The sequence below is a fragment of the Synechococcus sp. 8F6 genome, assembly GCF_002252665.1.
In the GTDB taxonomy this organism is placed as follows: Bacteria; Cyanobacteriota; Cyanobacteriia; order PCC-6307; family Cyanobiaceae; genus Cyanobium_A.
In genome coordinates, this window is sequence record NZ_NQKZ01000006.1 from 53526 (window position 1) to 108172 (window position 54647).

Annotated in this window: 62 protein-coding genes and 3 tRNA genes (2 of these 65 cut by a window edge); 51 read left to right on the plus strand and 14 right to left on the minus strand. The window is 66.1% G+C overall.

Annotated features, from left to right (window positions below; genetic code table 11):
• A protein-coding gene (gene crtD / locus CJZ78_RS06180) for a C-3',4' desaturase CrtD (protein ID WP_094560034.1) crosses the window boundary here: on the plus strand, nucleotides 1-1011 show its 3' portion. Its footprint begins 504 nt before the window's first position; the window shows 1011 of its 1515 coding nt (coding positions 505-1515); the start codon falls outside the window, past its left edge; the stop codon is at nucleotides 1009-1011.
• 18 nt (nucleotides 1012-1029) lie between these two features.
• On the opposite strand, the gene CJZ78_RS06185 is transcribed toward crtD, so the two are convergent.
• Nucleotides 1030-1947, minus strand: coding sequence for a prephenate/arogenate dehydrogenase (locus CJZ78_RS06185; RefSeq protein WP_094560035.1), 918 nt, complete (start codon nucleotides 1945-1947; stop codon nucleotides 1030-1032).
• Nucleotides 1948-2003: 56 nt separating this feature from the next.
• On the opposite strand from CJZ78_RS06185, the gene CJZ78_RS06190 reads away from it, so the two are divergent.
• The 3 genes from CJZ78_RS06190 (at nucleotide 2004) to CJZ78_RS06200 (ending at nucleotide 4197) form a co-directional block, all read left to right on the plus strand.
• A complete protein-coding gene (locus CJZ78_RS06190) occupies nucleotides 2004-3470 on the plus strand; it encodes a helicase (protein ID WP_094560036.1) in 1467 nt (488 codons plus the stop codon).
• Between the two features lie 35 nt (nucleotides 3471-3505).
• Nucleotides 3506-3754, plus strand: a complete 249-nt coding sequence (locus CJZ78_RS06195; protein WP_094560037.1) for a DUF2839 domain-containing protein — start codon at nucleotides 3506-3508, stop codon at nucleotides 3752-3754.
• Between the two features lie 68 nt (nucleotides 3755-3822).
• On the plus strand, nucleotides 3823-4197 hold the full coding sequence (locus CJZ78_RS06200; protein WP_094560038.1) for a DUF1815 family protein: 375 nt from the start codon (nucleotides 3823-3825) through the stop codon (nucleotides 4195-4197).
• Between the two features lie 12 nt (nucleotides 4198-4209).
• Here CJZ78_RS06200 and recA read toward each other — a convergent pair whose 3' ends face one another.
• The 6 genes from recA to CJZ78_RS06230 all read right to left on the minus strand — a co-directional run bounded on the left by recA (nucleotide 4210) and on the right by CJZ78_RS06230 (nucleotide 9693).
• Entirely contained in the window at nucleotides 4210-5397 is a 1188-nt protein-coding gene (gene recA, locus CJZ78_RS06205) for a recombinase RecA (protein ID WP_094560039.1), read from the minus strand.
• Between the two features lie 205 nt (nucleotides 5398-5602).
• Nucleotides 5603-6391, minus strand: coding sequence for an HAD family hydrolase (locus CJZ78_RS06210; RefSeq protein ID WP_094560040.1), 789 nt, complete (start codon nucleotides 6389-6391; stop codon nucleotides 5603-5605).
• Between the two features lie 11 nt (nucleotides 6392-6402).
• Nucleotides 6403-6474: transfer RNA gene (locus CJZ78_RS06215), tRNA-Gln, on the minus strand.
• A gap of 84 nt (nucleotides 6475-6558) precedes the next feature.
• Entirely contained in the window at nucleotides 6559-8211 is a 1653-nt protein-coding gene (locus tag CJZ78_RS06220; RefSeq protein WP_233128543.1) for an AAA family ATPase, read from the minus strand.
• A 14-nt stretch (nucleotides 8212-8225) separates the two neighbouring features.
• Nucleotides 8226-9254 (minus strand): LdpA C-terminal domain-containing domain, encoded by a 1029-nt coding sequence (locus CJZ78_RS06225; RefSeq protein WP_233128544.1) that lies wholly within the window; start codon nucleotides 9252-9254, stop codon nucleotides 8226-8228.
• Nucleotides 9232-9693, minus strand: a complete 462-nt coding sequence (locus CJZ78_RS06230; protein ID WP_094560042.1) for an NAD(P)H-quinone oxidoreductase subunit N — start codon at nucleotides 9691-9693, stop codon at nucleotides 9232-9234. The genes CJZ78_RS06225 and CJZ78_RS06230 overlap by 23 nt, the downstream gene beginning before the upstream one ends.
• 507 nt (nucleotides 9694-10200) lie before the next feature.
• On the opposite strand from CJZ78_RS06230, the gene rplC reads away from it, so the two are divergent.
• The 30 genes from rplC (at nucleotide 10201) to prfA (ending at nucleotide 26913) form a co-directional block, all read left to right on the plus strand.
• Nucleotides 10201-10848, plus strand: a complete 648-nt coding sequence (rplC, locus tag CJZ78_RS06235) for a 50S ribosomal protein L3 (RefSeq protein WP_094560043.1) — start codon at nucleotides 10201-10203, stop codon at nucleotides 10846-10848.
• Nucleotides 10849-10859: 11 nt separating this feature from the next.
• Nucleotides 10860-11495, plus strand: coding sequence for a 50S ribosomal protein L4 (rplD, locus tag CJZ78_RS06240; RefSeq protein WP_094560044.1), 636 nt, complete (start codon nucleotides 10860-10862; stop codon nucleotides 11493-11495).
• Entirely contained in the window at nucleotides 11488-11790 is a 303-nt protein-coding gene (locus CJZ78_RS06245; protein ID WP_094560045.1) for a 50S ribosomal protein L23, read from the plus strand. The genes rplD and CJZ78_RS06245 overlap by 8 nt, the downstream gene beginning before the upstream one ends.
• Nucleotides 11791-11805: 15 nt before the next feature.
• Nucleotides 11806-12669 carry a 50S ribosomal protein L2 gene (gene rplB, locus CJZ78_RS06250; RefSeq protein WP_094560046.1) on the plus strand — a complete coding sequence of 288 codons (864 nt, stop codon included), beginning with the start codon at nucleotides 11806-11808 and terminating at the stop codon, nucleotides 12667-12669.
• A 35-nt stretch (nucleotides 12670-12704) separates the two neighbouring features.
• Nucleotides 12705-12980: a 30S ribosomal protein S19 gene (rpsS, locus tag CJZ78_RS06255; protein WP_094560047.1), complete on the plus strand. Its 276-nt coding sequence runs from the start codon at nucleotides 12705-12707 to the stop codon at nucleotides 12978-12980.
• A gap of 4 nt (nucleotides 12981-12984) precedes the next feature.
• Nucleotides 12985-13338 (plus strand): 50S ribosomal protein L22, encoded by a 354-nt coding sequence (gene rplV / locus CJZ78_RS06260; RefSeq protein WP_094560048.1) that lies wholly within the window; start codon nucleotides 12985-12987, stop codon nucleotides 13336-13338.
• An 18-nt stretch (nucleotides 13339-13356) separates the two neighbouring features.
• Nucleotides 13357-14085, plus strand: a complete 729-nt coding sequence (rpsC, locus tag CJZ78_RS06265; RefSeq protein WP_094560049.1) for a 30S ribosomal protein S3 — start codon at nucleotides 13357-13359, stop codon at nucleotides 14083-14085.
• A gap of 16 nt (nucleotides 14086-14101) precedes the next feature.
• Nucleotides 14102-14545: a 50S ribosomal protein L16 gene (gene rplP / locus CJZ78_RS06270; protein ID WP_094560050.1), complete on the plus strand. Its 444-nt coding sequence runs from the start codon at nucleotides 14102-14104 to the stop codon at nucleotides 14543-14545.
• A 3-nt stretch (nucleotides 14546-14548) separates the two neighbouring features.
• The gene (gene rpmC, locus CJZ78_RS06275; protein ID WP_094560051.1) at nucleotides 14549-14773 is read left to right on the plus strand and encodes a 50S ribosomal protein L29; all 225 of its coding nucleotides are present in this window, start codon (nucleotides 14549-14551) and stop codon (nucleotides 14771-14773) included.
• Nucleotides 14774-14790: 17 nt separating this feature from the next.
• On the plus strand, nucleotides 14791-15042 hold the full coding sequence (gene rpsQ / locus CJZ78_RS06280) for a 30S ribosomal protein S17 (RefSeq protein WP_094560052.1): 252 nt from the start codon (nucleotides 14791-14793) through the stop codon (nucleotides 15040-15042).
• Between the two features lie 13 nt (nucleotides 15043-15055).
• Nucleotides 15056-15421, plus strand: coding sequence for a 50S ribosomal protein L14 (gene rplN, locus CJZ78_RS06285; protein WP_094560053.1), 366 nt, complete (start codon nucleotides 15056-15058; stop codon nucleotides 15419-15421).
• A gap of 1 nt (nucleotide 15422) precedes the next feature.
• On the plus strand, nucleotides 15423-15779 hold the full coding sequence (gene rplX / locus CJZ78_RS06290) for a 50S ribosomal protein L24 (protein WP_094560054.1): 357 nt from the start codon (nucleotides 15423-15425) through the stop codon (nucleotides 15777-15779).
• Nucleotides 15780-15870: 91 nt separating this feature from the next.
• A complete protein-coding gene (rplE, locus tag CJZ78_RS06295) occupies nucleotides 15871-16410 on the plus strand; it encodes a 50S ribosomal protein L5 (protein WP_094560055.1) in 540 nt (179 codons plus the stop codon).
• Nucleotides 16411-16429: 19 nt separating this feature from the next.
• A complete protein-coding gene (gene rpsH / locus CJZ78_RS06300; protein ID WP_094560056.1) occupies nucleotides 16430-16831 on the plus strand; it encodes a 30S ribosomal protein S8 in 402 nt (133 codons plus the stop codon).
• Nucleotides 16832-16848: 17 nt separating this feature from the next.
• A complete protein-coding gene (gene rplF, locus CJZ78_RS06305) occupies nucleotides 16849-17388 on the plus strand; it encodes a 50S ribosomal protein L6 (protein WP_094560057.1) in 540 nt (179 codons plus the stop codon).
• Nucleotides 17389-17420: 32 nt separating this feature from the next.
• Nucleotides 17421-17786: a 50S ribosomal protein L18 gene (gene rplR, locus CJZ78_RS06310; protein WP_094560058.1), complete on the plus strand. Its 366-nt coding sequence runs from the start codon at nucleotides 17421-17423 to the stop codon at nucleotides 17784-17786.
• Between the two features lie 14 nt (nucleotides 17787-17800).
• Nucleotides 17801-18457 carry a 30S ribosomal protein S5 gene (rpsE, locus tag CJZ78_RS06315; RefSeq protein ID WP_094560059.1) on the plus strand — a complete coding sequence of 219 codons (657 nt, stop codon included), beginning with the start codon at nucleotides 17801-17803 and terminating at the stop codon, nucleotides 18455-18457.
• A 9-nt stretch (nucleotides 18458-18466) separates the two neighbouring features.
• Nucleotides 18467-18916: a 50S ribosomal protein L15 gene (gene rplO, locus CJZ78_RS06320; RefSeq protein WP_094560060.1), complete on the plus strand. Its 450-nt coding sequence runs from the start codon at nucleotides 18467-18469 to the stop codon at nucleotides 18914-18916.
• 102 nt (nucleotides 18917-19018) lie between these two features.
• Nucleotides 19019-20338, plus strand: a complete 1320-nt coding sequence (secY, locus tag CJZ78_RS06325; RefSeq protein ID WP_094560061.1) for a preprotein translocase subunit SecY — start codon at nucleotides 19019-19021, stop codon at nucleotides 20336-20338.
• 43 nt (nucleotides 20339-20381) lie between these two features.
• On the plus strand, nucleotides 20382-20942 hold the full coding sequence (locus CJZ78_RS06330; RefSeq protein WP_094560062.1) for an adenylate kinase: 561 nt from the start codon (nucleotides 20382-20384) through the stop codon (nucleotides 20940-20942).
• 65 nt (nucleotides 20943-21007) lie between these two features.
• Nucleotides 21008-21121, plus strand: coding sequence for a 50S ribosomal protein L36 (gene rpmJ, locus CJZ78_RS06335; protein WP_006173336.1), 114 nt, complete (start codon nucleotides 21008-21010; stop codon nucleotides 21119-21121).
• Between the two features lie 94 nt (nucleotides 21122-21215).
• On the plus strand, nucleotides 21216-21581 hold the full coding sequence (gene rpsM, locus CJZ78_RS06340; protein WP_094560063.1) for a 30S ribosomal protein S13: 366 nt from the start codon (nucleotides 21216-21218) through the stop codon (nucleotides 21579-21581).
• A gap of 138 nt (nucleotides 21582-21719) precedes the next feature.
• Nucleotides 21720-22112 carry a 30S ribosomal protein S11 gene (gene rpsK, locus CJZ78_RS06345; protein ID WP_010311626.1) on the plus strand — a complete coding sequence of 131 codons (393 nt, stop codon included), beginning with the start codon at nucleotides 21720-21722 and terminating at the stop codon, nucleotides 22110-22112.
• Nucleotides 22113-22168: 56 nt separating this feature from the next.
• Nucleotides 22169-23107 carry a DNA-directed RNA polymerase subunit alpha gene (locus tag CJZ78_RS06350; protein WP_094560064.1) on the plus strand — a complete coding sequence of 313 codons (939 nt, stop codon included), beginning with the start codon at nucleotides 22169-22171 and terminating at the stop codon, nucleotides 23105-23107.
• Between the two features lie 46 nt (nucleotides 23108-23153).
• Complete coding sequence (gene rplQ / locus CJZ78_RS06355; protein WP_094560065.1) at nucleotides 23154-23504, plus strand: 50S ribosomal protein L17; 351 nt, start codon at nucleotides 23154-23156, stop codon at nucleotides 23502-23504.
• On the plus strand, nucleotides 23501-24412 hold the full coding sequence (gene truA / locus CJZ78_RS06360; RefSeq protein ID WP_233128548.1) for a tRNA pseudouridine(38-40) synthase TruA: 912 nt from the start codon (nucleotides 23501-23503) through the stop codon (nucleotides 24410-24412). The genes rplQ and truA overlap by 4 nt, the downstream gene beginning before the upstream one ends.
• An 85-nt stretch (nucleotides 24413-24497) precedes the next feature.
• The gene (gene rplM, locus CJZ78_RS06365) at nucleotides 24498-24950 is read left to right on the plus strand and encodes a 50S ribosomal protein L13 (protein ID WP_094560067.1); all 453 of its coding nucleotides are present in this window, start codon (nucleotides 24498-24500) and stop codon (nucleotides 24948-24950) included.
• Entirely contained in the window at nucleotides 24947-25348 is a 402-nt protein-coding gene (gene rpsI / locus CJZ78_RS06370; RefSeq protein WP_094560068.1) for a 30S ribosomal protein S9, read from the plus strand. Before rplM ends, rpsI begins: the two co-directional genes overlap by 4 nt.
• 32 nt (nucleotides 25349-25380) lie before the next feature.
• Nucleotides 25381-25707: a 50S ribosomal protein L31 gene (gene rpmE / locus CJZ78_RS06375; protein WP_094560069.1), complete on the plus strand. Its 327-nt coding sequence runs from the start codon at nucleotides 25381-25383 to the stop codon at nucleotides 25705-25707.
• A 108-nt stretch (nucleotides 25708-25815) separates the two neighbouring features.
• Entirely contained in the window at nucleotides 25816-26913 is a 1098-nt protein-coding gene (gene prfA, locus CJZ78_RS06380) for a peptide chain release factor 1 (RefSeq protein WP_094560070.1), read from the plus strand.
• 6 nt (nucleotides 26914-26919) lie between these two features.
• Here prfA and CJZ78_RS06385 read toward each other — a convergent pair whose 3' ends face one another.
• Nucleotides 26920-27420 (minus strand): HNH endonuclease, encoded by a 501-nt coding sequence (locus tag CJZ78_RS06385; protein WP_094560071.1) that lies wholly within the window; start codon nucleotides 27418-27420, stop codon nucleotides 26920-26922.
• Nucleotides 27421-27470: 50 nt separating this feature from the next.
• Here CJZ78_RS06385 and alr point away from each other — a divergent pair, with 50 nt between their 5' ends.
• The 3 genes from alr (at nucleotide 27471) to CJZ78_RS06400 (ending at nucleotide 29472) form a co-directional block, all read left to right on the plus strand.
• Nucleotides 27471-28688, plus strand: a complete 1218-nt coding sequence (gene alr / locus CJZ78_RS06390; RefSeq protein WP_094560072.1) for an alanine racemase — start codon at nucleotides 27471-27473, stop codon at nucleotides 28686-28688.
• A gap of 18 nt (nucleotides 28689-28706) precedes the next feature.
• A tRNA-Ser gene (locus tag CJZ78_RS06395) sits at nucleotides 28707-28795 on the plus strand.
• A 368-nt stretch (nucleotides 28796-29163) separates the two neighbouring features.
• Nucleotides 29164-29472, plus strand: a complete 309-nt coding sequence (locus CJZ78_RS06400; protein WP_094560073.1) for a hypothetical protein — start codon at nucleotides 29164-29166, stop codon at nucleotides 29470-29472.
• An 86-nt stretch (nucleotides 29473-29558) separates the two neighbouring features.
• Here the strand turns inward: CJZ78_RS06400 and CJZ78_RS06405 are convergent, their stop codons facing one another.
• Nucleotides 29559-30506, minus strand: a complete 948-nt coding sequence (locus CJZ78_RS06405; protein WP_094560114.1) for a serine hydrolase — start codon at nucleotides 30504-30506, stop codon at nucleotides 29559-29561.
• Between the two features lie 65 nt (nucleotides 30507-30571).
• On the opposite strand from CJZ78_RS06405, the gene CJZ78_RS06410 reads away from it, so the two are divergent.
• Both CJZ78_RS06410 and CJZ78_RS06415 read left to right on the plus strand, forming a co-directional pair.
• Nucleotides 30572-31312, plus strand: coding sequence for a C40 family peptidase (locus CJZ78_RS06410; protein WP_094560074.1), 741 nt, complete (start codon nucleotides 30572-30574; stop codon nucleotides 31310-31312).
• Between the two features lie 24 nt (nucleotides 31313-31336).
• Nucleotides 31337-32338: a glycosyltransferase family 2 protein gene (locus CJZ78_RS06415; RefSeq protein WP_094560075.1), complete on the plus strand. Its 1002-nt coding sequence runs from the start codon at nucleotides 31337-31339 to the stop codon at nucleotides 32336-32338.
• Here CJZ78_RS06415 and CJZ78_RS06420 read toward each other — a convergent pair.
• Complete coding sequence (locus tag CJZ78_RS06420; protein ID WP_143592862.1) at nucleotides 32287-32769, minus strand: HEAT repeat domain-containing protein; 483 nt, start codon at nucleotides 32767-32769, stop codon at nucleotides 32287-32289. The genes CJZ78_RS06415 and CJZ78_RS06420 overlap by 52 nt on opposite strands.
• Nucleotides 32770-32859: 90 nt before the next feature.
• Here CJZ78_RS06420 and CJZ78_RS06425 point away from each other — a divergent pair, with 90 nt between their 5' ends.
• From CJZ78_RS06425 to CJZ78_RS06435, 3 genes are all read left to right on the plus strand, one after another.
• Nucleotides 32860-32976: a photosystem I reaction center subunit VIII gene (locus tag CJZ78_RS06425; protein WP_094560077.1), complete on the plus strand. Its 117-nt coding sequence runs from the start codon at nucleotides 32860-32862 to the stop codon at nucleotides 32974-32976.
• Nucleotides 32977-33024: 48 nt separating this feature from the next.
• Nucleotides 33025-33516 carry a photosystem I reaction center subunit XI gene (locus CJZ78_RS06430; protein ID WP_094560078.1) on the plus strand — a complete coding sequence of 164 codons (492 nt, stop codon included), beginning with the start codon at nucleotides 33025-33027 and terminating at the stop codon, nucleotides 33514-33516.
• Nucleotides 33517-33643: 127 nt separating this feature from the next.
• Nucleotides 33644-34006 (plus strand): hypothetical protein, encoded by a 363-nt coding sequence (locus CJZ78_RS06435; RefSeq protein WP_143592863.1) that lies wholly within the window; start codon nucleotides 33644-33646, stop codon nucleotides 34004-34006.
• Nucleotides 34007-34132: 126 nt separating this feature from the next.
• Here the strand turns inward: CJZ78_RS06435 and psaB are convergent, their stop codons facing one another.
• Nucleotides 34133-36340 carry a photosystem I core protein PsaB gene (psaB, locus tag CJZ78_RS06440; protein ID WP_094560080.1) on the minus strand — a complete coding sequence of 736 codons (2208 nt, stop codon included), beginning with the start codon at nucleotides 36338-36340 and terminating at the stop codon, nucleotides 34133-34135.
• Nucleotides 36341-36359: 19 nt separating this feature from the next.
• Nucleotides 36360-38663, minus strand: a complete 2304-nt coding sequence (gene psaA, locus CJZ78_RS06445; protein ID WP_094560081.1) for a photosystem I core protein PsaA — start codon at nucleotides 38661-38663, stop codon at nucleotides 36360-36362.
• Nucleotides 38664-39195: 532 nt separating this feature from the next.
• Here psaA and CJZ78_RS14755 point away from each other — a divergent pair.
• Together CJZ78_RS14755 and cobJ are read left to right on the plus strand one after the other, a co-directional pair.
• Nucleotides 39196-40542 carry an Ig-like domain-containing protein gene (locus tag CJZ78_RS14755; protein ID WP_304442189.1) on the plus strand — a complete coding sequence of 449 codons (1347 nt, stop codon included), beginning with the start codon at nucleotides 39196-39198 and terminating at the stop codon, nucleotides 40540-40542.
• 23 nt (nucleotides 40543-40565) lie between these two features.
• Nucleotides 40566-42368, plus strand: coding sequence for a precorrin-3B C(17)-methyltransferase (gene cobJ / locus CJZ78_RS06455; RefSeq protein WP_094560082.1), 1803 nt, complete (start codon nucleotides 40566-40568; stop codon nucleotides 42366-42368).
• Nucleotides 42369-42390: 22 nt separating this feature from the next.
• On the opposite strand, the gene CJZ78_RS06460 is transcribed toward cobJ, so the two are convergent.
• Nucleotides 42391-42464, minus strand: a tRNA-Pro gene (locus CJZ78_RS06460).
• A gap of 105 nt (nucleotides 42465-42569) precedes the next feature.
• Here CJZ78_RS06460 and lipA point away from each other — a divergent pair.
• Entirely contained in the window at nucleotides 42570-43439 is an 870-nt protein-coding gene (gene lipA / locus CJZ78_RS06465; protein ID WP_094560083.1) for a lipoyl synthase, read from the plus strand.
• 16 nt (nucleotides 43440-43455) lie between these two features.
• Here the strand turns inward: lipA and gltB are convergent, their stop codons facing one another.
• On the minus strand, nucleotides 43456-48054 hold the full coding sequence (gene gltB / locus CJZ78_RS06470) for a glutamate synthase large subunit (protein WP_094560084.1): 4599 nt from the start codon (nucleotides 48052-48054) through the stop codon (nucleotides 43456-43458).
• 162 nt (nucleotides 48055-48216) lie between these two features.
• Between gltB and CJZ78_RS06475 the strand changes: the two genes are divergently transcribed.
• From CJZ78_RS06475 to tuf, 6 genes are all read left to right on the plus strand, one after another.
• Complete coding sequence (locus CJZ78_RS06475) at nucleotides 48217-50025, plus strand: phosphodiester glycosidase family protein (protein ID WP_094560085.1); 1809 nt, start codon at nucleotides 48217-48219, stop codon at nucleotides 50023-50025.
• 61 nt (nucleotides 50026-50086) lie between these two features.
• Nucleotides 50087-50443, plus strand: coding sequence for an AIR synthase (locus CJZ78_RS06480; protein WP_094560086.1), 357 nt, complete (start codon nucleotides 50087-50089; stop codon nucleotides 50441-50443).
• A 65-nt stretch (nucleotides 50444-50508) separates the two neighbouring features.
• On the plus strand, nucleotides 50509-50883 hold the full coding sequence (gene rpsL / locus CJZ78_RS06485) for a 30S ribosomal protein S12 (RefSeq protein WP_094560087.1): 375 nt from the start codon (nucleotides 50509-50511) through the stop codon (nucleotides 50881-50883).
• 110 nt (nucleotides 50884-50993) lie between these two features.
• On the plus strand, nucleotides 50994-51464 hold the full coding sequence (gene rpsG, locus CJZ78_RS06490; protein ID WP_094560088.1) for a 30S ribosomal protein S7: 471 nt from the start codon (nucleotides 50994-50996) through the stop codon (nucleotides 51462-51464).
• A 110-nt stretch (nucleotides 51465-51574) separates the two neighbouring features.
• A complete protein-coding gene (gene fusA / locus CJZ78_RS06495; protein WP_094560089.1) occupies nucleotides 51575-53650 on the plus strand; it encodes an elongation factor G in 2076 nt (691 codons plus the stop codon).
• 39 nt (nucleotides 53651-53689) lie between these two features.
• A protein-coding gene (gene tuf / locus CJZ78_RS06500) for an elongation factor Tu (protein ID WP_094560090.1) crosses the window boundary here: on the plus strand, nucleotides 53690-54647 show its 5' portion. It continues 272 nt past the right edge of the window; the window shows 958 of its 1230 coding nt (coding positions 1-958); its start codon is at nucleotides 53690-53692; its stop codon lies beyond the right edge, outside the window.

Here is a 54647-nt window from a genome sequence, read left to right on the forward strand (position 1 = left end):
CTGCTGGTGGGCTCCACCATCGCCGACCTGTTGCACCTCTGCGGCGCAGCGGGCGATACCCGCCTGCGACGCTTCCTCGACCTGCAACTCAAGCTCTATTCCCAGGAACCCGCCAACCGCACCGCCGCCCTCTATGGCGCCACCGTGCTGGCCATGGCCCAGGAGCCCCTGGGGCTGTTTCACCTGGAGGGGTCGATGCAAACCCTCAGTGCCGGTTTGGAGCAGGGCCTGCATCAGGCCGGCGGCCAGCTGCGCACCCGCCACCGCGTCACAGGCCTGGAGCGCGATGCCGCTGTCCCGCCGGAGCGGCGCTGGCAGGTGAAAGGCCTTGGACCGGCAGATCGCCCCTTCCAGTTGCATTGCAGCGACGTGGTGCTGGCCCTGCCACCCCAAACCCTGCCTGCCCTGCTCGGTCCGCAGCTGCCCGCGGGCTACCGCCAGCGGCTGAGCCAGCTGGGCGAACCCTCGGGGGCCCTGGTGCTCTATGGGGCCGTGGCCCGCCGCGACCTGCCCCCCCAATGCCCTGCCCACCTGCAGGGTGCCTGGGACGAGCCGGGATCACTGTTCGTGTCGGTGAGCCGCGAGGGCGATGGCCGAGCCCCTGCCGGCAAAGCCACGGTGATTGCCAGTGTGTTCACGGAGGCCCTGCCCTGGTTTGGGCTCAGCCCAGAGGCCTATGCCGCGCGCAAGGCCAGTGCTCAAGCGGGCATGGAGCGGGGCCTGCGGGCGTTGCTGCAGCTGCCCGAGCAGCCCTGGCTGCACTGCGAAACCGCCACGCCCCGTGGCTTTGAGCGCTGGACCGGCCGCCCCTTCGGCTACGTGGGCGGGCTCGGGCAACACCCCAGCCGCTTCGGGCCCTTTGGCCTAGCCAGCCGCACGCCCCTGCCGGGCCTCTGGCTCTGCGGCGACGCGATCTATCCCGGCGAAGGCACCGCCGGTGTGAGTCACTCAGCCCTGATGGCCTGCCGCCAGTTGCTGGCCGCCCGCCAGCAGCCGCTCGTGCTGGCCTAGGGCAAGCGGGCACCAGGCCTAAAGAAACTCCGGCCGCAGGCTCTGGCAGCGCTGCAGGGTCTGCTGCAACCCCTGCCAATCCGACTCCCGCACGCAGGCCTCCAGCTGATCCAGGGCGCTGCGGTAGTGGCCGAGCGCCGCCAGCAGGGCCACCTGGTTGCAGCGGGCAATCAGGGTGCCGAGCTCCGGATTCCCTCCACCCACCCGGGTGGTGTCGGCAAAGCCACTGGAGGCCAGCTGCCGCACCAGGCCAGCCAGCTCGCCGTCTCCCGAAGGATCGGCGCCCGAGCGATCCGCGGTCTGCAGCAGAGCTGCACTCACCAGCACGGGTAGGTGGGAAATCAGCGCCACCGCCCGGTCGTGCTCAACGGCAGCGCAGCTGAGCCACTGGGCGCCCACGGCCCGGGCCAGACCCTGCACCAGCTGCAGGGCCTCCGGGTCGGTGGCGGCATCCGGCGTGGCCACCCAGGGGCGATCCCGAAACAGCCCCAACTGCCCAGCCTCCACCCCCGCCTGGGCGGTGCCAGCCATGGGATGGCTGGCCACAAAGCGCGGCACCAACCGCGACCAACAGGCCAGCACGGGCGCCTTCACCGAGCCCACATCGGTGATCACGGCCTGCGCTGGCAGGGCCGCCAGCAGCTCGGCAGGTGGCTCCAGAAGCCGGTCGAGGGGCAGGGCGAGCACCACCAGCCCGCAGTCAGCCAGCACAGCGGGATCGGTGCTGACCTGCGTGGCCAACCCGCGCTGCCGGGCCCGATCGGCCGTGGCCTCGCGATGCACCAGGGCGCGCACATCGACCCCCAGCTGCTGCAGATCCAAGCCCAGGGAGCCACCGATCAACCCCAGGCCCACCACGCCCACCGGGCGTTGGCGCCACAGGGCAGGTGCGGCGGTTGTGGTTGCCGCCGGGTGCGGCAGGGAAACAGAGGTCATTGCGGCAGAGCCATCCAGCCAGCTTCCTACGCTTTGCGTCTGTTGGCCGCCTGGGAATGCTCGAAGCCCGCGCCCACCAGCAACTCAAAGCCCTGCTGCAGCACGAGGGCGGCGAACCCTGGCCCCACCATCTGAGCCTCAGCCGCCTGGTGGCCCGCAGCCTGCGCCGCAGCGACCACACCCTGGTGCGGCTGGCTCCGGGCAGCGATCCCAGCTGGTGGATCAGCCTGCTGGTGCCGCTGGCGCTGAGCGAGGAACCGCTGGCCTTGGTGGTGAGTGAAGCCCAGCGGCAGCGACTGCTCCAGGTTGAGTTGCCCCGCCTGGGACGGGCCGACCCAAGCCTGGCCCTGCCGTGCTTCGAAGGTGACCGGCCGCCGGCCGGAGCCCGCGTGTGGCTGCTCAACCACCACCAACTGGTGGCGGCCTGGCAGCAGGGACTGCTGGGGACGCGGCAACTGGTGATTCCCGAGGCTGAACAGCTCGACACCCTGCTGCGCCAGGCCCTGGAGGTGGTGGTAACGCCGCAGCACTGGGACCAGTTGCGGCGGGCCCAGCCGGCGGCGGAAGCCAGCCTCCTGACCCTGCACGAGCGACTCAACCGCCAGGTGCTCAGCCATCCTCGCCGCCCCAACCAGCTGGTGGCCCTCGCGCCGGAAGACGAGGCACCCCTGCGCCACCTGCTGCAGCTGCTAAGCCCCCTGCCCGAACCATGGCCCGCCTGGCTGAACGCCCAGGGCAACGGCTGGACCAGCTGGGCCCAGGTGAATCCCGAGCTGCTGCAGTGGCAGCTGCACCGCCAACCACTCGAGCCGCTGCGGGTGCTGCAGGGCCTGCTGGAGCAGCGCGGCGCCGTGTTGCTGGGCCAGCTGGCCAGCGCCCGGGCCGCCGCCGGGCAGCCAGAGCCGGGCGTTGCCCTCGGACTGCAGCCAGTGGTGAGCGTGAGCCTGGGGGATCCGCCGCTGGCCGATCCCCTGCCCCTCTATGCCCCGCTGCGGCAACCCCTGCCCAACAGCCCCCACTACGGCCTACATCTGCTGGACCAGAGCCGCCGGCTGGTGCTGGGGCAGGCCGGCCTCACCGTGGTGCTGATCGATGACGACGCCCTACGCCGGGGGCTCACCAGTGGTTTAGCGGCGGAATTCGGCTCGCGCGTGGTGCACGAAAGCACTGCGCCCGACGGCAACGGCGTGATCTGCGCCCGCTGGAGCTGGTGGCTGGAGCAGCAGCAGCGACTGCCCCTACCCAGCCAGATTGTGGTGGGCCTGCTGCCCCTGGCCAGCCTCGAGGATCCCCTCACCGCCGCCCGGGTGCTGGCCCTGCGCCAGGACGGTCGCGACTGGTTCCGGGAGTGCCTGCTGCCCGATGGCCTCAACCGACTGCAACTGGGCCTAGCCGGCCTGCGGCGCCATGGGGGAGGGCGACTGGCCGTGCTGGATGGACGCCTACGGGGGCGCAGCTGGGGGCGGCAGGTGCTGATCGCCCTCGAACCTTGGGTCAGCCTCAGCCGCCTTCTGCCTCATTAGCCTGAGCTCAGCGCAGCACACAAGCAGCCAGGGGAATGGGGGAAGCCAAGCGCCGCAGCATCCAGGGCTTGCCGCCCAAAGCGATCAAGCCCGACCGCACCAAGCAGGTTGACACCTCGCCACGCATCGCCAGCTGGCTGCCGCTGACCCGCAACCAGGCCGATCGCTTCGTGACTCTCACCACCAAGGGCGCCTGGGTGGGCATCGCCGCGCTGGTGCTCTTTTGGGTGACGGTGCGCTTCATCGGCCCCGCCGCGGGCTGGTGGACCCTTGCGGATGGCTGAACGGCCGGCTGGCCCACCTCGAAATCTTAAAGAAAACATTAGAATTTGAAGCAGTTTGGGATTCCGCCGTGTTCCCGCGTCTCGCCGAGCAATACCGATCCGTGGTGCACGACCTGGTGATGAGCCTGCAGGCTCTGGCCAAAAGCCTTCAGAACCGGGGCATCGCCGCCACCTGTTACATCTGCGGCGATGGCCGTGATGGCCACGGCGCCTCCTTCGTGGCCAACTTGGACGCCAACCACATGGTGCGTTTTCTGGTGTCCGACTTCGGCATCAGCTGGGTGGAATCCCTCGACGGCCACGAACTGGTGAAGCTGGAGGGCGCCGAAGCCATCCAGGAACTGCAGCGGGTCGCCCAAGTGCTCCAGAACCCCGAAGCTGCCGGCGGATCCCGTGCCGCCAACCTGACCTCCAAGCCCAGGGGCGCCTTCTCGCGCCCCTGAGCCGAGAGACTGTCAGCTCGCCACCGGCAACTCAGCCAGGGCCGCTGCCGACTCCCCCAGAGCAGAAGACTCCGCCAGAGCAGCCGGAGTGGCAGCAGCCTTGGCAGCTGCAGCCAGGGGCTTCATCGAATTGGCCGTCACTTCCGAGCCCTCCTTGAGCTTCTGGCGGGTGAGCTGTTCGATCAACTCAGCCTGCTCGGGGTTCTGCTCCAGCCAGGTGATCGTGTTGTCACGCCCCTGACCAATGTTGTCGCCCTCGTAGCTGTACCAAGCACCCTTGCGGGCCACCACACCGGTTTCCTCGGCGAGATCGAGCAAGCAACCGAGGGTGCTGATGCCCCGGCCAAACAGAATGTCGAACTCGGCGATCCGGAAGGGAGGCGCCACCTTGTTTTTGGCCACCTTGACCTTGGCGCGGATGCCGTATTCCTCGGTGCCGCGCTTGAGGGTCTGGATGCGGCGGATATCGAGCCGCACCGAGGCGTAGAACTTCAGGGCGTTGCCGCCCGTGGTGGTTTCCGGGTTGCCGTAGGTGACGCCGATCTTCTGGCGCAGCTGGTTGAGGAAGATCACGGTGCAGCCGGATTTGCCGATGTTGCCGGTGATCTTGCGCATCGCCTGGCTCATCAAGCGGGCCTGGCTGCCCACCGCCAGATCCCCCATTTCCCCCTCGATCTCAGCGCGGGGCGTCAGGGCCGCCACCGAGTCGACCACCACGATGTCGACCGCGGCCGAGCGCACCAGCTGATCGACGATCTCCAGGGCCATCTCCCCCGTGTCGGGCTGGGAAACCAGCAGGTTTTCGATGTCGACCCCCAGGGCGGCGGCGTACACCGGATCCAGGGCATGCTCCGCATCGACAAAGGCCGCCACGCCACCGCGCTTCTGCACCTCGGCGATGGCATGCAGGGTGAGGGTGGTTTTACCGGAGCTCTCCGGGCCATAGACCTCCACCACCCGGCCCTTGGGATAGCCGCCACCGAGGGCGAGGTCGAGGGTGAGGGCACCGGTACCGATGGTTTCCACCCGCATGCGGGAGGCGTCACCAAGGCGCATGATCGAGCCCTTGCCGAAATTGCGCTCGATCTGGTTCAGCACCAACCCCAGGGCCTTGTCCCGCTCGGCGGCGGCGCTGGCGGACGTGCGGGAGGAGGAAGGGGAAGGGGACACGGAAGAGCTGGTGGTGGAATCGGCGGGCATGGCAGCAATCAGAAGCGATGGGACAGGCCGCAAGGGCGGGAACCGGAACGGGGAGCGGGCCGGAGAGCGGGTCGAAACCCGGCAGGCCCCGCAGGAACAGCCCCGGGAAACCCCGAAGGCAGCCATCCTGCGACCTCTAAGCAGCAAGTGCCACCAAAGAGGACCGGCGTACCAATTGCTTGTAGTACGCGCGTACTCTAGCCCACTAGGGCCATTGCGCCAGGGGCGCCGCAAACCGCTCGGGGGTGAGCCAGGCGATATCCGCCGGCAGGTTTTGGGCGTCCTGGGGTCCCAGGTAGCCCCAGCTCACCAGGCAACAGCGCACCGCGGCCAGTCGTGGATCGGCCCGCACCGTCTCCAGGGTGGGGCGACGATCTTCCACGAACCACAGGGGGCGCTGCTCGGCCAGCAGCCCCCGCAACACCGCGGGCTTGCTGCCCTGCTCATGGCCGTAGAGCGCCCAGGGTTGCAGACCCGCGGCGGCCAGCAGCCGTGAGGCAAACGCCGCACCCTTGGTGGTGAGCACAGCCCAGTCCGCCCCTTCCCCAGCCAGCTGGGCCAGGCGCTCCTTCACCCCCGGATACAACCGGTGGCGGGCCAACCAGGTCTCTGGTTCAGCGGCGATGGCCGCAGCACGAACCTGCTCGAGCTGCTGCTGCAGCTGCGCGGCGTCCCAACCCCAACGCGCCAGGGCAACGGGCAAGGCCGCGTCGTAGTGGGCCAGCAGGCCCTCCAGGTCAAGGTCCGCCCGGCCCAGCTCAGCGGCCATCAACACCATTTCCCAACCCTGATGGATCAGGGGTCGCAAGCGAACGAAGGCCGCGGGAGCCTGCTCCGGCAACACCAACTGAGGGGCAAGCTGCAGAGCCGTCGTCCGAGCCGCCCACCAGTACTCCGGCATGCCATCCATCAGCACGCCATCGAAGTCGAACACCACGAGAGGATCTGCCGCAGCCGGGGAAGCCGTTTTGGCGCGACTGGGCTGTGTCGGCATGGGGCGAAAAACTGGGTCGCTAGGATTCGAACCTAGGAATGGCGGGACCAAAACCCGCTGCCTTACCACTTGGCGACGACCCAATGCAGCCGGTCGCAACCGGTGCCTAGATAGTTACCCATAGCGCCCGGTCCTTCGTCAACCGCGACCGATCCACCGGCACCCGTTCAAGCCGGAAACACCCGCAGCCGCTGCTCGGATCCACGGCCAAACACCGCCGTACGCAGGCGGTAACGGCTTGCCAATTCCGCTTGCATCAGGCGCACCCGATCGCTCCGGGGCAGCAGCTCAACAGGCTGGCCGTGGGGCAGCACCACCTGTTCAACCGCCAGACGGCATTCCTCCAGACCGGCCAGGGCATCGTCCCCCTGGGAGCTGGCCGCCGACAGCGCCGCCGGATCCTGGGCGGCACGGTCTCGGGCAGCACGGTCCTGGCGGTGGCGCTCCAGTAGCCGCTCCAGAGCCCGCTGCAGCTGGGGTGGCGCCGCCGATTTGAGCACCAGGATCGGCAGGCCGAGGTCCTGGGCCTGGCGGCGTACGTGGGGGTCCCTGCCGAACTGCTGGCGCAGGCTCAGCACCGCATCGGCCAACTCCACGCTGCCCACCACCTCCACCGGCACCTGGCGGGCCCGCACCACCTGCTCCAAAGCCCCCCGACTGATGCCCGCCCCATACACCCGCAACACGGGCAAAGGCTCCACGACGGGAGTGGCCTCGCCGGCATCGGGCTCGTCGGGCTCCGGCAAGGGCCGGGGCACGAGGCGCGGCCGGCTCGAGAGGGGCGAAGCCGCGGGGGGCACGACCTCCTCGACCTGCAGGTGGCCATCGGCACCGAGCTCACGAACCTGGGGCCGGGCGCTCTGACCGCGCAGCAGCAGATCCACGGTGCGGGCCACATCGCGGTGCACCAGCCAGCGGTGACGGCTGTGCATCTCCACCGCCAAGGCGAAGGTGGGCTCGGCAGCGCGCTCCAGCACCGTCTTCTGGGTGCGACGGCGGCGGGCCTCCTCGTCCCCCAAAGTCACCGATTGAATGCCGCCCACCAGGTCGGAGAGAGTGGGGTTCTTGATCAGGTTCTCGATGGCGTTGCCATGGGCCGTGGCCACCAACATCACGCCCCGCTCGGCAATGGTGCGGGCCGCCTGCGCCTCGAGCTCGGTGCCGATCTCATCGATCACGATGACCTCGGGCATGTGGTTTTCCACCGCCTCGATCATCACCTGGTGCTGAAGCTCCGGCCGCGCCACCTGCATCCGCCTGGCGCGGCCGATGGCGGGATGGGGGATGTCACCGTCGCCGGCGATCTCGTTGCTGGTATCAATCACCACCACCCGCTTGCCCAGGTCGTCGGCCAGCACCCTGGCGATCTCCCGCAGGGCGGTGGTCTTGCCGACGCCGGGTCGGCCCATCAGCAGCAACGACTCGCCGGAATCCAGCAGATCGCGCACCATCGCCACCGTGCCGAACACGGCCCGCCCCACCCGACAGGTGAGGCCGACAATCTCACCGGTGCGGTTGCGGATGGCGCTGATGCGGTGCAGGGTGCGCTCGATACCGGCGCGATTGTCGCCGCCAAAAATCCCCAGCCGCTCCACCACCGCCGCCAGATCGGAGCGCTCCAGGGGCCGCTGACCCAGAGCCCGAACCTGGCCGGGATAACGGGCCTCCGGCACCCGCCCCAGATCCAGCACCACCTCCAACAGCTGCTCCCGCGCCTCCTCTGTCGCCAGCGACGTCTGCACCACCTCGGGCAGCAGCTCCAGCAGACGGTCGAGGTCGTCGGTGACGCGCTGGGGAGCCGTCGGGGCAGAGCTGGACACCGGATCGTCGGGCACTAGGTCTGTTCTAGCCAGGGAGCCACCAGGGCCTGAGCCAGCTCCAGGGCCTCGGGCCAGAGGGTCCCATCGGCTAGCAGGGGACGTCCCCGGCCCTGGGCTTCCAACAGCAGCGGTTGCAACAGACGGCGGGCCACCCCACCGAAGGCCACCCCCGCAATGTGGCGCCGAAGAGGAGCCTGTAACTGAGACAAGGTGTGCGCATTGGTGCCCCCCGCCAGCTGCACGGGGCCAGGGGGGGCGCAGGCCAGCACCGCTGCAGCCAATTTGACGGCGGCATGGGCCGTACCGGCCCCCACATCGCCACTCATCGGCCGGCCATCCAGCTGCCAGAGGGGGCGGAGGCCCTGGGCGCGCAGCAGGGCAAAGCGCTGCCACAGCTCGGCACCCAAGCCGGCTGGCAGCTGGGCCGTTCCCTCCAGACCAGCGCTCACCGCCAACCGCTGCAGCGGCACACCACTGGCCACCACCTGGGCCAGCCGCTCGGCAAAAGCTGCCCCCCGGCCTGGCTGGGTGTGGAGTTCCACCGCGTCGGGCCGCAATTGGGTCAGCAGGGGTGGCACGTCGACAGCCTCCAGCACCTGGCCCCGCTCCTCAATCAGGCCCTCGGGACAAGCCGGCAGGCAGCGACCGCAGCCGTAGCAGCGTTCAACCAGCACCCCGGGCCCACCGGTGGCCGCCACGCCGATCGCCAGGGCCGGACAGACCCGCTCACACGGGCGAGCACAGGCCGGCGGACAACGCTGGGGATCAAACCAGGCTTTGCGGAAATGGGGATCGGCCCCATCGCTGAGGCTCACCATCAACCAGGGCCGGGCCGCTCCCCGCGCCTGGGCCCAGGCGATGCCGCGACGGGCAGCGGCAGCCACGGCCACATCGGCCGCCACATCGATGCAGTGGACGCCTGCCAAGGCGAACACCCCGCAGACATCTTCAATGGCCGCCAGATCCTGATTGCTGGCACCGCAGATCAACTTGACCCAGCTGCCGCGGGTCAGGGCCGCCTCAGGCGTCAAGCAGCTGCTCAAGGGGCTGCCAGCGCAGGGCCCGGGCCCCTCCCATCTCCACCACCAACTTCAACCGCGGCTCACGCCGGCAGAGGGACACCAACGACCCCAGCTCGGCCCGCGACAGCACCTGGCCTTCGAGCAACCAAAGCAGGATCGGCTGGGTCCCCTCCAGCAGGCTCCCCAACTGAGGCATCACCCGCTGCACCTCCCCAACGGCCGCCCCTCGACCCACGCTTTGATGGCCGAGGTGCGGTGGACGCACGCCATGCAGCTGCAACAAAAAGGCTTCCGGATCCCCCAGCCCCCGGGCCGAGGTGAGCTGGGCTCGGTACCCCGCCGCCCGCATCCGACGCATCAGACGGGTTTCTGCGCCACCTTCGAGCGGGGCGAAGAGAGCCAAGGCCCCAGCCCGCTCCAGGTCCTGCCGGAAACCGCGCCCGGAGAGCAGCAGAGGCATCGCAAAGGATCACAAAGCTCAACAGCAGTCTGACAGCTCACGCCGGCCCGCGAACACGCATGGACTCGATCACTGCAGCGCCACGCAATGGAAGGCTGTCAACCCGTGAGGTAAGATCGTCGACTGTGCTGATGAACTGTGCCCGTCCGCTAGCCGGGCCTCCAGTTCGCAGCACACGGTCACCAGTGGTGGTGGCCGTCCTCGGCCAGCACGGCACAAGCAGCTGTCACAGGTTGCATGGTCCGTCGGGAAACTGCCTGAACGCGCCACATCTCCTTCGGAGATTCTGGTCCGGTTCAGACAAGTCCCAGCCGCGCTGATCCAATCCAGATCAGCCTTGCTAGCCCTTGGAAATCGCAACCGCGTCCGCCGGAGCTTCGTCTCGGGCCACGCCATGCGGCCACCTTGGCCGAGCCAGGCAGCTCCTCGATTTGTTCAGCTTCACCGTTACGCATGAGCCCTGGGCTCCTGTTGTGCGGTGGTCCAGCTGGCGTTGTTTCCCCTCCTATGTCCATCGGCATTCTTGGGAAGAAATTGGGCATGTCCCAATTCTTCGATGAAGAGGGCAGATCCATCCCGGTCACCGTGATCGAGGCTGGTCCCTGCCGTATCACCCAACTCAAAAGCACCAGCACCGACGGCTACAACGCTGTGCAGCTTGGTTTTGGCGACATTCGCGACAAGCTCGTGAACAAGCCGGCCAAGGGGCACCTGGCGAAGTCGGGCGATGAGGCCCTGCGTCACCTGAAGGAATATCGGGTCGACAGTGTCGATGGCCTTGAGCTGGGTGGCTCCATCACCGTCACGGCCTTCGAAGCAGGCCAGAAGGTCGATGTGAGCGGCGACACCATGGGGCGTGGCTTCTCCGGCCTCCAGAAGCGCCACGGCTTCAGCCGCGGACCCATGACCCACGGTTCCAAGAACCACCGTGAGCCGGGTTCGATCGGCGCCGGCACCACGCCTGGCCGCGTCTACCCCGGCAAGCGCATGGCTGGTCGTTACGGCGGCAAGCAAACCACCACCCGCGGGCTCGTCATCCTGAAAGTGGATGCGGAGCGCAATCTGCTGGTGGTGAAGGGTTCAGTGCCCGGCAAGCCCGGCGCCCTGCTGAACATCCGCCCGGCGAACCGGGTGGGCGCCAAAGCTGGGAACTGAGGAGAACATCGATGGCTAACTGTGTAATCCGCGACTGGCAGGGCAAAGAAGCCGGCAAGGCTGCCCTCGACCTCAAGGTCGCTAAAGAAACGTCCGCCTCCGACCTGGTGCATCGCGCCGTGGTGCGTCAGCTGGCCAACGCCCGCCAGGGCACAGCCAGCACGCTCACCCGTGCCGAAGTGGCCGGTGGTGGTCGCAAGCCCTACAAACAGAAGGGCACCGGTCGGGCCCGCCAGGGTTCGATCCGCACCCCCCTCCGCCCCGGTGGTGGTGTGGTGTTTGGTCCCAAGCCCCGCAGCTATGCCGTGGCGATGAACCGCAAGGAACGTCGCCTGGCCCTGCGCACCGCGCTGATGAGCCGCATCGACGACATCACCGTGGTGAAAGGCTTCGGAGCGGGGCTCGACACCCCCAAAACCAAGGAGATCACCGCTGCCTTGGCCCGCTTCGGCATCGAAGCCGGCACCAAGGTGCTGGTGGTGCTCGACGGTGCTTCCGAGGCCGTGCGGCGTTCCGTGCGCAACCTCGAGAAGGTCAAGCTGATCGCCGCTGATCAGCTCAACGTGTTCGATCTGCTCCACGCCAACAAGTTGGTGGTGAGCGAGGAAGCACTCGCGAAGATTCAGGAGGTCTACGGCGATGGCTGAGCGTTTTTCCAGTCGGCTCGCGGATGTGATCCGCCGGCCCCTGATCACCGAGAAGGCCACCCGGGCCCTCGAGCAAAACCAGTACACCTTCGAGGTGGACCATCGGGCCGCCAAGCCCGACATCAAGGCTGCCGTTGAACAGCTGTTCGACGTGAAGGTCATCGGCATCAGCACCATGAATCCCCCTCGCCGCTCACGGCGCGTGGGACGCTTCGCCGGCAAACGTGCCCAGGTGAAGAAAGCGGTGGTGCGCCTGGCCGAGGGCAACGCCATCCAGCTGTTCCCTGAGTCCTGAGGGGTCTGAAACAACATGGCTATTCGCAATTACCGCCCCATCACCCCCGGCACCCGCACCCGCGTCGCCAGCGACTTCTCTGAAGTCACTGGCCGTGGTCGGGAGCGGGGACTGGTGGTGGCCAAACACCGCCGCAAAGGCCGCAACAACCGCGGCGTGATCACCTGCCGCCACCGCGGCGGTGGCCACAAGCGCCTCTACCGCATCGTCGACTTCCGCCGCGACAAGCACGGCGTGGTCGCCAAGGTGGCGGCGATCCACTACGACCCCCACCGCAACGCCCGCCTGGCGCTGCTCTTCTACGTCGATGGCGAGAAGCGCTACATCCTGGCGCCGGCCGGCATCGAGATCGGCCAGCAGGTGGTGTCCGGCCCTGAGTCGCCGATCGAAACCGGCAACGCCCTGCCCCTCTCCGCCATCCCCCTCGGCTCCAGCGTCCACAACGTGGAGCTCTATGCCGGACGCGGTGGCCAGATGGTGCGTACCGCCGGGGCCAGTGCCCAGGTGGTGGCCAAGGAAGGCGACTACGTCGCCCTCAAGCTGCCCTCCACCGAGGTGCGGCTGGTGCGCCGCGAGTGCTACGCCACCCTCGGCGAAGTGGGCAACGCCGAGGTGCGCAACACCAGCCTCGGCAAGGCTGGCCGCAAGCGCTGGCTGGGCCGCCGGCCTGAAGTGCGCGGTTCGGTGATGAACCCCTGCGACCACCCCCACGGTGGTGGTGAGGGCAAGGCACCGATCGGTCGCTCCGGTCCGGTGACACCCTGGGGCAAACCCGCCCTGGGCCTCAGAACCCGTAAGCGGAACAAACCCAGCAATCGGTTTGTGCTCCGGAAACGTCGCCGCATCTCCAAACGGAGCCGTGGCGGACGCGATTCGTGATGATCCACACCGCTTTGCTGTTCGCTTAATCCGCCATGGGACGTTCACTCAAAAAAGGACCATTTGTTGCCGACAGCCTGCTGCGCAAGGTTGAAAAGCAAAACGTTGCCGATGACAAGTCCGTGATCAAAACCTGGTCACGCGCTTCCACCATCCTGCCGATGATGATTGGCCATACCATTGCCGTTCACAACGGCAAATCTCATGTTCCCGTCTACGTGACGGAACAGATGGTGGGCCACAAACTCGGGGAATTTGCCCCCACCCGCACCTTCCGGGGCCACATCAAGGACAAGAAAGGAGGCCGCTAACGCTATGGCAAACACCCCTTCCAACCAGGCCCTCGCCCACGGCCGCTACATCCGCGGTTCCGTCTCGAAGGTGCGCCGGGTTCTCGACCAGATCCGTGGCCGCAGCTATCGCGAGGCCCTGATCATGCTCGAGTTCATGCCCTACCGCTCCACCGGGCCCATCACCAAGGTGCTGCGCTCTGCGGTGGCCAACGCTGAACACAACCTGGGACTGGATCCCTCCACCTTGGTGGTCGCCACGGCGATCGCCGACATGGGTCCTTCCCTGAAGCGCTTCCGCCCCCGCGCCCAGGGTCGTGCCTACGCGATCAAAAAACAGACCTGCCACATCAGCATTGCTGTGGCTCCTTCCGCCTGACCCCGAGGACACCGACCGATGGGACACAAGATCCATCCAACCGGCCTGCGCCTGGGGATCACCCAGGATCACCGCTCGCGTTGGTACGCCCCCAGCAAGACCTACCCGACCCTCCTCCAGGAGGACGATCGGATTCGCAAGTTCATCCACAAGAAGTACGGCGCTGCCGGCATCAGCGATGTGCTGATCGCCCGCAAGGCTGACCAACTGGAAGTCGAACTGAAAACCGCCCGCCCCGGCGTGCTCGTTGGCCGTCAGGGCAGCGGCATTGAGGAGCTGCGCACCGGCATCCAGAAAACCCTCGGCGATGCCAACCGTCAGGTGCGCATCAACGTGGTGGAAGTCGAGCGGGTCGATGCCGACGCCTTCCTGCTGGCCGAGTACATCGCCCAGCAACTGGAAAAGCGGGTGGCCTTCCGTCGCGTCATGCGCATGGCCGTGCAGCGGGCCCAACGGGCCGGCGTTCTCGGCCTGAAGATCATGGTGGCCGGCCGCCTCAACGGCGCCGAGATCGCTCGTACCGAATGGACCCGCGAAGGTCGTGTGCCCCTGCACACCCTGCGCGCCGACATCGACTACGCCACCAAGCTGGCCAGCACCACCTACGGGGTGTTGGGCATCAAGGTGTGGGTGTTCAAGGGCGAGGTCCTGCCTGGCCAGAAAGAGCAGCTGCCCGTGGGCGCTGCCCCCCGCCGCCGGACCAGCCGGCAGCCGCAACAGTTTGAAGACCGCTCTAACAAAGAGTGATCCGGAGCCCTGAACCATGCTGAGTCCACGACGCGTCAAATTCCGCAAACAACAGCGAGGCCGCATGCGCGGCGTCGCCACCCGCGGCAACACCATTGCCTTCGGTGAGTTTGCGCTGCAGGCCCAAGAATGTGGCTGGATCACGTCCCGCCAGATTGAGGCCAGCCGCCGGGCGATGACCCGCCACGTCAAGCGGGGCGGCAAGATCTGGATCCGGATCTTCCCCGACAAGCCGGTCACCATGCGCCCCGCCGAAACCCGCATGGGTTCCGGTAAAGGCAACCCGGAATTCTGGGTGGCTGTGATCAAACCGGGCCGGATCCTGTTTGAAATGGGCGGTGCTGAAATCACCCCCGAAATCGCCAAGGAAGCCATGCGCCTAGCGCAATACAAGCTTCCGGTGAAGACCAAATTCCTGAGCCTGGCGGATCAGGACACTGCAGCCCCTGTGGAGGCCTGACCGATGGCACGACCCAACATCGCCGACGTGCGCAAGCTCAGCGGCGACCAGATCAACGAACAGGTCAGCGCCACCCGGCGCGAACTGTTTGAGCTGCGCTTCCAGCAGGCCACCCGCCGGCTGGAAAACCCGCACCGCTTCAAGGAGGCCCGCATCAAGCTGGCCCACCTGCTGACGGTGCAGCAGGAGCAAGAACGCTCCGCCGCCACGGCTGATTCAGCCTCCTGATACCCCCCTCGATCCCCATGGCACTCAAGGAAAGGGTCGGCACCGTCGTCAGCGACAAGATGGACAAAACGGTGGTGGTGGCGGTGGAAAACCGCTTCCCCCACCCCATCTACCAAAAGACGGTCAGCCGCACCACCCGTTACAAGGCCCACGACGAAGCGAACAGCTGCAAAGTGGGCGACCGGGTTCGCATCACCGAGACCCGCCCACTCAGCCGCACCAAGCGCTGGACCGTGGCCGAAGTTCTCACCAACAGCACCGCCGGTTGAAGAGAGCAGACCCATGATCCAACAGGAAACTTTTCTGAACGTCGCTGACAACAGCGGCGCCAAGCGCATCCAGTGCATCCGGGTGCTCGGCACCAACCGTCGCTACGCCCACGTGGGCGATGTGATTGTGGCCGCCGTCAAAGACGCCATGCCCAACATGGGCGTCAAGAAGTCGGATGTGGTGAAGGCTGTGGTGGTTCGCACCAAGGCAACCCTGCGTCGCGACACCGGCAACTCGATCCGGTTCGACGACAACGCTGCCGTGATTCTCGGCACCGACAACAACCCGAAGGGCACGCGGGTCTTCGGCCCCGTCGCCCGCGAATTGCGCGAGCGCAACTTCACCAAGATTGTGTCCCTCGCTCCGGAGGTGATCTGAGATGGCGACCGCAACCCCCAAGGCCAAGTCCCCCGAGCGCATCAAGATGCGCCTCAAGCAAGGCGACACCGTTCAGGTGATCTCTGGCAAGGACAAGGGCAAAACCGGCGAGGTGCTCCGCACCCTGCCGTATGAGAACCGGGTGGTCGTGCAGGGCATCAACCTGCGCACCCGCCACGTCAAGCCCACCCAAGAGGGCGAGACCGGCCAGATCGTCACCGAGGAAACGTCCCTGCACGCCTCCAACGTGATGCTCTACTCGACCACCAAACAGGTGGCCAGCCGCGTCGAAATCGTCGTGGAAAAGGATGGCTCCAAGAAGCGGCGCCTCAAAAAGACCGGGGAAATACTGGATTGATCGGCCCAGTTCCCATTCACAGTCTTCCATCTCTATCCCTGTTCCTGTCCGCCTTCTGACCCCGACCAGAAGCGCACCCCCTCCCTCCGTCATGTCACTGAAACAGCGCTACCGGGAGACGATTCAGCCCAAACTCCTCAAGGATCTGAATCTCTCCAACGTTCACGAAGTCCCGAAGGTGGTGAAAGTCACCGTCAACCGGGGCCTCGGTGAAGCCGCCCAGAATACGAAGGCCCTTGAGGCCTCCATCACGGAGCTGGCCACAATCACCGGTCAGAAGGTGATTGTGACCCGCGCCAAGAAGGCCATCGCCGGCTTCAAGATCCGCCAAGGCATGCCCATCGGCGTCGCCGTCACCCTCCGGGGTGAGCGGATGTATGCCTTCCTGGAGCGCTTGATCAATCTCGCTCTACCGCGCATCCGCGACTTCCGCGGCGTGAGCCCCAAGAGCTTTGACGGCCGGGGGAACTACACCCTGGGGATCCGCGAGCAGATCATCTTCCCCGAGATCTCCTTCGACAAGATCGATGCGATCCGGGGGATGGACGTCACGATCGTGACCAACGCCCGTAACGACGAAGAGGGCCGGGCCCTCCTCCGCGAGATGGGAATGCCGTTCCGCAGCAACTGAGCCCTCTTCGGACCCGACCATGGCCAATCACGACCCGATTTCCGACATGCTCACCCGCATCCGCAATGCGAGTGAGAAGCGTCACGAGACCACCAAGATTCCTGCTTCCCGTTTGGTGCGCAACGTCGCCAACGTGTTGCAGCAGGAAGGCTTCATCGCAGCCATCACCGAAGAAGGTGAAGGCGTGCAGAAGCATCTGGTGCTCGAGCTCAAGTACAGCGGCAAGCACCGCCAGCCCACGATCCGCTCCGTCCAGCGCGTCAGCAAGCCTGGCCTGCGCATCTACAAGAACAATCGCCAGCTGCCCAAAGTATTGGGCGGCCTGGGAGTGGCCATCATCTCCACATCCAAAGGAGTGATGAGCGACCGCGACGCCCGCAAGCAGGGTGTCGGTGGCGAAGTGCTCTGCTACGTCTACTGATCCCGGGAGGTTGATTCATGTCTCGTATTGGTAAAGCCCCGATTCCCCTCCCCGACAAGGTGAGCGTCAGCCTCAATGGTCTCGACGTCACCGTGAAGGGTCCGAAGGGCGAACTCAGCCGCACCCTGCCCGATGGGGTGCAGATCTCCCAGGACGGCAACACCCTGGTGGTGAGCCCCAGCAGCGAAACCCGCCGCTCGCGCGAGCGCCACGGTCTTTGCCGCACGCTTGTCGCCAACATGGTGGAAGGCGTCAGCCAGGGCTACACCCGCAAGTTGGAAATCGTCGGCGTGGGCTACCGCGCCGCTCTCCAGGGCAAAAAGTTGGTGGTTTCCGCCGGCTACAGCCACCAGGTGGAGATGGTGCCCCCCGATGGCGTCAGCTTCGCCGTCGAAGGCAACACCACCGTGCTCGTCTCCGGTGCCAACAAGGAACTGGTGGGCAACGAAGCTGCCAAGGTGCGCGCCATCCGTCCGCCCGAGCCCTACAAAGGCAAAGGCATCAAGTACGAGGGTGAGCACATCCTGCGCAAGGCCGGTAAGACCGGTAAGAAATGAGGTCTGCCTGAGCGTCGTTACCCTGTATCGCCATGTCATCCATCTCCCGCAAACAGCAGACCCAGAAGCGTCACCGCCGCCTGCGTCGCCAACTCAGTGGCTCGGCTGCCCGTCCCCGGCTCGCCGTGTTCCGCTCCAACAACCACATCTACGCCCAGGTCATCGACGACGACGCTCAGAACACCCTCTGCGCGGCGTCGACCCTCGACAAGGACCTGCGCACCAGCCTCACCACCAGCGGAACCTGCGATGCCTCCGTGGCCGTAGGCGAGCTGGTTGCCAAACGGGCCCTTGCCAAGGGCATCCAGCAGGTGGTCTTCGATCGCGGCGGCAACCTGTACCACGGCCGGGTCAAGGCCCTGGCTGACGCCGCCCGGGAAGCGGGCCTTCAGTTCTGATCCCTGCTCTCACCATGACCGAAACCAACGATCAAGTTCAATCCAACGACATTCCGGCCGCGTCGGATGTGCCTGTAGCGGCCGAAGGCCAGCAGGAGCGCCGCGGTGGCCGCGGTGAGGGCCGGGGTGGCGACAACCGCCGCGGTGGCGGTGGCCGTGGGCGCGACAACCGTCGCGGCCAGGAGCGCGACTCCGAGTGGCAGGAGCGGGTGGTCCAGATCCGCCGCGTCTCCAAGACCGTCAAGGGCGGCAAGAAAATGAGCTTCCGGGCCATCGTTGTCGTCGGCAACGAGAAGGGCCAGGTGGGCGTGGGTGTCGGCAAGGCCGGCGATGTGATCGGCGCCGTCCGCAAGGGCGTGGCCGATGGCAAGAAGCACCTGGTCAAGGTGCCCCTCACCCGCCATAGCTCCATCCCCACCCTCAGCAATGGCCGCGACGGCGCTGCCAGCGTGCTGATCCGCCCGGCCGCTCCCGGTACCGGTGTGATCGCGGGTGGCTCGATCCGCACGGTGCTGGAGCTGGCTGGCATCAAAAACGTGCTGGCCAAGCGCCTGGGGTCCAAGACACCCCTCAACAACGCCCGGGCTGCGATGGAGGCTCTGGCCGGCCTTCGCACCCACAAGGAGACCGCCAAGGAGCGGGGCATCTCCCTCGAGCAGATCTACTCCTGAGGCCTCGCCATGAGCATCAATCTCCAATCCCTGAAACCCAACGCCGGCGCCCGTCGCCGCAAACTGCGCAAAGGCCGCGGCATCGCCGCCGGTCAGGGTGCGAGCTGCGGCTTCGGCATGCGTGGTCAGAAGTCCCGCTCGGGTCGTCCGACCCGTCCTGGCTTTGAGGGTGGCCAAATGCCCCTCTACCGCCGCATCCCCAAGCTCAAGCACTTTGAGCTGGTGAACACCAAGGAGTTCACGATCATCAATGTGGCCAAGCTGGCCGAGTGCAAGGCCGGTAGCACCGTGAGCCTCGATTCCCTGGTGAAAGAAGGCCTGGTGACCAGCCCCAAGCACCCCCTCAAGGTGCTCGGCAATGGCGACCTCAAGGTCAAGCTCACCGTGCAGGCTGCTGCGTTCACAGCCAGCGCCCGCACCAAGATCGAAGCTGCCGGTGGCAGCTGCGAAGTCATCTGATCGCCTTGCGGGCCTCCGCCCTAAGGTCTGAGCCGTCCAGCTGGATCCCGGGACCCCCCAGGATTCAGCGGACGGTTTTTTTCATGCCCACCTCACGCCGCCATGCTTGTTAGCCGGGGTCGCAACCCCAGTGCTGGGGAAATCCTCAGCCAACTGATCCAATCAAAGGGCCTGCGCGACCGGGTGCTCACCACCCTCGGCCTGTTGCTGCTGGTGCGGCTGGGCATCTACATCCCGATGCCAGGCATCGACCGGGTGGCCTTCCAGGAGTTTCTCTCCCGGGGGGGCCAGCTGATCGGCTTCCTCGACATCTTCACCGGGGGTGGCCTCTCCACCCTGGGTGTGTTTGCCCTGGGGATCCTGCCCTTCATCAACGCGTCGATCATCATCCAGCTGCTCACCGCAGCCCTGCCCCAGCTGGAGGACCTCCAAAAGAACGAAGGGGAGGCCGGTCGCCGCAAGATTGCCCAGATCACCCGCTACGTGGCCCTGGGCTGGGGAATCCTGCAGAGCACGGTATTTGCCCTGATCCTGCGCCAGTACGCCACCGAGGGGCTCTCGGAGCCCGTGTTTGTCATCCAAACGGCCCTGGCTCTCGTGACCGGCTCAATGGTGGTGATGTGGATCAGCGAAGTGATCACCGAACGGGGCATCGGCCAGGGCGCGTCCCTGGTGATCTTCGTCAACATCGTGGCCACCCTGCCCAAGGCCCTGGGCTCCACCATCGAACTGGCCCAAAGCGGCGACCGCAGCACCGTGGGCGGCATCGTCGTGCTGGTGCTGGTGTTCCTGCTCACGATCGTTGGGATCATCTTTGTGCAGGAGGGCAACCGCCGCATCCCGATCGTCAGTGCCAAGCGCCAGGTGGGCGGCGCTGGGGTGCTCTCGGCACGCCAGAGCTATCTGCCGCTCAAGCTCAACGCCGGCGGCGTGATGCCGATCATCTTTGCTTCAGCGGTGGTGTTCCTGCCGCTGACCATCGCCAACATCACTCGCAGCCCCTGGCTGATCCAGCTGGCGGGCTACCTCAACCCCAACAGCAGCACGCCCTGGCTCTACGCCCTGGTGTTCTTCGCCCTGATCTGCGGCTTCGGCTTCTTCTACGCCTCGCTCACAGTCAATCCGGTGGACATCGCCACCAATCTCAAGCGCAGCGGCGTGGCCATCCCCGGCGTGCGCCCCGGCTCAGCCACGGCCAACCACCTCAGCGGTGTTCAAAACCGCCTCACCCTGCTGGGTGGTGTCTTCCTCGGCGCCGTGGCGATCATTCCCTCGGCCGTGGAAGGGGCAACCCAGGTGCGCACCTTCCAGGGCCTGGGGGCCACCTCCCTGCTGATCCTGGTGGGCGTGGCGATCGACACCGCCAAACAGGTGCAGACCTACGTGATCTCCCAGCGCTACGAAGGCATGGTGCGGCAGTAACCGCACGCCCTTCGGCACCCCGACCTCTGTTTTCAGTCCCGCCATGAAGCAACGTCTCCTGTTCCTCGGCCCCCCCGGAGCTGGCAAGGGCACCCAGGCCGAGCAGCTGGCCGCCGACCGCAACCTTCTGCATCTCTCCACTGGCGATCTGCTGCGGGCCGAAGTGGCCGCCGGCAGCGCCCTGGGTCAGGAAGCGGAGGCGGTGATGGCCCGCGGGGAGCTGGTGAGCGATGCGCTGGTGCTGGCGATCGTGCGCAGTCGCCTGGAAGCCCAGGCGGCCAGCGGGGGCGGCGGCTGGCTGCTGGATGGCTTCCCGCGCAACCTCGCCCAGGCGGAATCCCTGGGGGTGCTGCTTGACGAGCTGCAGCAACCGATCGAGCTGGCGGTGCTGATGGAGCTGGATGACGCCGTGCTGATCCAACGTCTGCTGGGCCGGGGCCGGGCCGACGACAACGAGACCGTGATCCGCCATCGCCTCGAGGTGTACCGCGAGCAGACCGCACCCCTGATTCGCTATTACCAAAGCAAAGGCCTGCTTCAGGCCGTGGAGGCCAACGGCACCGTGGAGACCATCGCCGAACGGATCACGGCGTTGCTGGGCTGATGCCCAAGAAGTGGTTGACCCGTGTGATAGGTTGTCGGTTTGCAAATTCGGAGAGCACAACGCCCATGAAGGTGCGTGCCTCAGTCAAGAAAATGTGCGACAAGTGCCGGGTGATCCGTCGCCACGGCCGGGTGATGGTGATCTGCACCAATCCCAAGCACAAGCAGCGCCAAGGCTGATCAGCCTTAGCCAGCCCCGCCTGGGGGCCAGCTGTATCCATGTTTATCCCGCTCCGCTTTGGCGGCGCGTCTTGCCCCCTCATCGATTTCCCACGTGGCTCGGATTGCCGGCGTTGATATCCCTCGCGAAAAGCGCGTTGAGATCTCCCTCACGTATGTGTATGGCATTGGTCTCACCCGTGCCCAGAAGATCCTGGCGAAAACCGGGGTCAACCCGGACACCCGGGTGAAGGACCTCAGCGACGCCGACGTTCAGAAACTGCGCGGGGCCGCTGAAAGCTTCACCCTCGAAGGCGACCTGCGTCGGCAGGAGGGCATGGCCCTCAAGCGCCTCCAAGACATCGGTTGCCTGCGGGGCCGTCGTCACCGCATGGGCCTGCCCGTCCGGGGCCAGCGCACCCGCACCAATGCCCGCACCCGCCGCGGTGCCCGCAAAACCGTGGCCGGCAAGAAGAAGTAAGGCGCCTCCCCCTTCCTCAATGCCCCCCTCGCCCTGCCGCCTCTTGCTCCAGCAGCCCAGACCTCCTGCGTCCGGCGTCACCAGAGCGACCCCCTTCACGTTCTTTGATCACCTCCTGCACCAGCAGGCCTTTCCGCCATGGCAAAACCAGCCAAGAAATCCGGCGCCAAGAAGACGAAGCGCAACGTCCCCAATGGTGTGGCGCACATCCAGAGCACCTTCAACAACACGATTGTGTCCATCACCGACACGGCCGGCGAAGTGATCTCCTGGAGCTCGGCCGGAGCCAGCGGCTTCAAGGGCGCCCGCAAAGGCACCCCCTTTGCTGCCCAAACCGCCGCCGAGGCCGCCGCTCGACGCGCCCTTGAACAGGGGATGCGCCAGATCGAAGTGCTGGTGCGGGGCCCCGGCTCCGGCCGTGAAACCGCCATTCGCGCCCTGCAGGTTGCGGGCCTGGAGATCACCCTGATCCGCGACGTGACTCCCCTTCCCCACAACGGCTGCCGCCGCTCCAAGCGCCGTCGTGTCTGATTCGTCGTCTCGTGCTTGCCCCCGAGGCTTCTTCCAACCTTTCGACCCTTCAGAACGTGCTGCATTACCAAATTGATCGGATCGAGCATCAGGTCGCCGAAGACCGGTCCCAGACCGGCACCTTCCTGATCGGCCCGCTCGATCGCGGCCAGGCCACCACCCTCGGCAACGCCCTCAGGCGCGTCCTGATCGGCAGCCTTGAAGGCAGTGCCATCACCGCCGTGCGCATCTCCGGCGTCAACCACGAGTACGCCACCGTTCCTGGCGTGCGCGAAGACGTGCTCGACATCCTGCTGAACTGCAAGCAGATCTCGGTGAACAGCCGCAACCGCGAGCTGGAAATCGGCCGACTGGTTGTGAATGGCCCTGCCACCGTGACTGCCGCCGACCTGCAGTTCTCCTCACAGGTGCAGGTGATCGACGGTGATCGCCTGATTGCCACCGTGGCCGAGGGCCACAGCCTCGAGATGGAAGTGCATGTGGAGCGCGGCGTCGGCTACCGCCCCGTCGATCGCCACAGCGAAGACACCAGCGCCATCGACCTGCTTCAGATCGATGCGGTGTTCAAGCCCGTGCGCCGGGTCAACTACACGGTGGATGAAACCGCTGTTGGCGAAGGCGGCTCCGCCCGGGAGCGGCTGCGCCTGGAGATCGAAACCAACGGCAGCGTCACCCCCGACGACGCCATGGCGCAGGCGGCCAACCAGCTGATCGCGCTGTTCCAGCCCCTGGCCAGCCTCACCATGGTGGAAGAGCCCGGCCTGGAGCCGGAACCCTCCGCCGAGGCCCAGATTCCGCTTGAAGAGCTCAACCTCTCCGTGCGGGCTTACAACTGTCTGAAGCGCGCCCAGGTCAACTCCGTGTCTGATCTGATGGGCTTCAGCTACGAAGATCTCCTGGAGATCAAAAACTTCGGCTCCAAGTCAGCCGATGAGGTGATCGAAGCGCTGGAGCGCATCGGCATCACCCTGCCCCAGAGCCGCACCAGCGCCTGATCGGCGGCCCCGTTTTCCGACACGCCACCTCACCAGCCCCAGTCCCATGCGACACCAGTGCCGAGTCCCCATGTTGGGACGCCCCGCCGACCAACGCAAAGCGATGCTGCGTGGACTCACCACCCAGCTAATCCGCGAAGGTCGGGTGACCACGACCAAAGCCCGCGCCAAGGCCCTTCGCGACGAGGCCGAGCGCATGATCAGCCTGGCCAAGGACGGCAGCCTTGCGGCCCGCCGCCGCGCCATTGGCTACATCTACGACAAGCAGCTGGTGCACGCCCTGTTTGACAAGGCCCAGGAGCGCTACGGCGAGCGTCAAGGCGGCTACACCCGCATCATCCGCACCGTGCCCCGCCGCGGCGACAACGCCGAGATGGCCATCATCGAGCTGGTCTGACCCGCTCCGGACCGTCCCTGCGCCGCATCGCCCTCTGCCTGCAATACGACGGCGCGGCGTTCTGCGGCTGGCAGCGGCAGCGCAACGCCCCCAGCGTGCAGGAAACCATCGAGGCGGCGATCGCCGCACTGGATCCGCTGGGGCCTGGTCGCACCATGGCGGCGGGCCGCACCGACACCGGCGTGCACGCAGCCGCCCAGGTGGCGCACTTCGACGCCGCCGGGCCGATCCCACCGGAGCGCTGGGCCAAGGCGCTGAACGGGCGGCTCCCCAGCTCGATTCGCATCCGGGCGGCCGCCGAGGTGCCCGACACCTGGCACGCCTGCTTCAGTGCCAGCTACCGGCGCTACCGCTACACGATCCACAACGCCCGCACCCCCAATCTGTTTCTGGCTCCCTGGAGCTGGCATCGCTACCAGCAGCGGCTCGACGACCAGGCCATGGCCCAAGCCCTTGAGGCCATGCTGGGTGAACACGATTTCTCGGCCTTCCAACGGGCCGGCAGCCGCCGCGCCCACGGCCGCACCACCCTCCAGGAGGTGCGCCTGGAGCGCCAGGGCGACCTCATCACCGTGGAGCTACAAGCCAGCGGTTTCCTCTACGGCATGGTGCGCCTGGTGATGGGCCAGCTCGTGGCCATTGGGGAAGGCCGGCTCAGCGGCGAGGCCTTCGAACACCGCTGGCGCGAGTGCCGGCGGGCCGAGGTGAAAGAGGCGGCGCCCCCCCAGGGCCTGTGCCTGCTGCGGGTGGGCTATCCCACTGAGGTCTTCCCCAGAGCCGCCTGGTATGATTGCCAACCGCGGTTTCAGCTCGAGACATCCGATTCACCGGATCTCCAGCCTGCTTCAGCCGTCCAGTCCGCACATCCAGCGCCGCCGCCGTCCGGGGGAGCGCAGGCCAAGCGGTAAGGTCACTGAATCCGGGCGCTGGGTTGTGTTCTACGACCAGCTGTCCTGCCCCAACTTCCGGCCTGCCGGTGCCTGATCAGGCGAAATGAACAAGACCCCCCTGCCCTCCATTGATTCCCTCGACCGCCAGTGGTATCTGGTGGACGCTGAGAATCAGACCCTCGGTCGCCTGGCGAGCGAAGTGGCCCAGGTGCTGCGCGGCAAGAACAAGCCCTGCTACACCCCCCACCTCGACACCGGCGACTTTGTGATCGTCATCAACGCCGACAAGGTGAAGGTGAGCGGCAACAAGCCGACCCAGAAGATCTACCGCCGCCACTCCGGTCGCCCAGGCGGTATGAAAACCGAGACCTTCGCCCATCTGCAGGCCCGCATTCCTGAGCGGATCGTGGAGAAGGCCATCAAGGGCATGCTTCCTCACAACGCCTTGGGGCGTCAGCTGTTCCGCAAGCTGAAGGTTTACAAGGGCACCGAGCATCCCCACGCTGCCCAGCAACCCCAGGTTCTCGCCCTCGATCCCGCCACTGCCGCCCAATGAGCACCAACAAAGTCGTCTACTGGGGTACGGGTCGTCGCAAGACCGCCGTCGCCCGCGTGCGTGTGGTGCCCGGCAACGGCACTGTCACCATCAATGGTCGCCCTGGCGACAACTACCTCAACTACAACCCCGTCTACCTGGCAGCCGTCAAAGCTCCCCTGCAGACCCTCGGTCTGGCAGCCGAATACGACCTGCTGGTGAACGTGCGCGGCGGTGGCCTGACCGGCCAGGCCGATGCGATCAAGCAGGGTGCTGCCCGCGCTCTCTGCGACCTCTCGCCAGACAACCGCAAGCCGCTCAAGACGGAAGGCCACCTCAGCCGTGACCCCCGCGCCAAGGAGCGTCGTAAGTACGGCCTGAAGAAAGCCCGTAAGGCGCCTCAGTTCTCCAAGCGCTGATTTCCTGTTCACGCCATCAGCCCCTTTTCGTCATGCCCAAGGCCGACATCCATCCCACCTGGTACCCCGATGCCAAGGTGATTTGCAACGGAGAGGTGGTGATGACCACCGGCTCCACTTCGCCTGAGATCCACGTCGACGTGTGGAGCGGCAACCACCCCTTCTATACCGGCACCCAGAAAATCCTCGACACCGAGGGGCGGGTGGATCGCTTCATGCGCAAGTACGGAATGGGCGGTGCCGATGCAGCAGGCTCGAGCTCCGGTGCCAAAAAAGAAGCCAAGAGCGCAGCCGCAGCCGACGCTCCTGCTGCCGAAGCTCCTGCTGCCGAAGCCACTGCAATGGGCGCCGAAGCCTGAACCCAAGTCAGGCCTGCGTTCGCTTGAATCCCAATCCCCCGGCCGGGTGCTTTCGGGCATCCGGTTTTTTGTTGTCTGGAGCCCTACCGGACCCGTTCCGCACCGCCGATGGATCTCTCCCTGCTGCATGAGCGCCTAGACACGGCCCGCCGCACCTTCGAGACACTCGAGCGGCAGCTGGCTGATCCCGCCGTAGCGGCCAACCCCAGCCAGCTCCAGGCGATCGCCCGCGAGCGCGCGCGACTGGAACCCCTGGTGCAGGATCACCAGCAGCTCCAGAAGCTCGAGCTGGAAGAGCGCGAAGCCCGCGCCCTGCTGAAGCAGCACCGCGGCGATGCCGCCATGGAAGAGCTCGCCACTGAAGAGCTCGCCAGCCTGGGCGAGGCCATCGCCGGTCTCCGCGACAAGCTCACCCTCGCCCTGTTGCCCCGCGATCCCCGCGACGAGCGCAGCGTGATGCTGGAAATCCGTGCCGGGGCCGGCGGCGATGAAGCGGCCATCTGGGCGGGCGATCTGGCCCGCATGTACGAGCGCTACGCCCAGAGCGTGGGTTGGCGCGTGGAGCCAGTGAGCGCCTCGGAAGCCGAACTCGGTGGCTACAAGGAACTGATCCTGGCCATCAAAGGCGAGGGGGTGTTCAGCCAGCTCAAATTTGAGGCCGGCGTGCACCGCGTGCAACGGGTGCCCGCCACGGAATCCCAGGGACGGGTGCACACCTCCACCGCCACCGTGGCCGTGATGCCCGAAGCCGATCCCGTGGAGGTGCAGATCGATCCCACCGAGATCGTGATCAGCACCGCCCGCTCCGGGGGGGCCGGCGGCCAGAACGTCAACAAGGTGGAAACGGCCGTGGATCTGCTGCACAAACCCACCGGCATCCGGGTGTTCTGCACCCAGGAGCGCTCCCAGCTGCAGAACCGCGAACGGGCTCTGGAGATCCTGCGGGCCAAGCTCTACGAGCGCCAACTGGCCGAGGCCAATGCCCAGGAGCGCTCCGCCCGGTTGGCCCAGGTGGGCAGCGGCGACCGCAGCGAGAAGATCCGCACCTACAACGTCAAAGACAACCGCACCACCGACCACCGCCTGGGCCGCAACTTCTCGCTCGAACCCGTGCTCAACGGCCAGCTGCAAGACCTGATCGGGGCCTGCATCGCGGCCGATCAGAGCCGCCAGCTCGAGGAGTTGGCCGAACAGATGACCCGCTGAGCCAGCTCAGGCGCCGATCACATACTTGGCCCACTCCCCATGGCGGCCCGCCGAGATCTGACGACTCGCTTCAAACGTGAGGCTGCTCAAGGGACGATGGGGCTGCCGGATCAGGGGCATGCCGGCTTCCCGGGGGGTGCGGTTGCCCTTGCGGACGTTGCAGGGCAGGCAGGCCGTGGTGACGTTCTCCCAGGTGTCGAGACCACCGCGGCTGCGGGGCACCACATGATCCACCGAGAGCTGCTCGGCGCTGATGCCGCAGTATTGGCAGCGATGGCCATCGCGGTGGAAGAGGTTGCGGCGGGTGAGCGGCAGTTGCTTGTACGGCACCCGCACGTACTGACGCAGCCGGATCACCGTGGGCAACCAGGTATCGTCGCGAATCCAGCGAGCAGGATCATGCTCGAGCCCCTCCGCCTTGCCCTTGAGCACCATCACCAGGGCGCGACGCCAGGTGGTGATGTTGAGGGGTTCGTAGGACGCATTCAGAACGAGAACGTGGCCCATGCCAGCACCCGTGATGGGCGGCATGCTAGGCGCAATCTTCCGTTTCATCCGTGACCCAGGCCACCAGGGCCAGCTGGAGCACCGCGGCCCCTGAGGCCGGGCTGGCCCGCCAGCGGGCCTGGGTGGAGGTGGACACCGAAGCGATCAGCGCCAACGCCCGCAGCCTCAAGCGCTGCATCGGCGCCAACACCAGCCTGATGGCGGTGGTGAAGGCCGATGGCTATGGCCATGGCTCCATCCCAGTGGCCCGGGCCGCCCTGGCCGGCGGAGCCAGCCAATGTGGCGTGGCCACCCTGGCCGAAGGTATCGAACTGCGCCGGGCCGGAATCGAGGCACCGATCCTGGTGATGGGCAGCCTCACCCAGGCGGAGGAGCTGCGCAGCTGTCTGCATTGGCAGCTGATGCCCACCATCAGCGGCATGCGCGAGGCCCTGCTCTGTCAAAACCTCGCCAGCGATCAGGGCCAAGCCATGGCCTTGCAGCTCAAGCTCGACACCGGCATGGCGCGCCTGGGGGTCGATTGGCAGGAGGGGCCCAGGCTGGCGGCGGCGATCGCCGAGCTGGAGGCGGTGCAGCTGGCAGGGGTTTACTCCCACCTCGCCAGCGCCGATGCGGCACCGGGCGACGACGATGGCCTCACGGCCCAGCAGCAGCAGCGCTTCAACACAGTGCTCCAGGCCCTGCGCAACCAGGGCCTGGAGAGCGGCAGCCGCCACCTGGCCAATTCCGCTGGCACCCTGCGCAGTGCGGGGCTCCACTACGACCTGGTGCGCGTCGGCCTGTCCCTCTACGGCCATAGCCCTGCGCCCCACCTCGCCGGTGTCACCCAGCTGGAGCCCGCCATGACCCTGCACGCCCGGGTGAGCCTGGTGCGGGAGGTGGGATCCGGAGTGGGGGTGAGCTACGGCCACCGCTTCCGCACCAGCCGGCCCAGCCGGCTGGCGGTGGTGGGCATCGGCTATGCCGATGGCGTGCCCCGGCAGCTGTCCAACCAACTTGAAGTGCTGTTTGCTGGCCAACGCCTGCCCCAGGTAGGGGCCATCACCATGGACCAACTGGTGCTGGATGCCACCGACTGCCCGGCGCTGGAGGTGGGCTCGGTGGTGACCCTGCTGGGACAGGACGGCGACGACCAGATCACCCCCAGCGACTGGAGCGACCGCTGCCAGACCATCCCCTGGGAGATCCTGTGCGGCTTCAAGCACCGTCTGCCACGCCTCACCGCGGCCCAGGCCGCCTGGGAGGGCCCCATCGACGGGGCTCACTGATAGGCTCGTCAAGCTGCTGGAGAGGTGGCTGAGTGGTTGAAAGCGGCTCCCTGCTAAGGAGTTACAGGAGGCAACTTCTGTCGAGGGTTCGAATCCCTCCCTCTCCGTTGAAAACTGGTTTGAGGAGGGTGCGTCCCCTCCCGAAACCGGCCAGCCTCGCGATCCCAAGGGCGACGCCTCGGCAAGCAGGCCAGCCAAGCAGGACTGTTCAGACGCGGCAGAACACCAGCAGATGCTGGCTTACGTCGACACCTGAATCAGGTACGCCTCAGGAAACTCAGGGCCTGGATTGTGGCGAGAGGGAAAGCGACGCTCGCATGAGGCGCCCGAACTCAGCAATCACCAAATAGCCTTCACCTCGGCGAGGAAAGCCACTGCGCAAAACTATTCAATCAACGCACCAAGGCCCGCCGTGGGCGGGAAAAAATGCCTATTCACGGGAAAGCGCTATAAGTGGCTTAGCTCTTAAGCAGTCGTGGCGCTGTTCCAGTGGATAGCAGTATCCAAGCACCAGGACCTTCTGAGAAACTTCGTCGGCGCTGTTGAACAATTGGGCCTGGAGATAGACCCAGAATTCTCCAGCAGCGTTTCGATCTACGCCAGGGAGCAGGCAAGCACCAGGACCCCTGCCAATGCTCGTGTAACTGTCATCATCTCCGCCACCAACGGATCAAAAGACGAGTTCCAGATTGAGGTCAGAAGCTCCGAACCCATGCTCAAGCGGGGGACGAGATGCGAGCAGATTGCCACTGATCTCAAGGCCATCCTTCTCTCGAAGGCATAGGACGCGACGCCCGATCAACCCAACGGAATCAAGAGCGCGATTTCAGCAGGACCAGCAGCAGCCTCGGCCTCTCCCAGGTGAGCCACTCAAATGGCGCTGGCCGCGGCCAAACGAGCGGCAATTTCAGGCAAGAGGCGGGTGTCCCGTGCGCAGGCCTCGCCCTCCGAGAAAATCACCAACAGAAATGGGGCCGCCCGGCCCCCGTCCTGTGGCGCTGGCGGTTCCACATAGGCCGCATCGTGCCGCGCCTGGCTCATCCAGCCCGCTTTGCTCCAGAGCTGAGCCGATGGCGGCAGCCCTTCACCAATGAAGCCATCCACCTGGTTTTCAGGATCCGCGGCCCGTTGCGCCGGATCCAGGCTGCGGGCCAGGAGTGCGCGCATGCGCGCACAGGCGGGAGGGGACACCAGCGCCGAAGCGATCACCGCCTGCAGCAGCCGAGCCACCGCATCGGTGCTGAGGCGATTGCGGTTATCCAGCTGTTCGCCATAAAACTCCCGCTCGCGGCCGTAGGGGCCGTCTCCCCAGGTTTTCTGGCAGGCATTGCAGCCCTGGAGCTCGGGCCAGTCGAGCTCTGCCAGCCAGCGATTCACCAACTGGCGCTGCTCCACCCACGCGGCCATGCGCCGGGGCGGCAGCGCCGGACCACTGGTGGTGCCAGTGAGCAGATCCAGCACCAGGCCGGTCGCGTCATTGCTGGAATCGCGGATCATGTCGGCGAGGGCGCGGCGCAGCTCAGGCGTGTCGATCAGCAGATCGCTCTGACGCCAGGCTTCCGCAGCCACCAGATACACCAGCTTCACCACACTGGCGGGATAGCGCCGACGATCGCCCGCCCAGCTGGCGCCCTGCACCGGCAGACCCCAGAACTGCTCCTGGGCCAGATCGGCAGCGCGCGCGATCAGCGATTGGTCGTAACGCACCCAGGTGATCGAAAGGTGCTGGGCCAACCCTGGCCTCCCCTCCAACTCCAGGGCTCGAACCAGGTCGGCCAGGATCTGGCCCATGGCCGGATCGGGGCTGTAGAACGCCATCACCACCGGCCACGTTGTGGCGAGATACAAGTGTGGCGAGATTAGGCAGCGTCCATCCAATCCCCTTGGCCCTAGGCGCCCCGACGGCGCCTGAATGGCTCCTCGCCGGCACGATCTGGCGCCTCACCGCCGCCGTGGATCTGCACAGCCAGCCCCAGGGCAAGGGCCTCGCCACCCAGGCCTGGGTGGGCCGCCACCTGCAAATCCTCACCAGCCCACAGCCGGGGGGGGATCGGCGCCTGCGGGTGCGCTTGCTCGAGGATGGTTACCCGGGCTGGCTGGAGCCCACGGCACTTCTGGGAGCAGCGGTGGCCAGCGGCCGCCCGCAGCCCGAACGGCTCGCGCGCAGCGCCATTGCCCGGCGGCTGCCGCTGGTGCTGGGGTTTGCGGAGGCCGCACGGCAGCAGCCGAACACCTACCTGTGGGGCGGCAGCCTGGGCCCTGATTACGACTGCTCCGGCCTGGTGCAGCGGGCCTTTGCCAGCGCCGGCATCTGGATCCCGCGGGACGCCTACCTGCAGGAGCGCTTCTGCCAGCCGGTAGCGGTGCAACCCGGCCAAACCCAGCTGCTGGCCCCCGGCGACCTGATTTTCTTCGGCACGCCCCAACGCTGCACCCATGTGGGCCTGCACCTGGGTGGGGGGCGCTACCTGCACAGCTCCGGCATTGCCCATGGCCGCAATGGCATCGGGCTCGACGACCTCGCGCCGCACAACCCCCACCCGGTGGCGCGTCATTACCGGCTGGAACTGCGCAGCGCCGGCCGTGTCATGCACAGCCATGACGGCAGCCCCCTGCCCGCCTAGGTTCGCCGCAAGAACAGGAGAACGATGAACCAGTTGGCGCCGGATCAACCCATTCCGGAACGTCTGGATCTCTCCGTGGTGGTGCCCCTCTACAACGAGGAGGAGAGCCTGCCCCAACTGGTCGAGCAACTGCTGGCCGCGGTGCGGCCCCTGGGGCTGGCCTTTGAGTTGGTGCTGGTGGACGACGGCTCACGCGACGACACCGCCGGCGTGCTGAGCCGGCTGACCGCCACGGCGCCCGAGCTGGTGGCCGTGCTGTTGCGCCGCAACTACGGCCAAACCGCCGCCATCGCCGCCGGATTCGATGCCAGTCGCGGGGCTGTGCTCGTCACCCTCGATGGCGACCTCCAAAACGACCCCGCCGATATCCCCTTGCTGCTCAGCGAGCTCAACCGGGGCTACGACCTGGTGAGTGGCTGGCGCCACCAGCGCCAGGATGCGGCCATGCAACGCCTGCTGCCCAGCCGAATCGCCAACCGCCTGATCGCCCAGGTGACCGGAGTGCGGCTGCACGACTACGGCTGCTCGCTTAAGGCCTACCGGCGCGAAGTGGTGAGCGACCTCAACCTCTACGGCGAGCTGCACCGCTTCCTGCCGGCCCTGGCCTTCATCGAAGGAGCGCGGATCAGCGAAGTGAAGGTGAACCACCACCCCCGGCGCTTTGGCGAGAGCAAATACGGGCTTGACCGCACCTTCCGGGTGCTGATGGACCTGCTGACGGTGTGGTTCATGAAGCGATTTCTGACCCGACCGATGCACGTGTTCGGCTTCGGCGGGCTCGCTGCCATGGGGGTGGGCCTGCTGATCGGCCTCTGGCTCGTGGGCGAAAAGCTCCTGTTGGGCAACGACATCGGCGATCGCCCCCTACTGCTGATGGCTCTGCTCAGTTTTCTGACGGGTGTGCAACTGTTCTGCTTTGGCCTGCTGGCCGAGCTCCAGATGCGCACCTACCACGAAAGCCAGGGCCGGCCGATCTACCGGGTGCGGGCCACATTGCGGGGCAACGGCAACTGCAGCGGTGGCTGAAGGCCGGATCCACAGGTACGGCCACGGAAGCGCTCCATGGCGCGGGCCGCTGCCTGGACCACGGCTGGATCGACGTCGCGTAGGCCACGGGCCAACAGGGGCAGGCTGGCGCGCTGACCCCAAACGCCCGCCGCTTCGATGGCAGCCAGGCGCTCGCGTGCAGGCCCTCCCAACTGAAGGCTGAGAGCCCTCAGGAAGAGCGCTCTCTCGCGGGCCGTCATGGGCAGCGGCCGGGATCGTGCAGCCAGCCCATCAGCCTCTGTCAACGCGGCAGGCTCGGCGCCACCTGCCACCAAAGCAATCTGGGCCCGGTTCAAAGCCGCCACGGCCTGCGAATCGAGGGCAAGCCCCAGGGTCGGGCGACGACGGGCCAACAACCAGAACGAGGCAGCCACGATGGCCGCAACGGCGGTCAGCAAAGACGGGGGCATGGATTGAACTTTTATGTCGCCCCTGCAGGGGCATTGGGGCCCCTTTGGGGGAGCTCCCTACAGTATTGATGGTTGCTATTGGCCCGTGCCATGACTGGAGAATTCGCTGCCGCTTGGATGCCCTCGGTGTTCGTACCCCTTGTGGGAATCCTCGGCCCAGCCTTGGCCATGACCCTGCTGTTCAACGTGATCGAAGCCAGCGACTGAGCTCCAACCGGAGCCGTTGCCCTGCCTCACCGCTTTCCCCCCGCCACCATGACCGTGACCCCCGTGGCCGACCCCTGTGTCGGCAATCTGGCCACCCCCGTTAACAGCAGCTACTTCAGCAAGGCCTTCCTGAACGCCCTGCCGGCCTACCGCCCGTCGCTCTCGCCCAACCGCCGGGGACTGGAAGTGGGCATGGCCCATGGCTTCTTCCTCTACGGACCATTCACGATCTGCGGGCCGCTGCGTCTCACCGAGTACGCCAGCACCGCTGGCCTGCTGGCCACCATCGGCCTGGTGTCGATCCTCACGGTGTGCCTGTCGATCTACGGCACCGCGGGTAACGGACCCAACATCCAGCCCGCTGACGCCACCATCGACAACCCTCCCGCCGACCTGTTCACCAAGGCAGGCTGGGCTGAATTTGCCAGCGGCTTCTGGCTCGGCGGTTGCGGCGGCGCCGCTTTTGCCTGGTTCCTGGCCGGCACGGCCATCGTGGCTCCGCTGGTCAACATCGCCGGCGGCGTCTGGAGCGTCGGCTGAGCCTCAGCCGCAAAGCCCAGCCATCCCAACAGGCCCCAGCCCCGCTTCGGCGGGGCTTTTTTGATGCGTGGGTGCACGGGGAGCGATCAGCGCCAACATTGGCGCAGCCCCGATGCCCGATGGTGCGATGCCAGACGATTCCATGCCAAGCCGCAATCACCAGCGCAGGCTGCTGCCGTTCAGCCTGGCGCTCGTGGGCAGCGGCGTCCTGCTCGCGGCCTGCCAGAAAGGTGGTCCCCAGTTGCCGGCACAACCAACGCTGCCGGCCCCAAATGCAGCTGGACAACCCCAGGCGGATCAACAGGCTGAAGCAGCCAAGCTGGCGCAGCAACGGATCGAGCAAGCAGCCCTGAAGCAAGGCTGGAGCGCAGGTCACCGCGCCACCGTGACCTGCCTACAGGGAGAACGCGCCCAGACCGACGGCAATGAGCTGCGCTGCGAAGACCAGGCCTACGTGGAGCAGAACTACAGATCAACCAACAACCGCTAAACCATGGAGGGGCAACCCGCTGAGCCGTGCATCTCGGTTCATCGCCCCCCCCATGAAAGCCAATAAAAAACCCCGGCTTGTGCCGGGGTTGGTTCGTCCCTCAAGGAGAAGGCAAGGGCTAAAGGATTAGCCGAACTTGCCCGAGGTGGAGGCGATCAGGAAGGCGGCGTACGTGAGGATGTAGCCGATCGTGAAGTGGGCCAGGCCCACCACGCGAGCCTGAACGATCGAGAGAGCGACAGGCTTATCGCGCCAGCCCACCAGGTTGGCGAGCGGAGTGCGCTGATGCGCCCAAACGATGGTCTCGATCAGTTCCTGCCAGTAACCGCGCCAGGAGATCAGGAACATGAAGCCGGTGGCCCACACCAGGTGACCGAACAGGAACATCCAGGACCAAACGGCCAGGTTGTTGCTGCCAAACGGGTTGTAGCCGTTGATCAGCTGGGAGGAGTTGAGCCACAGGTAATCGCGGAACCAGCCCATCAGATAGGTGCTGGATTCGTTGAACTGAGCCACGTTGCCCTGCCAGATGGCGAGGTGCTTCCAGTGCCAGTAGAAGGTCACCCAGCCCACGGTGTTCAGGGCCCAGAAAACCGACAGATAGAAGGAATCCCAAGCCGAGATGTCGCAGGTGCCGCCACGGCCGGGGCCGTCGCAGGGGAAGGAGTAGCCGAAGTCCTTTTTATCGGGCATCAGCTTGGAGCCCCGGGCATCCAGGGCACCCTTCACCAGGATCAGGGTGGTGGTGTGCAGACCCAGCGCAATGGCGTGGTGCACCAGGAAGTCGCCAGGACCAATGGGCAGGAACAGGTCGTTGCCGCCATTGATGGCATCAATCCAGCCAGGCAGATACACAGCACTGGCAGTGCTGGCCGCGCTTGCGGAGTTGGAGAGCAGCACATCCATGCCATACATCGCCTTGCCGGAAGCGGCTTGGACGAACTGGGCAAAGACGGGCTCCACCAGGATCTGCTTCTCGGGGGTCCCGAAGGCGACAACCACGTCGTTGTGGACGTAGAGACCCAGGGTGTGGAAACCGAGGAACAGGGAGACCCAGCTCAGGTGGCTGATCAGGGCTTCCTTGTGCTCAAGCATCCGAGCCAACACGTTGTCCTTGTTGGCTTCCGGGTCGTAGTCGCGAATGAAGAAGATCGCACCGTGGGCGAACGCACCGCACATCAGGAAGATGGCGATGTACTGGTGGTGGGTGTACAGCGCAGCCTGCGTTGTGTAGTCCTTAGCGATGAACGCGTAGGACGGCATCGCATACATGTGCTGGGCCACCAGGCTGGTGACCACACCCAGAGCTGCCAGAGCCAGGCCGAGCTGGAAGTGCAGCGAGTTGTTGATCGTGTCGTAGAGACCCTTGTGGCCGGCGCCGAGGTCACCAGGGGTGCCCTTGGGCGGGTTGTGGGCTTCGAGGATCTCGCGAATCGAGTGGCCGATACCGAAGTTGGTCCGGTACATGTGGCCGGCGATCACGAAGATGCAGCCGATCGCCAGGTGGTGGTGGGCGATGTCCGTGAGCCACAGAGCTTCCGTCTGGGGGTGGAACCCGCCGAGGAAGGTGAGGATCGCGGTGCCGGAGCCTTCAGCCGTGCCGAACTGTTGATAAACAGTGTCGGGGTTCTGGGCATAGACACCCCAGTTGCCGGTGAAGAACGGAGCCAGACCAGCGGGGTGCGGCAGCACGGAGAGGAAGTTGTCCCAACCCACGTGCTGACCACGGGCCTCAGGGATGGCCACGTGAACCAGGTGACCTGTCCAGGCGATCGAGCTGAAACCAAACAGAACTGCCAGGTGGTGGTTCAGCCGGGATTCAGCGTTCTTGAACCAGGCCAGGGAAGGCCGGAACTTGGGCTGCAGGTGGAGCCAGCCAGCGAACAGGGCCCAGGCCGACAGGATCATCATGAAGATGGAACCCTGGTAAAGCTCGGCGTTGGTTTTCATCCCGATCGTGTACCACCAGTGGTACAGGCCGGAATACGCAATGTTCACCGGAGAGGAGGCGCCCGCCTGGGTGAAGGCGGCAATCGCGCCCTGGCCAAAGTGGGGATCCCAGATCGCGTGAGCGATGGGACGGACATGCAGCGGATCGGCGACCCACTGCTCAAAGTTGCCCTGCCAGGCGATATGGAACAGGTTGCCCGAAACCCAGAGGCCAATGATGGCCAGGTGACCGAAGTGGGTGGAGAACAGCTTTTGGTAAAGCCGCTCCTCGGTCATGCCGTCGTGGCTCTCGAAGTCGTGAGCCGTGGCAATGCCGTACCAAATACGGCGGGTTGTCGGGTCCTGTGCCAGACCCTGGCTGAACGAAGGAAATTTCGTTGCCATTGGGAGAGGTCAGGAAAGGTCAGCCGACCGCGACGATGCGGGCCAGGAAAAATGCCCAGGTTGTTGCGATACCGCCCAACAAATAGTGAGCGACACCGACGGCACGACCCTGGGTGATGGAGAGCGCCCGCGGCTGGATAGCGGGAGCAACCCTCAGCTTGTTGTGAGCCCAGACGATGGACTCGATCAGCTCTTGCCAGTAGCCGCGGCCACTGAACAGGAACATCAGGCTGAAGGCCCAGATGAAGTGGGCTCCCAGGAACATCAGACCGTAAGCACTGGAGCTCGAGCCGTAGCTGTTGATCACCTGTGCGGCCTGGGCCCAGAGGAAGTCCCGCAGCCAACCATTGATGGTGATGGCGCTTTGGGCGAAGTTGCCATTGGTGATGTGCTGGACGCTGCCATCAGCGTTGACGGTGCCCCACACGTCGCTCTGCATCTTCCAGGAGAAGTGGAAGATGACGATCGACAGGGAGTTGTACATCCAGAACAGGCCGAGGAACACATGGTCCCAAGCCGACACCTGGCAGGTGCCGCCACGGCCGGGGCCGTCGCAGGGGAAGCGGAAGCCCAGATTCGCCTTGTCGGGGACTAGGCGGGAGCTGCGCGCATACAACACACCTTTCAGCAGGATCAGCACCGTCACGTGGATCGTGAAGGCGTGGATGTGGTGGACCATGAAGTCGGCCGTTCCCAGGGGGATCGGACCGGCGGCCACCTTGCCACCCACAGCCACAACAGCGCCGTTGAACACTTCGCTCACCCCCGCCAGGGCGTTGGGAGCGGTGCTTCCGGCAGCGGCGGCGTGCAGACCCTGAATCCACTGCGCGAAGACAGGCTTCAGGGCAATGGCGGAGTCGCTGAACATGTCCTGGGGACGACCCAGGGCACGCATGGTGTCGTTGTGGATGTAAAGGCCGAAGCTGTGGAAGCCGAGCCAGATGCACACCCAGTTGAGGTGGCTGATCAGGGCGTCGCGAGCCTTGAGCACCCGGTCGAGCACGTTGTCGACGTGCTTGGCGGGGTCGTAATCGCGAATCATCGCGATGGCGGCGTGGGCGCCGGCTCCAACGATCAGGAAGCCACCAATCCAGGTGTGGTGGGTGAAGATCGACAGCTGGGTGGGGTAGTCGATGCCGATGTATGGATACGGAGGCATCGCATACATGTGATGGGCCACGATGATGGTCAGCGAGCCCAGCAGAGCAAGGTTCACCGCCAGTTGGGCGTGCCAGCTGGTGGTCATGAACTCGAAGAGTCCGTCATGACCATTGGGAGCAGGGAACAGCAGGGGATCACCCTTCTGACCCTCGAGGATCTCCTTGATGCTGTGGCCAATGCCCCAGTTGGTGCGGTACATGTGGCCAGCCACGATGAACAGCACCGCGATCGCCAGATGGTGATGGGCGATGTCGGTCATCCACAGGCTGCCGGTCACAGGATTCAGACCACCCTTGAAGGTGAGGAAATCGCTGTAAGCCGCCCAGTTGCCGGTGAAGAAGGCTGAGATGCCCGCCCCGAAACCGGGGAACAGCTGGGCAATCACGTCCTGGTTCAGGAACTCGTGGGGCAGGGGGATGTCTGCATAGGTGGCGATGGTCTTGCCATTGAGCACCAGCGGCTGGCCGGCGTCGATCGCTTCCATCAGCGCATTGGTGGGCAGGGACACATGAAGAAGGTGTCCTGTCCAAGACAGGGATCCCAAGCCGAGCAGGCCAGCCAGGTGGTGGTTGAGCATCGACTCAACGTTCTGGAACCACTCGAGCTTGGGGGCTGCTTTGTGGTAGTGGAAGACGCCCGCATTGAGCATCAGCCCGGCCATCACCAGCGCGCCGATGGCCAGGGCCAGCAGCTGGGTTGTGTTGGTGATGCCCCAGGCCCTCCACACATGGAAGAGTCCGGAGGTGATCTGAATGCCGTGGAAGCCGGCACCCATATCGCCATTAAGGATTTCCTGGCCAAAGATCGGCCAAACCACCTGCGCCGAAGGCTTGACGTGCAGGGGATCGGTCAACCAACCGGTGTAGTTGGAGAAGCGCGCTCCGTGATAGAAGGCGCCGCTTAGCCAGATGAAGATGACGGCCAGGTGGCCGAAGTGAGCCGAAAAGATCTTGCGAGAGACCTCTTCGAGATCACTCGTGTGGCTGTCGAAGTCGTGAGCATTGGCGTGGAGGTTCCAAACCCAGGTGGTGGTTTTGGGACCTTTGGCAAGGCTGCGATCGAAATGGCCGGGCTTGCCGAACAGTTCGAAGGTGGCCGGAACGGGGTTCCGGTCAACCATGGCCTTCGCCTTTTCCCCACGCTCTGGTGGGCTGATGGTCATCGAGACGTTCCTCGAGGGACGGGGTCGAGGTGGTGGGTCCACCCCTGCAGCAGACCGGGAGGCCTGCCGTTGGGCCCCATGAGCAACCGGCGACCAAGGCCTCCGGAGTCATGGGCTCCAGCCGGGAAGAGGGATCGCGAAACCGCGAAACCGCTTGCCACCACTGGGGCTTGGGGCCCCAAATAGGGGACCGCTGGCGAAAGTATAGGGGCCGTTTCCGAAGGGTTTTGGGTTGCAGTTACAAAGGTTCAATCCCGGCGCTTCCCAGGCCAGCGCAGGGCTTTACAGAACAGAAAGAATCATCGAGATTGGCCTTCTTTTGGCCATGTCGTTATTACTTAATGACTAAAATTCAACCTGTAATAGTCTCTGAATTTCCAGGGTGGCCCGGCCCAGCAGAATGCCCGCAGAAACAGCTGAGCAACCCAGCGTGGGCGCAGGCAGCGCAACCCATCCAGCCCGTCCCCGACCGGGGGTGCACCAGGGCGGATCGCCCGCCCCCAGGCGGCCGATCCGATGGTGGCAGCCCGTGATGACGGGCCTGATGGCGTTGCTACTGCTACTGCCCGGGGGTTGCAACCGACTTTCCAGCTCCCGTGGAAGCGAGGCGCCAACCCCACCCCTGAGCCCCCAGGGCCCCAGTGGCCGCTTGCAGGAAGTGGCCACGCCCATCGCCGTGCAGCAGCTCCAGTCAGCGCTGAGCGAGCACAACCCCCAGGTGACGATCCTGGCGCCGCAGGATGGCGCCAACCTGCCCAACGGCCCAGTATCCCTGCGCCTGCGGGTAAGCGATTGGCCCCTGGTCGATGCCGGATCCCTGGGGTTCGGGCCCCATGTGGTGGTTCAGGTTGATGACCAGGCGCCCGTTCGCCTGTCCCGGCCTACCGCGACCGCCAACCCGGCCAGCCTCCAGATCGACCTGCCAGCCCTTACCCCTGGCAGCCACCGCATCACCGCCTATGCGGCTCGGCCCTGGGGAGAAGCGGTGAAAAGCCCAGGGGCCTGGGACCAGATCCGGGTGCACCGGGTGGCCGCCAATCCCCTGGCGATTCCCCAAGCAGGAAGCCCCCAGTTGATCCCAGTCAGTCCGGGGGACCTGGCGGGCCGGCAACCGGTGCTGCTCGACTGGCTGCTGCTGGATGCCCCCCTCCAGGGCCTGCGCGACAACGACGGCAGCTGGCGTCTGCGGGTGACCGTGAACGGTGACAGCTTTTTGGTGGATCAAAACGCGCCCCTCTGGCTCAAGGGGTGGCAAACCGGCAGCAACAGCGTGCTTCTGGAGCTGGTGGATGGGCGAGGCGAGCCCCTCAACCCTCCGTTCAACACGATAGTGTCTGAAGTGGTTCTGGATGCTGCGGGCCCCGGGCCGATCTGGCAGCGGGGCCGGCTGAGCGACGACGAGCTGGCCCAACTGCTGGGCAACGAGCCCCCACCCCCAGCGGAACCCCAACCGACGGCCGAACCCGAGGCCGAACTTGAGGCTGCGCCCGAACCAAAACCCGAACCCGAGGCCGAACCCGAACCCCAGCCAGAGCCAGAGCCAGAGCCAGAGCCAGAACAAGAGCAAGAGCCGGCTGCAGAGCCCCAGACCGAGGTGCCGCAGGCAGCGGAGCCAGAGCCCGAGGCTCGTCCAGATGTCGAACCAGCCCCAGAGCCCATCGACGCAGTGACCCCCAGCATCGCCACCGAACCCAGCCCAGACCCCAGTCCTGAGGGCGAGCTCGAACCCAGGCCCCTGGTGCCGGCCAGTTCGCAGCGCATGGCACCATCCACCAGTCTGGAAGGATCAGCGCGCAATCAAGTGAACGCCGACGGCTCCCTCCTCAAGCCCAAGCCCCAGGGGCCGCTGTCCGGGTTGCGCCAGAAGCTAGGCGCGTGACGTCCCATTCCAGCCTCAACGCCATGCGCAACGCCGATGGGGCGCCGCGCCGTCCGATCTGGGCACTGGGCTTCAGTGCAGCCAGCACGCCCCTGCTGGAACGGCTGGCCCAGGCGGGCCTGGTCGATGGCCGGGTCGGCCCAGACGACCAGCCGACGCCGCGGGACTGCCTGGCGGATCAATGGCCATCGGCCGGTGCCTTTGTGATCGTCGGGGCCTGCGGGCTCGTGACTCGTCTGATCGCCCCGCTGCTCACGGACAAGGACAGTGATCCGGCCGTGGTGGTGGTAGATCCCGAGGGCAACTTCGCCATTCCCCTTCTCGGCGGCCATGCCGCCGGCGCGGATCGGCTCAGCCAGCGGATCGCCGCCAGCTTCGGTGGCCAGGCGGTGCTCACCGGCGCCACCGCCGCCGCGGCACGACTGAGCCTGGACAGCTTCGGCACCGCCTGGGGCTGGCGCCGGGGGGCTGGCGATTGGAACGCACTGATGCACGCGGCCGCCAGGGGGGAAGAGCCGGTCGCGGTGGAGGCCCGCCATGGCAGTCGCCGCTGGCTCGAGCTGCCGGCTGCCACTGGCCTGCAAACGGTCTGCAGTGCCAAAGCGGCCCATCCAGCCATGGTGGTGGACATCCACACGGGGCAGGGCTGCCGCTGGCACCCGCCCAGCCTGTGGCTGGGTCTTGGCTGTGAACGCAACACCAGCCTGAGCCTGCTAGAGCGCCTGGTGGATCAAACCCTGGCAGAGCTGCAGCTGGCACCTGAGGCCGTGGCCGGGCTGGCCAGCATCGACCGCAAGGCCGATGAACCAGCCCTGCTAGCCCTCGCCGCCCAGCGGCGATGGCCCGTTCGCTGGTTTGCAGCAGCGAGCCTGGCCGATGTGCCCGTACCCAATCCCTCGTCGGCCGTGGCTCAGGAGATGGGCACCGCCAGCGTGGCGGAGGCCGCCGCTCTGCTGGTTGCGGGCCCTGGGGCGCAGCTGCTCCAGGCCAAACGCATCGAACGCACCAGCGGCGGTGAGCAGGGGGCCGCCACCCTGGCGATTGCTCTGGCGGAAAGCCAATGGGCCCCCCAGCGGGGTCAGCTGCACCTGGTGGGCAGCGGCCCGGGCAGCCTGGATCTGCTCACCGGCGATGCCCGGCGCGCCCTGGCTGACGCCACCGCCTGGGTGGGCTATGGCCTCTACCTCGACCTGCTCGAGCCCCTGCGGCGGCCGGATCAACTGCGCTGTGATGGCCAGCTCACCGAGGAGCGGGCCCGCTGCGCCCTGGCCCTGGAGCTGGCGAGCCAGGGGCTGAACGTGGCCCTCGTGTCGTCGGGCGACAGCGGCATCTACGCCATGGCCGGCCTGGCCCTGGAGTTGTGGCTAACCCAACCAGAGGATGAACGCCCCAGCTTCGCCGTCCATCCGGGAATCTCGGCGCTGCAGCTGGCGGCCGCGCGGGCTGGTGCCCCATTGATGCACGACTTCTGCACCATCAGCCTCAGCGATCGACTCACGCCCTGGGCCGTGATCGAACGACGGCTGCAGGCTGCCGCCACAGGGGATTTCGTCGTGGCGCTCTACAACCCGCGGTCCCAGGGGCGCGACTGGCAACTGGCCCGGGCCCAAGAGCTGTTGCTCCAAGGCCGGCCAGCCAGCACCCCGGTGGCCCTCGCCCGCCAGCTCGGACGAGCCAACGAGGCCCTGAGCCTGCACATCCTGGGCGAACTTCCGGTGGAGCAGGTGGACATGCTCACCTTGGTGCTCGTGGGGAACAGCAGCAGCTATGCCCGCGATGGCCGCATGGTCACCCCCCGCGGCTACCCGGGGGCCGAGCTCAGCTGAGCCGAAGCCATGGAAGAAAAAATCGGGATGACAGGATTCGAACCTGCGGCCCCTTCGTCCCGAACGAAGTGCGCTACCAAGCTGCGCTACATCCCGATGGAGCGACTTTAGGGGATGGCCTCCGCCCAACCCCCCTGATCCCGGCGGCTTTCTACAGTCTCGTCCAGCCCTTCCTTCGGCCCCACCGGCCTGCGTTGCGCCGTGCTCAAACCCGACTGGCTGCGCGTCAAGGCCCCCCAGCGGGAACGGATCGGCGAGGTGGCCGACCTGCTGCTGGACCTGAAGCTCAACACCGTCTGCCAGGAGGCCAGCTGCCCCAACATCGGCGAGTGCTTCGCCGGCGGCACCGCCACCTTCTTGATCATGGGGCCGGGCTGCACCCGCGCCTGCCCCTACTGCGACATCGACTTCGACAAGAGCGTGCGAGAGCTCGATCCCACCGAGCCCGAGCGCCTGGGGGAAGCGGTGGCCCGGCTGGGGCTCAAGCACGTGGTGATCACCTCGGTGAACCGCGATGACCTGGCCGATGGCGGCGCCAGCCAGTTTGTGGCCTGCATTGCACACGTGCGCGCCCGCTCACCGCTCACCACGATCGAGCTGCTGATCCCCGATTTCTGCGGCAACTGGGAGGCGCTGGCGGCGGTGATGGAGGGCGCCCCGGAGGTGCTCAACCACAACATCGAAACCGTGCCGAGGCTCTACAAAAAAGCCCGGCCCCAGGGCATCTACGCGCGTTCTCTGGAGCTGCTGCAACGGGTGCGCGCAGGCTGGCCGCGCACCTACACCAAATCCGGCCTGATGACCGGCCTGGGCGAAACCGACACGGAGGTGCTCGAGGTGATGGCCGATCTACGGCGCCACCGGGTGGACATCGTGACCATTGGCCAGTACCTCTCCCCGGGCCCCAAACACCTGCCAGTAGACCGGTTCGTGACTCCTGAGCAATTCGACGGCTTCCGCCGCCATGGCGAAGAAGCCCTGGGCTTTCTGCAGGTGGTGAGCTCCCCGCTCACCCGCAGCAGCTACCACGCCGGCGAGGTGCAGCGGCTGATGCGGCAGTACCCCCGCTGAGGGGGGAGGGCGCTAGCTAGGCCGCCACCGCTTGCCGCTCCGCCAGGCCCACGGTGGCCTTCTCGCTGGGAGGTACCAGCAGCTTGAAGCGAGCCTTCCAGTTGCTCCAATCGGCCAGGATCGCCGCGGCCTTGGCGCTGCCGGTGGCTTGCAGGTGGGCCTCCAGCAGGGGCTTGAGCAAGGCCTCCTGCTCCGGGGTTGTGAGCTCGGCGATCGCCACGATCTCGGGGTTGACCCGCTCCGTCAGGCCGCCGGTTTCATCCAGAATGAAGGCCACACCGCCGGTCATGCCGGCGGCCACGTTGCGGCCGGTGCTGCCCAGCACCACCACCACACCGCCAGTCATGTACTCGCAGCAGTGGTCGCCGGCGCCTTCCACCACGGTGCGGGCACCGCTGTTGCGCACGGCGAAGCGCTCACCGGCGCGGCCGAGGGCAAACAGCTCACCGCCTGTGGCGCCGTAGAGGCATGTGTTGCCCAGGATCACCTGGCTGCCTGGATCCTGCACGCCGGCGGGGGGCACCACGGTGAGGCGGCCACCGTTGAGGCCCTTGCCCACGTAGTCGTTGGCTTCACCCACCAGGCGCACGTTCATGCCCTGGAGCACGAAGGCCCCGAAGCTCTGACCCGCGGCCCCTTCGTAGGTGAGGTCAAGCTGGCCAGCGAAGCCGGTGTTGCCATGGCGGGCGGCGATTTCGCCGGAGAGGCGGGCGCCCACGCTGCGGTCGGTGTTCACGATCGCCAGGGTGCGGGCCACGCGGCCGTGGCCCTCCATGGCCGCCATCACCTCAGCGTCGGCCAGGAGCTGGTCTTCCAAGATCTGCCCATTGCCATGGGCCTCGGCATCGTGCTGCAACCAGCGGCGATCGGCCGCTGCTGGAATCGGATCGATCAGGCAGGAGAGATCAAGGGCCTGAGTTTTGGCCAGCTGCACGGTGCGGGCCTGCAGCAGCTCGGTGCGGCCGATCAGGTCTTCGAGGCGGGCCACGCCGAGCACGCTCAGCAGCTGGCGCACCTCCTCGGCCACGAACAGGAAGAAATTCACCACGTGCTCGGGCACGCCGGGGAAGCGCTTGCGCAGGTTCTCCTTCTGGGTGGCGACCCCCACGGGGCAGTTATTGGTGTGGCAAACGCGGGCCATGATGCAGCCCTCAGCGATCATCGCCACCGAGCCGAATCCGTATTCCTCAGCGCCCAGCAGGGCGGCGATGATCACGTCCCAGCCGGTCTTGAGGCCGCCATCGGCGCGCAGCAGCACCCGATCGCGCAGTCCGTTTTCCAGCAGAGAACGGTGCACCTCAGTGAGGCCTAGCTCCCAGGGGCTGCCGGCATGCTTGATCGAACTCAGCGGTGAGGCACCGGTGCCGCCGTCGTGGCCGGAGATCTGGATCACATCAGCATTGGCCTTGGCCACCCCTGCGGCGATCGTGCCGATGCCGATCTCGGCCACCAGCTTCACGCTCACCTTGGCGGCGGGATGCACCTGGTGCAGGTCGTGGATCAGCTGGGCCAGGTCCTCGATCGAATAGATGTCGTGGTGGGGTGGTGGCGAGATCAGCGCCACGCCGGGCTTGCTGTTGCGCAGCCAGGCGATGTAAGGATCCACCTTGGGTCCCGGCAGCTGGCCGCCCTCGCCGGGCTTGGCCCCCTGGGCCACCTTGATCTCCAGCTGCCGGCCGCTGCGCAGGTATTCAGGGGTCACACCGAAACGGCCCGAGGCGATCTGCTTGATCGCCGAGCAGGCGGTATCGCCGTTGCGAAGTCCCTTGAGCGTGGGCAGGGTGGCGGAACGCCCCTCCCCGTCCACATCGTTGAGGGTGTGGAAGCGAGCTGGGTCTTCGCCGCCCTCGCCGCTGTTGCTCTTGCCACCGATGCGGTTCATGGCGATGGCCAGCACCTCGTGGGCCTCGCGCGAGAGCGCCCCCAGGCTCATGCCACCGGTGCAGAAACGGCTGCAAATGCTCTCGATGCTCTCGACCTGCTCGATGGGTAAGGGAGCGGGTGCGGGCTTGAGCTCCAGCAGGTCGCGCAGGGCGGTGACCGGCCGGTTTTCCAACAGGGTTTTGTAGGTGGAGAAGTGGTCGTAGCCGGGGCCGGCCTTCACGGCCGCATGCAGGGCCTTGGCCATCTCCGGGCTGTTGAGGTGGTATTCGCCACCGGTGCGGTTTTGCACAAAGCCCATGAATTCGAGCTTGGTGCGGTTGAGCTCGGGGAAGGCTTTGGCGTGGAAGCTCAGAGTTTCGCTGGCCAGCTCGCCCAGGCTCAGGCCCGCCACCCGGCTGGTGGTGCCCTTGAAGGCCAGCGCGATCAGGTCGGCACCGAGGCCGATCGCCTCAAAGATCTGGGCGCCGTGGTAGCTGGCCAGCAGCGAGATGCCGATCTTGGACAGGATCTTGCGCAGGCCATCCTCCAGGGCCTTGCGCACGTTGGCCTGGGCCTGGTCGGGCGTGAGGGCCGGCAACTTGCCGGTTTCGATCAGCTTCTGCACGCGGGGATGTGCCAGCCAGTGTCGAGTGGTTTCCCAGGTGAGCCAGGGGCATACAGCGCTGGCGCCATAGCCGATCAGGCAGGCCAAGTGATGGGTGCTCCAACACTGGGCCGTGTCCACCACCAGGGAGGCCTGCAGCCGCAGCCCCAGGTTCAGCAGGTGATGGTGCACCGCCCCCACCGCCAGCAGCGGCGGGATGGTGGTGATGGTGGCCGTGATCCCACCGCTGGGGCCGCCACGATCACTGAGCACCAGGATCTGGGTGCCAGCGCGCACGGCCGCCTCCGCCTCTGCCTTGAGGCGCTCCACCGCAGCCGCCAGACCCCCAGGTCCAGCAGTGATCGGCATCAAGGTGGAGAGCGTGGTGGCGGGCAAACCTTGCTCGGCCACCGCCGCCAGCTCCGCCTCATTGAGGATCGGACTGGCCAGGTGCAGCACCGCGGCCGAGGCGGCCTCCGGCTTCAGGGGCGAGCCCCGCTTGCCCAGGTGCATCTCCAGGCTCATCACCAGCTTTTCCCGCAGGGGATCGATCGGCGGGTTGGTGACCTGAGCGAAGCGCTGCTTGAAATAGTCGTAGAGCAGGTGCGGTTTATCGGAGAGCACCGCCAGGGGGATGTCATCACCCATGCAGTAGGTGGGCTCCTTGGCTGCGCCGGCCATGTCCTCGATCACCAGCTCAAAGTCTTCGGCGGTGAAGCCAAAGGCCGTTTGCTGCTGCAGTAGCTCCAGATCGCCCAGCTGGCGCTCCTGCGTCCAGGGCTGGGCCGCCAGGCTGCGGCGATGCTCCGCCAGCCAGGCGCCGTAGGGGTGACGGGCCGCCACCTCCTGCTTCACATCCCAGTTTCGCAGCAGGCGGCCCTGCTCCAGATCCACCGCCAGCATCTGACCGGGGCCCAGGCGGCCCTTTTCGATGATGCGGCTCTCCTCGAGCTCCACCACGCCGGTTTCAGAGCCCATCACCACGAAGCCATCGCTGGTGATGCAGTAGCGGGCCGGGCGCAGGCCATTGCGATCCAGGGTGGCGCCGACGCTGCGGCCATCGGCGAACACCAGCAGGGCCGGGCCGTCCCAGGGCTCCTGGGTGCAAGCGGAATACTCGTAGAAGGCCGTGATCTCAGGTTTGCCTGTCAGCTCCGGCTGATCGCGGAAGGCCTCCGGCACCAGGGTGAGCAAGCTCTCCGTGATGGGCCGGCCGCTGCGCACCAGCAGCTCGAGGGTGGCGTCAAGGTTGGCCGAGTCGCTGAAGGCGGCATTCACCACCGGCTTGAGGTCACCAGCGGCCTCCCCCCACACCGCATCGAGGCTGGCCTCCGAGGCCCGGGCCCAGTTGAGGTTGCCCAGCAGGGTGTTGATCTCGCCGTTGTGGCCCAACAGCCGCATGGGCTGGGCCAGGGGCCAGCGGGGCAGGGTGTTGGTGCTGAAGCGGCGGTGGTACACCGCATAGCTCACGGCAAAGCGCGCATCGCGCAGGTCGCCATAGAAGGCGGCGAGCACCTCCGAGCGCACCATGCCCTTGTACACAACCGTGCGGCTGCTCAAGGAGGCGAAGTAGAGGTCGCTGGGTCCAGGGCCCCAGGCCTCGCGGGCCCGGTCGCCGCAGCGGCGGCGCAGGCGAAATAGCACCGACTCCAGGGCATCGCCGGCTTCGTCGGCGGCCAGCAGCCACTGCTCAATCGCCGGAGCGGTGCCCAGGGCCAGGGGGCCCAGCACCGCTGGATTCAGTGGCACCGCGCGCCAACCCAGGCTGCGAAGCCCCAGCTTGGCGGCCTCTTCGGCGCAGAAGGCTTTGGCCTGCTCGCGCTTGGTGGCATCGGCCGGCAGGAACAGCATGCCCAGGCCGCGGGCACTGCCGTTGGCAGCCGCTGCCTCGGGCCACACTGCCTCCAGATAGCTCCAGGGGATGCCGCAGAGCACCCCGGCACCGTCGCCGGAATCGCCATCGCCGCCGCAGCCGCCGCGGTGCTCCATGCAATCGAGGCCACGCAGGGCCTGCTGCAGCACCCAGTGGCTGGCTTCCCCCTTCAGGCTGGCCAGGAAGCCCACGCCGCAGGCGTCCTTCTCGCCCGCGACCGCCGCCGGTGCGGGGCTGTCGCAATGGGGCCAAACGGGGCGAGGGGAACGAGGCATAACCCGAAACGGTCCGGCAGTTGATCTGACAGATCAGCGCTGCAGCACACCCGGAGGTGCCTGCAACAGCAGAACGTCCGATCCTAGGGATGTACACCCCCCTGCCCTGGGCGCCCCAACGGCGAAGAGGGCTAGCGTTCTGCGCTGACGGCTGGGTGGGCCATGGCTTCCGCAGCTTCGCTGGCTCCCTGGCTCCTGGCTCTCCTGCTACCGGCGGCCAGCCGGGCCATCCCCCTGGCGGTGCCGCCTCCACCCCCGCCGCCGCCTCCACCTCCTGCCACAACGCCAGCGACACCTGCGGCTCCAGCCAGGCTCCCAGGCGCCAACCGTGCCCCCCGCCCCGAAACAGGCCAGCAGCGGCAGGCCAGCAGCCTGCGCATCAACGGCCGCACCCAAACGGCCCGTTGGCTTTGGGTTGGGCCATCCGGGGACCGCCCGACACAGCTCTGGATTCCGCTGGAGGTGCTTGAGAACCAGCTGGGGGTCACCAGCCGCAGCCGCAGCGATGGCTCCCTCGATCTGGAGTGGTTCGGCCAAGGGCTCCAGGTGGCTGCCAGCGCCCAGCGCAGCCTCGACGACGAGGTGGCCATCGAGGTCAGCCCGATGTTTCGCGCCCTCGGGGTGGCCATGCGGCAGGACGGCAACCTGCTCAGCCTCGAGCTGGCCAAGCCCCAGCTCCTGCAGGTGCGCAGCTCCACTCCGGGAAACATCCGACGCGTCGTCCTCGATCTCAGTGGTCCGGCCGTGCTGGAGGGCGACGCCTGCGGGCTGAGGGTCGATCTCACCAGCCGGAATGAGCAGCAGGTGCAGCTTCAGGGCCTGGGCCTGCTGGGCCAGCAGGCCGCCGCAGGCCTGAGCCTCAAGCCCGCCAAGGGCAAGTTGGGCCGTGTGTTCAGCCTGGGGGATCCGGCCCGGGTGGTGATCGAGTGGCCCGTTGAGGCCAGCGGCGCCTCAGCCAGCCCCGCCGCTCCGATTGATCCCCGCCTGCAGGCCTTGCTCGGCAAGGAGGTGCAGTGGGATCGGCTGATTCGCCAGGGGGTGCGCATCAATGCGGTCCGCATCGATCCCCGCACCGCACCCCTGCAGCTCCGGCCCCTGGCCAGGCCCGGAGGGATGGAAGGGCTCAGTTCGCTGGTGCAGCTCGCCAACCAGCAACAGGCCTGGGTGGCCATCAACGGCGGCTACTTCAACCGGGTGCGGCGCCTGCCCCTCGGTGCCCTGAAGGACAACGGCCGCTGGCTGTCCGGCCCCATCCTGAACCGGGGCGTGGCGGCCTGGGGAGAGCGCAGCCTGCCCCAATTCGGTCGTTTGCAGTTGAGCGAATGGATCGTTGGCCCGGGCGGCCAGCGGCTGCCGATCGTGGTGGTGAACAGCGGCTACGTGCAGCGCGGCATCAGCCGCTACACCGCCGACTGGGGGTCGAGCTACAAGGCCCTGAGCGGCTCGGAAACGGGCCTGCTGATCCAGGCGGGCAGCGTGCGGCAGCGGCTTGGCCCCGCCGAGCTGGACGCCGGCGTGCTCCTGCGGGGCGATGACCTGTTGCTGGTGGCTCGCGGCGGCGCAGAACTGCCCTGGGGGCCGGGCGAGCGACTCCAGCTCGAGAGCCGCCCGAGCAACACCCTGGGCCTGGCACCCCACGTAATCGGGGGCGGCCCCTTGCTGCTCCTGGACGGGCGCATTGTGCTCAATGGCGCCGCCGAGAACTTCAGCAGCTCCTTCCTCAGCCAAGGGGCGCCGCGCACCGTGCTGGCCAGCGACGACCGGCAGGTGTGGTTGATCACCATGGAAGGCACCCAGGACAGCGGGCCCTCACTGGGAGAAACGGCCGCCCTGTTGCAGCAATTGGGACTGCGCCATGCCCTCAACCTCGATGGCGGCAGCTCCACCGGCCTTGTGCTGGGAGGCTCGCTGCAGGTGAAGGGCAGAGGCGTGGCCGGCTCGGTGCATAACGGCGTGGGACTGGTGCCATGAAACGGCTGTGGAGCTGGCGAGTCCTGCCAAAGTGGAGGGCCGACCATCTCCCGAGCCCGCCATGCCCAAGGGTCACAGCCTGCGCGTGACCGCCGCCGCCGCGGCTGAGCTGGGGCGGCAAGCTGCCGTGGCCGGCACCCCCGGGATGATGCACCTCGACCTGGTGGAGGGCAGCTGCGAGCGTTGGGCCATCCGGCTGCGACCCGGCCAACTGGCGGGAACGCCGATCGCCCGCGCCGATGGCATCACCCTCTACGCCCCGCCGGAGCAGCTCACCCTGCTCACGGGTTTGAGCCTCGACTATCGCGGCGACATCAGCGGAGGAGGCTTTTTGGTGCGCCCCGGCGAGGGCGTGGTGAGCTGCGCCTGTGGCACTGCATTCAGCCGGGGAGGGGCGAGCCGACAGGCGACCCAGTAAGGTGACGGATTGTCGAAATCGGTCGGACGTCCGACCAATGTTCTCCGACCAGATCCCGGCCCTCGATGCCCACCATTCAACAGCTGATCCGTACTGAGCGCCAGAGTCTTTCCCGAAAGACAAAGTCGCCTGCCCTGCGCTCTTGCCCCGAGCGCCGTGGTGTCTGCACCCGCGTGTACACCTCCACTCCGAAGAAGCCGAACTCGGCCCTTCGCAAGGTGGCTCGCGTGCGCCTCACCTCCGGCTTCGAGGTGACGGCCTACATCCCCGGCATCGGCCACAACCTCCAGGAGCACTCTGTGGTGCTGATCCGGGGAGGTCGCGTCAAGGATCTGCCCGGCGTGCGGTACCACATCATTCGGGGCACCCTGGACACGGCTGGCGTGAAGGATCGCCGCCAGTCCCGTTCCAAGTACGGCGCCAAGACGCCGAAAGCCTGAGTTGACGTTGATTCAGCCGGTCAAGCCGCTGAATCGCTGCCAACTGCCTACCAGGCACCCGCCTGGGTCCCTGGTCCATTCCACCCTCGTCCTTCCCGCTCCGGTCGACCATGTCTCGCCGCAATGCCGCCGAGAAGCGCCCCGTGCTTCCCGACCCTCAGTTCAACAGCCGCCTGGCCTCGATGATCGTGGCCCGGCTGATGAAACACGGCAAAAAATCCACCGCCCAGCGCATCCTCTCAGACGCGTTTTCGCTGATCAACGACCGCACGGGCTCTGATCCGCTTGAGCTGTTCGAAACCGCCGTCCGCAACGCCACGCCCCTGGTGGAAGTGCGGGCCCGACGCGTGGGTGGCGCCACCTATCAGGTGCCGATGGAAGTACGCCAAGAGCGCGGCACCGCCATGGCCCTGCGCTGGTTGGTCAACTTCTCCCGGGCCCGCAACGGGCGCAGCATGGCCCAGAAATTGGCCGGTGAGCTGATGGATGCGGCCAATGAAGCCGGCAGTGCCGTTCGCAAGCGGGAAGAAACCCACAAGATGGCCGAAGCCAACAAGGCCTTCGCCCACTACCGCTACTGATTCCCTTCAGTTGCCCTTCAAGCGGCTGAAGTCCTGGGCGGCTTCAGCTACTGCAGACCCAGTCTGTAGAGTAACGCCCTCGTTTTGTAGACCTCTCGGAGACTTGCCCCGTGGCCCGCGCCTTTCCACTGGAACGCGTTAGAAATATCGGTATTGCCGCGCACATTGATGCTGGCAAGACCACCACAACTGAACGGATTCTGTTCTATTCAGGCGTGGTGCACAAGATGGGCGAGGTGCACGACGGCGCCGCTGTCACCGACTGGATGGAGCAGGAGCGCGAGCGCGGCATCACCATTACTGCTGCGGCCATTTCCACCAGCTGGAAAGACAACCGCATCAACATTATCGACACCCCCGGGCACGTCGACTTCACGATCGAAGTGGAGCGCTCAATGCGGGTGCTGGACGGCGTGGTCGCCGTGTTCTGTGCCGTCGGTGGCGTCCAGCCCCAGTCAGAAACCGTGTGGCGCCAAGCTGATCGCTACAACGTGCCTCGGATCGTGTTCGTCAACAAGATGGACCGCACCGGTGCCAACTTCCTGAAGGTCTACGAGCAGATCAAAGATCGCCTGAAGGCCAATGCTGCCCCGATCCAACTGCCGATCGGCGCCGAAGGTGAGCTGAAAGGGATCATCGACCTGGTGCGTAACAAGGCGATCATCTACACGAATGATCTCGGCACCGACATCATCGAAAGCGAGATTCCGGCTGACATGAAGGACGAGGCCCAGGAATGGCGCCTCAAGCTGATGGAATCGGTCGCCGAATCCGACGAAACACTAATTGATGCTTTCCTCGAAAACGGCGAGCTCACAGAGGAGCAGCTGATCAAGGGCATCCGCAGCGCCACCATTCATCACGGCATGGTGCCGATGGTGTGCGGCTCGGCCTTCAAGAACAAGGGCGTGCAGCTGGTGCTCGACGCCGTCGTCGACTACCTGCCCGCTCCTGTGGACGTGCCGCCGATCACCGGCCTGCTGCCTGATGGCACCGAGTCAAACCGCCCCTGCGACGACAGCGCCCCCTTCAGCGCCCTGGCCTTCAAGGTGATGGCCGACCCGTACGGGAAACTCACCTTTGTGCGCATGTATTCGGGCGTGCTCAACAAGGGCAGCTACGTGCTCAACTCCACCAAAGACAAGAAAGAGCGCATCTCCCGCCTGATTCTGCTTAAGGCCGATGACCGGGAAGAGGTGGATGAGCTGCGCGCCGGCGACCTGGGTGCCGTGCTGGGCCTCAAGGACACCACCACAGGCGACACCCTCTGCGTCGAGTCCGATCCGATCATTCTCGAATCGCTCTACATCCCCGAGCCAGTGATCTCGGTGGCCGTGGAGCCGAAAACCAAGGGCGACATGGAGAAGCTCTCCAAGGCACTCCAGTCCCTGTCGGAGGAAGACCCCACCTTCCGGGTCTCCACCGATCCGGAAACCAGCCAGACCGTGATTGCCGGCATGGGCGAACTCCACCTGGAAATCCTGGTGGACCGGATGCTGCGCGAATTCAAGGTGGAAGCGAACATCGGCGCCCCCCAGGTGTCGTATCGCGAAACCATTCGCTCCAGCTCCAAAGGCGAAGGCAAATTTGCTCGCCAAACCGGTGGCAAGGGCCAATACGGCCACGTGGTGATCGAAATGACACCCGGCGAGCCGGGTTCAGGGTTTGAATTCGTCAACAAGATTGTTGGCGGCATCGTTCCCAAGGAGTACATCGGCCCCGCCGAAGCCGGCATGAAGGAGACCTGCCAATCCGGCGTGATTGCAGGTTTCCCCATGATCGACGTCAGGGCGACCATGGTCGACGGCTCCTATCACGACGTCGACTCTTCGGAGATGGCGTTTAAGATCGCTGGATCCATGGCCTTCAAAGACGCCGTCAAGAAGTGCAATCCTGTACTTCTTGAGCCGATGATGAAGGTGGAGGTCGAGATCCCCGAGGATTTCCTTGGATCGGTCATCGGCGACCTCTCATCCCGTCGCGGCCAGGTCGAAGGGCAGTCCATTGACAATGGGCAGTCCAAGGTCCAGTCGAAAGTGCCCCTGGCCGAGATGTTCGGCTATGCCACCCAGCTCCGATCCATGACCCAGGGTCGGGGTATTTTCTCGATGGAGTTCAGCCATTACGAGGAAGTTCCTCGCAATGTGGCTGAGGCCATCATCTCCAAGAATCAGGGCAATTCCTGATCTCTCCTCTACCCGTTAACCCCCCGATTCTTTCCACTCATGGCACGCGAGAAGTTCGAAAGGAACAAGCCCCACGTCAACATCGGCACCATTGGCCACGTTGACCATGGCAAAACCACCCTGACGGCTGCCATCACCAACGTGCTGGCATCCCAAGGCATGGCCAAGGCCCAGGCCTACGACGAAATCGATGGTGCCCCTGAAGAGAAAGAGCGGGGGATCACCATCAACACCGCGCACGTTGAATACGAAACCGGCAAGCGTCACTATGCCCACGTGGACTGCCCCGGCCACGCGGACTACGTGAAGAACATGATCACCGGTGCTGCCCAGATGGACGGCGCCATCCTGGTGGTGGCCGCCACCGACGGCCCGATGGCCCAGACCAAGGAGCACATTCTGCTGGCCAAGCAGGTGGGCGTGCCCGCACTGGTGGTGTTCCTCAACAAGAAGGACATGGTCGACGACGAGGAGATCCTCGAGCTCGTCGAACTGGAGATGCGTGAACTGCTCAGCAGCTACGACTTCCCCGGCGATGACATCCCCGTGGTGGCTGGTTCAGCCCTGAAGGCTCTGGAGTACATCCAGGCTGGCAACAAGGCTGAGCGTGGCGCCGACGAGTGGGTCGACAAAATCCTCGACCTGATGGATGCGGTCGATGAGTCGATCCCCGAGCCCGAGCGCGAAATCGACAAGCCGTTCCTGATGGCCATCGAAGACGTCTTCTCGATCACCGGTCGTGGCACCGTGGCCACCGGTCGGATCGAGCGCGGCAAGGTGAAGGTCGGCGAGACCGTGCAGATCGTGGGGATCAGGGACACCCGCGAAACCACCGTCACCGGCGTGGAAATGTTCCGCAAGCTCCTCGACGAGGGCATGGCCGGGGACAACGTGGGCCTGCTGCTGCGCGGTGTGCAGAAGGAAGACATCGAGCGCGGCATGGTGCTGGTCAAGCCCGGCTCCATCACCCCCCACACCAAGTTTGAGGGTGAGGTGT

Coding starts and splice junctions, on each gene's coding strand:
- CJZ78_RS06185 (WP_094560035.1), bottom strand. CDS start 1,947: ATGACCTCTGTTTCCCTGCCGCACCCGGCGGCAACCACAACCGCCGCA.
- CJZ78_RS06190 (WP_094560036.1), top strand. CDS start 2,004: ATGCTCGAAGCCCGCGCCCACCAGCAACTCAAAGCCCTGCTGCAGCAC.
- CJZ78_RS06195 (WP_094560037.1), top strand. CDS start 3,506: ATGGGGGAAGCCAAGCGCCGCAGCATCCAGGGCTTGCCGCCCAAAGCG.
- recA (WP_094560039.1), bottom strand. CDS start 5,397: ATGCCCGCCGATTCCACCACCAGCTCTTCCGTGTCCCCTTCCCCTTCC.
- CJZ78_RS06210 (WP_094560040.1), bottom strand. CDS start 6,391: ATGCCGACACAGCCCAGTCGCGCCAAAACGGCTTCCCCGGCTGCGGCA.
- CJZ78_RS06230 (WP_094560042.1), bottom strand. CDS start 9,693: ATGCCTCTGCTGCTCTCCGGGCGCGGTTTCCGGCAGGACCTGGAGCGG.
- rplC (WP_094560043.1), top strand. CDS start 10,201: ATGTCCATCGGCATTCTTGGGAAGAAATTGGGCATGTCCCAATTCTTC.
- rplD (WP_094560044.1), top strand. CDS start 10,860: ATGGCTAACTGTGTAATCCGCGACTGGCAGGGCAAAGAAGCCGGCAAG.
- CJZ78_RS06245 (WP_094560045.1), top strand. CDS start 11,488: ATGGCTGAGCGTTTTTCCAGTCGGCTCGCGGATGTGATCCGCCGGCCC.
- rplB (WP_094560046.1), top strand. CDS start 11,806: ATGGCTATTCGCAATTACCGCCCCATCACCCCCGGCACCCGCACCCGC.
- rpsS (WP_094560047.1), top strand. CDS start 12,705: ATGGGACGTTCACTCAAAAAAGGACCATTTGTTGCCGACAGCCTGCTG.
- rplV (WP_094560048.1), top strand. CDS start 12,985: ATGGCAAACACCCCTTCCAACCAGGCCCTCGCCCACGGCCGCTACATC.
- rpsC (WP_094560049.1), top strand. CDS start 13,357: ATGGGACACAAGATCCATCCAACCGGCCTGCGCCTGGGGATCACCCAG.
- rplP (WP_094560050.1), top strand. CDS start 14,102: ATGCTGAGTCCACGACGCGTCAAATTCCGCAAACAACAGCGAGGCCGC.
- rpmC (WP_094560051.1), top strand. CDS start 14,549: ATGGCACGACCCAACATCGCCGACGTGCGCAAGCTCAGCGGCGACCAG.
- rpsQ (WP_094560052.1), top strand. CDS start 14,791: ATGGCACTCAAGGAAAGGGTCGGCACCGTCGTCAGCGACAAGATGGAC.
- rplN (WP_094560053.1), top strand. CDS start 15,056: ATGATCCAACAGGAAACTTTTCTGAACGTCGCTGACAACAGCGGCGCC.
- rplX (WP_094560054.1), top strand. CDS start 15,423: ATGGCGACCGCAACCCCCAAGGCCAAGTCCCCCGAGCGCATCAAGATG.
- rplE (WP_094560055.1), top strand. CDS start 15,871: ATGTCACTGAAACAGCGCTACCGGGAGACGATTCAGCCCAAACTCCTC.
- rpsH (WP_094560056.1), top strand. CDS start 16,430: ATGGCCAATCACGACCCGATTTCCGACATGCTCACCCGCATCCGCAAT.
- rplF (WP_094560057.1), top strand. CDS start 16,849: ATGTCTCGTATTGGTAAAGCCCCGATTCCCCTCCCCGACAAGGTGAGC.
- rplR (WP_094560058.1), top strand. CDS start 17,421: ATGTCATCCATCTCCCGCAAACAGCAGACCCAGAAGCGTCACCGCCGC.
- rpsE (WP_094560059.1), top strand. CDS start 17,801: ATGACCGAAACCAACGATCAAGTTCAATCCAACGACATTCCGGCCGCG.
- rplO (WP_094560060.1), top strand. CDS start 18,467: ATGAGCATCAATCTCCAATCCCTGAAACCCAACGCCGGCGCCCGTCGC.
- secY (WP_094560061.1), top strand. CDS start 19,019: ATGCTTGTTAGCCGGGGTCGCAACCCCAGTGCTGGGGAAATCCTCAGC.
- CJZ78_RS06330 (WP_094560062.1), top strand. CDS start 20,382: ATGAAGCAACGTCTCCTGTTCCTCGGCCCCCCCGGAGCTGGCAAGGGC.
- rpmJ (WP_006173336.1), top strand. CDS start 21,008: ATGAAGGTGCGTGCCTCAGTCAAGAAAATGTGCGACAAGTGCCGGGTG.
- rpsK (WP_010311626.1), top strand. CDS start 21,720: ATGGCAAAACCAGCCAAGAAATCCGGCGCCAAGAAGACGAAGCGCAAC.
- rplQ (WP_094560065.1), top strand. CDS start 23,154: ATGCGACACCAGTGCCGAGTCCCCATGTTGGGACGCCCCGCCGACCAA.
- rplM (WP_094560067.1), top strand. CDS start 24,498: ATGAACAAGACCCCCCTGCCCTCCATTGATTCCCTCGACCGCCAGTGG.
- rpsI (WP_094560068.1), top strand. CDS start 24,947: ATGAGCACCAACAAAGTCGTCTACTGGGGTACGGGTCGTCGCAAGACC.
- rpmE (WP_094560069.1), top strand. CDS start 25,381: ATGCCCAAGGCCGACATCCATCCCACCTGGTACCCCGATGCCAAGGTG.
- prfA (WP_094560070.1), top strand. CDS start 25,816: ATGGATCTCTCCCTGCTGCATGAGCGCCTAGACACGGCCCGCCGCACC.
- CJZ78_RS06385 (WP_094560071.1), bottom strand. CDS start 27,420: ATGGGCCACGTTCTCGTTCTGAATGCGTCCTACGAACCCCTCAACATC.
- CJZ78_RS06405 (WP_094560114.1), bottom strand. CDS start 30,506: ATGGCGTTCTACAGCCCCGATCCGGCCATGGGCCAGATCCTGGCCGAC.
- CJZ78_RS06415 (WP_094560075.1), top strand. CDS start 31,337: ATGAACCAGTTGGCGCCGGATCAACCCATTCCGGAACGTCTGGATCTC.
- CJZ78_RS06420 (WP_143592862.1), bottom strand. CDS start 32,769: ATGCCCCCGTCTTTGCTGACCGCCGTTGCGGCCATCGTGGCTGCCTCG.
- CJZ78_RS06425 (WP_094560077.1), top strand. CDS start 32,860: ATGACTGGAGAATTCGCTGCCGCTTGGATGCCCTCGGTGTTCGTACCC.
- CJZ78_RS06430 (WP_094560078.1), top strand. CDS start 33,025: ATGACCGTGACCCCCGTGGCCGACCCCTGTGTCGGCAATCTGGCCACC.
- CJZ78_RS06435 (WP_143592863.1), top strand. CDS start 33,644: ATGCCAGACGATTCCATGCCAAGCCGCAATCACCAGCGCAGGCTGCTG.
- psaB (WP_094560080.1), bottom strand. CDS start 36,340: ATGGCAACGAAATTTCCTTCGTTCAGCCAGGGTCTGGCACAGGACCCG.
- psaA (WP_094560081.1), bottom strand. CDS start 38,663: ATGACCATCAGCCCACCAGAGCGTGGGGAAAAGGCGAAGGCCATGGTT.
- CJZ78_RS14755 (WP_304442189.1), top strand. CDS start 39,196: ATGACGGGCCTGATGGCGTTGCTACTGCTACTGCCCGGGGGTTGCAAC.
- cobJ (WP_094560082.1), top strand. CDS start 40,566: ATGCGCAACGCCGATGGGGCGCCGCGCCGTCCGATCTGGGCACTGGGC.
- gltB (WP_094560084.1), bottom strand. CDS start 48,054: ATGCCTCGTTCCCCTCGCCCCGTTTGGCCCCATTGCGACAGCCCCGCA.
- CJZ78_RS06475 (WP_094560085.1), top strand. CDS start 48,217: ATGGCTTCCGCAGCTTCGCTGGCTCCCTGGCTCCTGGCTCTCCTGCTA.
- CJZ78_RS06480 (WP_094560086.1), top strand. CDS start 50,087: ATGCCCAAGGGTCACAGCCTGCGCGTGACCGCCGCCGCCGCGGCTGAG.
- rpsL (WP_094560087.1), top strand. CDS start 50,509: ATGCCCACCATTCAACAGCTGATCCGTACTGAGCGCCAGAGTCTTTCC.
- rpsG (WP_094560088.1), top strand. CDS start 50,994: ATGTCTCGCCGCAATGCCGCCGAGAAGCGCCCCGTGCTTCCCGACCCT.